This is a genomic window from Streptomyces sp. NPDC056480 (assembly GCF_042795405.1).
In the GTDB taxonomy this organism is placed as follows: Bacteria; Actinomycetota; Actinomycetes; order Streptomycetales; family Streptomycetaceae; genus Streptomyces.
This window is the reverse complement of sequence record NZ_JBHTSA010000039.1, coordinates 1-47,398: the sequence shown is the minus strand read 5'-3', so window position 1 is coordinate 47,398 and position 47,398 is coordinate 1. Positions and strand designations below refer to the sequence as shown.

45 protein-coding genes are annotated in these 47,398 nt (G+C 73.0%); 17 read left to right on the top strand and 28 right to left on the bottom strand.

Annotated elements, in window-relative coordinates; genetic code table 11:
• Window positions 1-365 precede the first annotated feature (365 nt).
• Window positions 366-569 (top strand): hypothetical protein, encoded by a 204-nt coding sequence (locus ACFQ79_RS19215; RefSeq protein ID WP_383584918.1) that lies wholly within the window; start codon window positions 366-368, stop codon window positions 567-569.
• A 120-nt stretch (window positions 570-689) separates the two neighbouring features.
• Here ACFQ79_RS19215 and ACFQ79_RS19210 read toward each other — a convergent pair whose 3' ends face one another.
• The 7 genes from ACFQ79_RS19210 to ACFQ79_RS19180 all read right to left on the bottom strand — a co-directional run bounded on the left by ACFQ79_RS19210 (window position 690) and on the right by ACFQ79_RS19180 (window position 6,592).
• On the bottom strand, window positions 690-1,742 hold the full coding sequence (locus ACFQ79_RS19210; RefSeq protein WP_383584916.1) for a LuxR C-terminal-related transcriptional regulator: 1,053 nt from the start codon (window positions 1,740-1,742) through the stop codon (window positions 690-692).
• 126 nt (window positions 1,743-1,868) lie between these two features.
• The gene (locus tag ACFQ79_RS19205; protein WP_383584914.1) at window positions 1,869-2,894 is read right to left on the bottom strand and encodes a LuxR C-terminal-related transcriptional regulator; all 1,026 of its coding nucleotides are present in this window, start codon (window positions 2,892-2,894) and stop codon (window positions 1,869-1,871) included.
• Between the two features lie 141 nt (window positions 2,895-3,035).
• Window positions 3,036-3,476, bottom strand: a complete 441-nt coding sequence (locus ACFQ79_RS19200) for a Fur family transcriptional regulator (RefSeq protein ID WP_383584912.1) — start codon at window positions 3,474-3,476, stop codon at window positions 3,036-3,038.
• 105 nt (window positions 3,477-3,581) lie between these two features.
• Window positions 3,582-4,442 (bottom strand): SAM-dependent methyltransferase, encoded by an 861-nt coding sequence (locus ACFQ79_RS19195; protein WP_383584910.1) that lies wholly within the window; start codon window positions 4,440-4,442, stop codon window positions 3,582-3,584.
• A 203-nt stretch (window positions 4,443-4,645) separates the two neighbouring features.
• Window positions 4,646-5,125, bottom strand: coding sequence for a GNAT family N-acetyltransferase (locus tag ACFQ79_RS19190; protein WP_383584908.1), 480 nt, complete (start codon window positions 5,123-5,125; stop codon window positions 4,646-4,648).
• A 160-nt stretch (window positions 5,126-5,285) separates the two neighbouring features.
• Window positions 5,286-6,203 carry a M56 family metallopeptidase gene (locus ACFQ79_RS19185; RefSeq protein WP_383584906.1) on the bottom strand — a complete coding sequence of 306 codons (918 nt, stop codon included), beginning with the start codon at window positions 6,201-6,203 and terminating at the stop codon, window positions 5,286-5,288.
• Window positions 6,200-6,592 (bottom strand): BlaI/MecI/CopY family transcriptional regulator, encoded by a 393-nt coding sequence (locus tag ACFQ79_RS19180; RefSeq protein WP_055598815.1) that lies wholly within the window; start codon window positions 6,590-6,592, stop codon window positions 6,200-6,202. Before ACFQ79_RS19180 ends, ACFQ79_RS19185 begins: the two co-directional genes overlap by 4 nt.
• An 83-nt stretch (window positions 6,593-6,675) precedes the next feature.
• Here ACFQ79_RS19180 and ACFQ79_RS19175 point away from each other — a divergent pair, with 83 nt between their 5' ends.
• Window positions 6,676-6,843 carry a hypothetical protein gene (locus ACFQ79_RS19175; protein ID WP_383584904.1) on the top strand — a complete coding sequence of 56 codons (168 nt, stop codon included), beginning with the start codon at window positions 6,676-6,678 and terminating at the stop codon, window positions 6,841-6,843.
• 23 nt (window positions 6,844-6,866) lie between these two features.
• Here the strand turns inward: ACFQ79_RS19175 and ACFQ79_RS19170 are convergent, their stop codons facing one another.
• From ACFQ79_RS19170 to ACFQ79_RS19160, 3 genes are all read right to left on the bottom strand, one after another.
• Window positions 6,867-7,148: a metal-sensitive transcriptional regulator gene (locus tag ACFQ79_RS19170; RefSeq protein WP_015035316.1), complete on the bottom strand. Its 282-nt coding sequence runs from the start codon at window positions 7,146-7,148 to the stop codon at window positions 6,867-6,869.
• 36 nt (window positions 7,149-7,184) lie between these two features.
• On the bottom strand, window positions 7,185-9,452 hold the full coding sequence (locus ACFQ79_RS19165; protein WP_383584902.1) for a heavy metal translocating P-type ATPase: 2,268 nt from the start codon (window positions 9,450-9,452) through the stop codon (window positions 7,185-7,187).
• Between the two features lie 221 nt (window positions 9,453-9,673).
• Entirely contained in the window at window positions 9,674-9,958 is a 285-nt protein-coding gene (locus ACFQ79_RS19160) for a heavy-metal-associated domain-containing protein (RefSeq protein WP_383584900.1), read from the bottom strand.
• 188 nt (window positions 9,959-10,146) lie between these two features.
• Between ACFQ79_RS19160 and ACFQ79_RS19155 the strand changes: the two genes are divergently transcribed.
• The 3 genes from ACFQ79_RS19155 to ACFQ79_RS19145 all read left to right on the top strand — a co-directional run bounded on the left by ACFQ79_RS19155 (window position 10,147) and on the right by ACFQ79_RS19145 (window position 13,019).
• Window positions 10,147-11,151, top strand: coding sequence for a hypothetical protein (locus tag ACFQ79_RS19155; RefSeq protein ID WP_383584898.1), 1,005 nt, complete (start codon window positions 10,147-10,149; stop codon window positions 11,149-11,151).
• 52 nt (window positions 11,152-11,203) lie between these two features.
• Window positions 11,204-11,902 carry a copper homeostasis protein CutC gene (locus tag ACFQ79_RS19150; RefSeq protein WP_383584895.1) on the top strand — a complete coding sequence of 233 codons (699 nt, stop codon included), beginning with the start codon at window positions 11,204-11,206 and terminating at the stop codon, window positions 11,900-11,902.
• Between the two features lie 196 nt (window positions 11,903-12,098).
• A complete protein-coding gene (locus ACFQ79_RS19145; protein WP_383584894.1) occupies window positions 12,099-13,019 on the top strand; it encodes an aminoglycoside phosphotransferase family protein in 921 nt (306 codons plus the stop codon).
• Window positions 13,020-13,026: 7 nt separating this feature from the next.
• Here ACFQ79_RS19145 and ACFQ79_RS19140 read toward each other — a convergent pair whose 3' ends face one another.
• From ACFQ79_RS19140 to ACFQ79_RS19130, 3 genes are all read right to left on the bottom strand, one after another.
• Complete coding sequence (locus tag ACFQ79_RS19140) at window positions 13,027-13,599, bottom strand: dihydrofolate reductase family protein (protein ID WP_383584891.1); 573 nt, start codon at window positions 13,597-13,599, stop codon at window positions 13,027-13,029.
• Window positions 13,600-13,687: 88 nt separating this feature from the next.
• Window positions 13,688-14,119 carry a VOC family protein gene (locus ACFQ79_RS19135; protein ID WP_383584888.1) on the bottom strand — a complete coding sequence of 144 codons (432 nt, stop codon included), beginning with the start codon at window positions 14,117-14,119 and terminating at the stop codon, window positions 13,688-13,690.
• Window positions 14,116-16,143 carry a HelD family protein gene (locus ACFQ79_RS19130; RefSeq protein WP_383584955.1) on the bottom strand — a complete coding sequence of 676 codons (2,028 nt, stop codon included), beginning with the start codon at window positions 16,141-16,143 and terminating at the stop codon, window positions 14,116-14,118. Before ACFQ79_RS19130 ends, ACFQ79_RS19135 begins: the two co-directional genes overlap by 4 nt.
• Before the next feature lie 260 nt (window positions 16,144-16,403).
• Here ACFQ79_RS19130 and ACFQ79_RS19125 point away from each other — a divergent pair, with 260 nt between their 5' ends.
• Both ACFQ79_RS19125 and ACFQ79_RS19120 read left to right on the top strand, forming a co-directional pair.
• Window positions 16,404-16,592: a hypothetical protein gene (locus ACFQ79_RS19125; RefSeq protein ID WP_383584885.1), complete on the top strand. Its 189-nt coding sequence runs from the start codon at window positions 16,404-16,406 to the stop codon at window positions 16,590-16,592.
• Between the two features lie 49 nt (window positions 16,593-16,641).
• Entirely contained in the window at window positions 16,642-16,977 is a 336-nt protein-coding gene (locus ACFQ79_RS19120; protein WP_383584882.1) for a hypothetical protein, read from the top strand.
• Window positions 16,978-17,000: 23 nt separating this feature from the next.
• Here the strand turns inward: ACFQ79_RS19120 and ACFQ79_RS19115 are convergent, their stop codons facing one another.
• Complete coding sequence (locus ACFQ79_RS19115) at window positions 17,001-18,641, bottom strand: DNA repair helicase XPB (protein WP_030322109.1); 1,641 nt, start codon at window positions 18,639-18,641, stop codon at window positions 17,001-17,003.
• A gap of 112 nt (window positions 18,642-18,753) precedes the next feature.
• Window positions 18,754-21,279, bottom strand: coding sequence for a helicase C-terminal domain-containing protein (locus ACFQ79_RS19110; RefSeq protein WP_383584880.1), 2,526 nt, complete (start codon window positions 21,277-21,279; stop codon window positions 18,754-18,756).
• Between the two features lie 72 nt (window positions 21,280-21,351).
• On the opposite strand from ACFQ79_RS19110, the gene ACFQ79_RS19105 reads away from it, so the two are divergent.
• Window positions 21,352-22,461: a hypothetical protein gene (locus ACFQ79_RS19105; RefSeq protein ID WP_383584878.1), complete on the top strand. Its 1,110-nt coding sequence runs from the start codon at window positions 21,352-21,354 to the stop codon at window positions 22,459-22,461.
• A 15-nt stretch (window positions 22,462-22,476) separates the two neighbouring features.
• Here the strand turns inward: ACFQ79_RS19105 and ACFQ79_RS19100 are convergent, their stop codons facing one another.
• The 3 genes from ACFQ79_RS19100 to ACFQ79_RS19090 are packed head-to-tail and all read right to left on the bottom strand — an operon-like array spanning window position 22,477 to window position 25,396.
• The gene (locus ACFQ79_RS19100) at window positions 22,477-23,310 is read right to left on the bottom strand and encodes an ABC transporter ATP-binding protein (RefSeq protein ID WP_383584877.1); all 834 of its coding nucleotides are present in this window, start codon (window positions 23,308-23,310) and stop codon (window positions 22,477-22,479) included.
• A complete protein-coding gene (locus ACFQ79_RS19095) occupies window positions 23,307-24,395 on the bottom strand; it encodes a FecCD family ABC transporter permease (protein WP_383584874.1) in 1,089 nt (362 codons plus the stop codon). The genes ACFQ79_RS19100 and ACFQ79_RS19095 overlap by 4 nt, the downstream gene beginning before the upstream one ends.
• Entirely contained in the window at window positions 24,392-25,396 is a 1,005-nt protein-coding gene (locus tag ACFQ79_RS19090) for a FecCD family ABC transporter permease (protein ID WP_383584872.1), read from the bottom strand. The genes ACFQ79_RS19095 and ACFQ79_RS19090 overlap by 4 nt, the downstream gene beginning before the upstream one ends.
• Window positions 25,397-25,515: 119 nt before the next feature.
• Between ACFQ79_RS19090 and ACFQ79_RS19085 the strand changes: the two genes are divergently transcribed.
• Window positions 25,516-26,157: an HAD family hydrolase gene (locus ACFQ79_RS19085; protein WP_383584870.1), complete on the top strand. Its 642-nt coding sequence runs from the start codon at window positions 25,516-25,518 to the stop codon at window positions 26,155-26,157.
• A 9-nt stretch (window positions 26,158-26,166) separates the two neighbouring features.
• Here the strand turns inward: ACFQ79_RS19085 and ACFQ79_RS19080 are convergent, their stop codons facing one another.
• A complete protein-coding gene (locus tag ACFQ79_RS19080) occupies window positions 26,167-26,445 on the bottom strand; it encodes a hypothetical protein (protein ID WP_383584868.1) in 279 nt (92 codons plus the stop codon).
• A gap of 139 nt (window positions 26,446-26,584) precedes the next feature.
• Here ACFQ79_RS19080 and ACFQ79_RS19075 point away from each other — a divergent pair, with 139 nt between their 5' ends.
• A complete protein-coding gene (locus ACFQ79_RS19075) occupies window positions 26,585-26,968 on the top strand; it encodes a cold-shock protein (RefSeq protein WP_030322122.1) in 384 nt (127 codons plus the stop codon).
• 106 nt (window positions 26,969-27,074) lie between these two features.
• On the opposite strand, the gene ACFQ79_RS19070 is transcribed toward ACFQ79_RS19075, so the two are convergent.
• From ACFQ79_RS19070 to ACFQ79_RS19055, 4 genes are all read right to left on the bottom strand, one after another.
• Window positions 27,075-27,929 (bottom strand): 1,4-dihydroxy-6-naphthoate synthase, encoded by an 855-nt coding sequence (locus ACFQ79_RS19070; RefSeq protein ID WP_383584866.1) that lies wholly within the window; start codon window positions 27,927-27,929, stop codon window positions 27,075-27,077.
• Window positions 27,926-28,663, bottom strand: coding sequence for a futalosine hydrolase (locus ACFQ79_RS19065; protein ID WP_383584953.1), 738 nt, complete (start codon window positions 28,661-28,663; stop codon window positions 27,926-27,928). The genes ACFQ79_RS19070 and ACFQ79_RS19065 overlap by 4 nt, the downstream gene beginning before the upstream one ends.
• Window positions 28,664-28,688: 25 nt before the next feature.
• On the bottom strand, window positions 28,689-29,171 hold the full coding sequence (locus ACFQ79_RS19060) for a DUF2771 domain-containing protein (RefSeq protein ID WP_383584864.1): 483 nt from the start codon (window positions 29,169-29,171) through the stop codon (window positions 28,689-28,691).
• A 175-nt stretch (window positions 29,172-29,346) separates the two neighbouring features.
• Window positions 29,347-30,726, bottom strand: a complete 1,380-nt coding sequence (locus tag ACFQ79_RS19055; protein WP_383584862.1) for an MFS transporter — start codon at window positions 30,724-30,726, stop codon at window positions 29,347-29,349.
• 437 nt (window positions 30,727-31,163) lie between these two features.
• Here ACFQ79_RS19055 and ACFQ79_RS19050 point away from each other — a divergent pair, with 437 nt between their 5' ends.
• Both ACFQ79_RS19050 and ACFQ79_RS19045 read left to right on the top strand, forming a co-directional pair.
• The gene (locus tag ACFQ79_RS19050; RefSeq protein ID WP_383584859.1) at window positions 31,164-32,093 is read left to right on the top strand and encodes a DUF3027 domain-containing protein; all 930 of its coding nucleotides are present in this window, start codon (window positions 31,164-31,166) and stop codon (window positions 32,091-32,093) included.
• A gap of 751 nt (window positions 32,094-32,844) precedes the next feature.
• A complete protein-coding gene (locus ACFQ79_RS19045; RefSeq protein ID WP_383584856.1) occupies window positions 32,845-35,991 on the top strand; it encodes a sacsin N-terminal ATP-binding-like domain-containing protein in 3,147 nt (1,048 codons plus the stop codon).
• 18 nt (window positions 35,992-36,009) lie between these two features.
• Here ACFQ79_RS19045 and ACFQ79_RS19040 read toward each other — a convergent pair whose 3' ends face one another.
• Window positions 36,010-36,450, bottom strand: a complete 441-nt coding sequence (locus tag ACFQ79_RS19040; protein WP_383584854.1) for a hypothetical protein — start codon at window positions 36,448-36,450, stop codon at window positions 36,010-36,012.
• 288 nt (window positions 36,451-36,738) lie between these two features.
• On the opposite strand from ACFQ79_RS19040, the gene ACFQ79_RS19035 reads away from it, so the two are divergent.
• A complete protein-coding gene (locus ACFQ79_RS19035) occupies window positions 36,739-37,749 on the top strand; it encodes a quinone oxidoreductase family protein (RefSeq protein ID WP_383584851.1) in 1,011 nt (336 codons plus the stop codon).
• A 55-nt stretch (window positions 37,750-37,804) separates the two neighbouring features.
• On the opposite strand, the gene ACFQ79_RS19030 is transcribed toward ACFQ79_RS19035, so the two are convergent.
• Window positions 37,805-40,213, bottom strand: coding sequence for an HAD-IC family P-type ATPase (locus ACFQ79_RS19030; RefSeq protein WP_383584848.1), 2,409 nt, complete (start codon window positions 40,211-40,213; stop codon window positions 37,805-37,807).
• A gap of 88 nt (window positions 40,214-40,301) precedes the next feature.
• Complete coding sequence (locus ACFQ79_RS19025; RefSeq protein ID WP_383584846.1) at window positions 40,302-40,613, bottom strand: DUF2530 domain-containing protein; 312 nt, start codon at window positions 40,611-40,613, stop codon at window positions 40,302-40,304.
• Window positions 40,614-40,763: 150 nt separating this feature from the next.
• Here ACFQ79_RS19025 and ACFQ79_RS19020 point away from each other — a divergent pair, with 150 nt between their 5' ends.
• Window positions 40,764-42,215 carry an NCS2 family permease gene (locus ACFQ79_RS19020; RefSeq protein WP_383584844.1) on the top strand — a complete coding sequence of 484 codons (1,452 nt, stop codon included), beginning with the start codon at window positions 40,764-40,766 and terminating at the stop codon, window positions 42,213-42,215.
• On the opposite strand, the gene ACFQ79_RS19015 is transcribed toward ACFQ79_RS19020, so the two are convergent.
• On the bottom strand, window positions 42,185-42,439 hold the full coding sequence (locus ACFQ79_RS19015; RefSeq protein WP_351903702.1) for a hypothetical protein: 255 nt from the start codon (window positions 42,437-42,439) through the stop codon (window positions 42,185-42,187). The genes ACFQ79_RS19020 and ACFQ79_RS19015 overlap by 31 nt on opposite strands.
• A 210-nt stretch (window positions 42,440-42,649) precedes the next feature.
• On the opposite strand from ACFQ79_RS19015, the gene ACFQ79_RS19010 reads away from it, so the two are divergent.
• On the top strand, window positions 42,650-43,093 hold the full coding sequence (locus ACFQ79_RS19010; RefSeq protein WP_055600160.1) for a MarR family winged helix-turn-helix transcriptional regulator: 444 nt from the start codon (window positions 42,650-42,652) through the stop codon (window positions 43,091-43,093).
• Window positions 43,094-43,119: 26 nt separating this feature from the next.
• Window positions 43,120-44,457, top strand: a complete 1,338-nt coding sequence (locus tag ACFQ79_RS19005) for an MFS transporter (protein ID WP_383584842.1) — start codon at window positions 43,120-43,122, stop codon at window positions 44,455-44,457.
• Between the two features lie 241 nt (window positions 44,458-44,698).
• On the opposite strand, the gene ACFQ79_RS19000 is transcribed toward ACFQ79_RS19005, so the two are convergent.
• Window positions 44,699-45,205 carry a GNAT family N-acetyltransferase gene (locus ACFQ79_RS19000; RefSeq protein WP_383584839.1) on the bottom strand — a complete coding sequence of 169 codons (507 nt, stop codon included), beginning with the start codon at window positions 45,203-45,205 and terminating at the stop codon, window positions 44,699-44,701.
• A 103-nt stretch (window positions 45,206-45,308) separates the two neighbouring features.
• Here ACFQ79_RS19000 and ACFQ79_RS18995 point away from each other — a divergent pair.
• Window positions 45,309-47,398, top strand: a 2,090-nt coding sequence (locus ACFQ79_RS18995; RefSeq protein ID WP_383584836.1) for a hypothetical protein, incomplete at its 3' end; no start/stop codon positions are given.

The window sequence follows — 47,398 nt, the reverse complement described above, 5'->3', positions numbered from 1 at the left end:
GGGGGTGGTGCCGGGGGGGGGGGGGGGGGGGGGGGGCGGGGGGGGTGCCCGGGGGGGGGGGGGGGGGGGGGGGCGGGGGGGGGGCCACGCCCCTGCCCCGACGGCCTCTCTCTCCTGGAGGAACGAGAAGGCCGTAGCACAAGTCTAGCATCTCTTTTGGTTCGACCAAAGATATGGAGAGCTCCGGATGCGTCAATTCCGTTGTGAGGACGGCGGATTGACGCATCCACGCCATGGCGAGTCCACGCAGAGGCGGGCTATGGATTCGATTCGAGGGCCGGGACAGAATGGAGATGTCTTCAGGGAACGCCCGGCGGCACGGGCCCCCGGAAGGCGGAATTCACATTCCAAGTCCTGGAGGAATCATGTCCGTTGCGCAGAACACCGGAATCCGCAAGACCGTCCGTCAGCTCCTGGTCGCGGTGGCCGCCTGTACCGCCGTCGCGGGCGGCGCCACCTTCGCCGTCGGCTCCGACATCGACCACCCGGTCACCCCGCAGACCGTCGCCGGCGTCGCCGAGGACAACGGCTGGCCGGTCGTTCCGCCGAAGCCGACCCCGACCAACTGACGCCACCCCCCGCGCATTTCGCCGGACGAATTCTCGCGCCGCCGGGCCCCGCAATCGCTGCCACGATTGCGGGGCCCCGGCAATTCCCGCGACCCCCCGCCAATTCCCCTGTCGAGAAGGTCAGTCCAGCCAGCCGAGCCGCACCGCACGCGCCCCCGCCTCGAAACGGCTCGTCGCGCCCAGCTCCTGCATCAGCTCCGAGATCATCCGGCTCACCGTCCGCAGCGACACCCCGAGCGTGCGCGCGATCCGCTCGTCCTTCATCCCCGAGGCGAGCATGTGCAGCGCCGCCCGCTGCTGCTCCGAGAGGCCGTCGCCCCCCGCCTCCGCCGTCGCCTCGTTCCCGTACGGCGTCGCCGTGTGCCAGCAGTGCTCGTACAGGCTCAGATACGGCCGCACGAGCGCACTGCCCCGCGCCAGGATCGCGCCCTCGCCCGGCTCCTCGGGCCGGATCGGCACCAGGGCGAACTGCTGGTCGGCGATGATCAGGTTCATCGGGACGACGGGGGCCAGACGGATCTCCACGCCCAGCTCCGCCCGCTGCCCCAGGAACTTCTCCATCTGCGGGTCCGTGGCCTCCTGCCGGCCGTAGATGGCCCGCACCCGCACCCCGTTGGCGATCTGCCGCCGGTCACGGTCGAGCATCCTGTCCGGGTTCTGCCGCCCCGGCGTCCCCGGGTGCAGCGCCGCCGAACTCTCCTGCATCACATCGGTGATGTCCTCGATGGCCTGCTGGATCCTGCGGTAGTCGGTCAGCGCCTCGACGTGCGCCTCCGCCTTCGTCAGCGCCTCGGCCCGCAGATAGGAACCCGCGAGGATCTCCAGCGTGCTGTACGCCTCGTCCGCCTCCGCCAGGTGCTCCCGCAGCCGCTCACGCTCCCGCTCCAGGAGCCGGAGCAGCGCGATCTCCGGATCGATCGCCGCCACCGTGTCCGTCTCGGACCGCCAGCTGCCGTCCCGCACGGCCGCGACGGTGGCGTGCGCCTGGCCCGTCGGAACGATCAGGCCCAGGGTGAGGAGTTCGCCACGACATCGCTCGTACTCCTCCGGCGCGAGCCCGAGTTCCCTGCGGACCTCCTCGAAGTCCGAGACGCCCCGACGGCGCAGCTCCTGGTACACGGCAAGCAGGACCTCGGTCGTGCCGTCCCCGATGCCGTCGCCCGCAGTGACCATGGCGAAGTGACCCCCTCATCCTCCGAGTCGCCCCGCCCTCACCTTGTCATACGGCTCGGCGGGAGTCCGTCCTGCTATGCCCGTACCCGTACCTGCACCTACCGTCGCGCACCGGAACTCCTCGTACTAGGCCCCCTGTTCGGAGCCCTCGCCGTCGAGCAGGCCGAGCCGCGCCGCCTTCACCCCGGCCTCGAAGCGGCTCGCCGCGCCCAGTTCCTGCATGACCTCCGAGAGCAGCCGGCTGACGGTCCGGAGCGACACCCCGAGACTCCGCGCGATCTGCTCGTCCTTGATGCCCGAGGCCAGCATGTGCAGCGCGGCCCGCTGCTGGTCGGACAGTCCGTCGCCGTCACCGCCGCTCCCGCCGGGCTCCTCGCCGTACCGGGAGGCCGCCTGCCAGCAGTACTCGTACAGGGCGAGGTAGGAGCGGACGAGGCCGGGGCCGCGGGCCAGGATGGTGGGCGAGTCCGGGTCGTGCGGGTCCGTCGGCAGCAGGGCGAAGTTCTCGTCGGCGAGGACCATGTTCATCGGGACGACGGGGGAGAGCCGCAGTTCGACGCCGAGCGCGGCCCGGTCGGCCAGGTGCTGGGTCATCTCGGGCACGGTGCCGACCCGCCGGCTGTACATGGCGCGGACCCGCACCCCGCGGGCGGCCCGGCAGCGGTCCCGGTCCAGCTCGGCGGCCATGTCCTCGCGGCGTACGGACCCGGTGTGCATGACGTGGACGGCGGTACGGACGGACTCGGTGAGCTCGGTCAGCTCGCGCAGCACCCGCTGCGGGTCGGTGACGATCTCGACCTCGACCTCGGAGCGGGGCGTGGCCCCGGCGCGCAGGAACGGTCCGGCGAGGGATTCGAGGGCGGTGTGCGCGCGGCTGGTCGCGGCGAGGCGCTCCTGGAGCCGGTCACGCTCCCGGCGGAGCAGCCGCAGCAGGGCGACGTCGGGGTCGACGACGGTCCGGTCGCCGGAACGGTCCGAGGCGGTGAGCCCTAAGGAGGCGAGTTCCTCGCGACATCGCTCCCGCTCCTCGGCGGAGAGCTGGAGGCCGTCCGCGACCTGGTCGAAGGTGGTACCGGGGCGGGTGCGGAGCTCCTGGTAGACGGCGAGAGCCTGCTCGCTGCCCGCGCGGGACACGGCGGCGTTTCTGGACACGGCGCAGCAGACTCCCCTCGGATCCACGCGGATCCTGTTGAATCGCCCCGCTAGACCCTGCCACAAAATCGAACGACACGCACGGAGTTGACCGCCGACGCGAGTCCGCCGACCTGCCGTCGCCGTGCGCCCGGCTGCGGCTCAGGCGGCGGGGTCGCCCGCCCGGCAGTCGGGGCACAGACCCTTGAAGACGACCTCCGCGTCGTCCACGCGCCACTCCGGAAGAGAGCCCTCGGGCGCCGCGGGCGCGGCCGCCGCGACGTTCTCCACGCGGCCGCACACCGTGCACAGCGCGTGCTGGTGCGCGGGACCCGAGATCTCGAAGACCGCCGGAAGGCCGGGCCGGTCGAACTTGCTGACCAGGCCCGTCTCCTGGAAGTGCCGCAGCATCTCGTACACGGCCTGGCTGGTCAGCGTGCCGAGCCGCTCGCGGGCGGCGCCGGTGATCGCCTCGACGTCGAGATGGCCGCCGGCGGCGAGCACCGTGAGCACCTCCAGGCGCGGGCCCGTGACCCGCAGCCCGACGTCGCGCAGGCGCTGGATCACCGCCTCGCGGCCCGTCAGCTCTTCCACGACTGCCATCTTCTCCGCCCGCCCGCCCGCCATCTGGTCGGCTCAAACTTTTGTGGGCATCGTACCTCTTGCTCGTCAACCCAGTCAGGGCTCTTCGTCCGTCCGCCGGTCCGTTCAGTCGTCCGTCCGGCACACCAGCAGGACGGACTCGGTCCGCTCGTCGATCCGGTGCCGCCGGCGGCCCTCGATGTGCAGGCCCGCCGAGTGCAGTTCCGCCGCGAGCCGCTCGGGGTCGACGATCCACTTGTCGGTGGTCAGCACGACCCGCTCGGTGGACAGCTTCCCGGTCCTCGCCGCGTAGTACGTGATCCGCTCGCTCATCGACGGCAGGTCGAAGACCTGCCGGGCCACCACCCACTCGTCGATGCCGTCGAAGCGGGGCACCTGGAACGCCCAGGTCCGCCGCGGTTCCGCGATGAGCCCCGGCAGCTGGTGCGCCGTGTAGTCGAGGGCGAGCGCCCCGCCCGTCTGCAGATGGGACGCCACCTCCCGCAGCAGCGCGGGCCGCCGTGCCGGGGGCACGGCGGTGACCATGGCGCCCGCGAGCAGCGCGAGCCGGTAGCTGCCGTCGAGCCGCAGCTCCGCGAGGTCCGTCCGGTGGGTGGCGACGAGCCCGGCCACCTGCGGACCGATCCGGCGGGCCCAGCCGTCGAGGCGCTCGAGGGCCGAGGCGTCCCGGTCCACGGCTTCCACGGCGAAGCCGTGCCGGGCGAACGGGACGGCGAGCCGCCCGGCGCCGGAGCCGAGGTCCAGAACGGGTCCGCCGGTGGAGCGGGCGAGGCTGAGGTACCGGATGATGTCCGCGCTGTGCGGGCCGAGCAGGGCGTCGTGCAGCCAGACGGAGTTCTCGTCGGCGGGGGAGACGGATTCGAGTCCGGGCAGGGTGTCCGAGGTGACCCGGACCCCGGCGCCGGGGGCGGGTTCCGGCTCCCGGCCGTATCGGGACGGCAGGACCGGAGCGAACGCTGCGGGCACGACGGGCAGGGAAGTGCCGCTCGGTGTGTGCATCGCTCCTCCAGGGGCTCGCTCGGTCCATGCCGTCCGGACGAGGTACCCGTGCCGCCGGGGCCCGCGTCGCTGGACCCATCCTGACCTGGGGGAGGAACCCCGATCCACCGGATCGGGCTGCGTGAACACGCGATGGCGTGGATCTGCCACGCCCGGGAGTGCGGCCGTCGCTACAGCGTTCTGCTCCACCGCCGCGCGGAGAGGGCGGCGAAGCCCACGTGGGTGTAGAAGGGCAGCGCCGGGTCCGCCTCCGCGGGGAGTTCCACCCGCTGGTCCCGTGCCCCGAAGTTCCGCATCCGGTCCGTGGCCGCCGCCAGCAGGGCCGTACCCACACCCCGGCGGCGGGAGCCGGACGCCACCGCGAGGGCGTACACCTCGCCCTCGCCCGGCACCGGGACGCCGCCCGCGGCGACACCGACGACCGCGCCCTCCGTATCGGTCGCGACCAGCCAGCCGAGCCAGCCGGGCGCGCCCCCGGGAATTTCAATTTCCGCGCGTATGCGGGGGAGTGCGCATTGTGCGGAGATCAGTCGCCGCATCGGGATTTCGTCCAGGATTCCCGCGTAGCTGCTCCGAATGACGTCGGCGAGCAGCCTGGATATCGTCGTCGCATCGCCGGCCGCGGCCGTCCGAACGCCAGCCAGCTGCATCGGTTTTGTACCCTTCGACGTGCCGAGCCCGAGCCCCAACATACCCACAATAGCGGGGAATTCAGTTGTTCGTGACCGATGCGAAATCTACGAATTCGCTTAGTAAATAGCGCGGTTCGGCAGGTCGGGCGTACTGATCGGACGTACGGAAGCGAGTCGATTAACCGGGGAAGGAACAGCAGGCGACGATCAAGGGCGTCATCGCGAGACCCGCGGCCGCGATGGTCATCAGGCCGCGCAGGACGGGATGTCCGGCGCTGTGCGGGGTGAGGATGCGCCGCATCCGCAGCGCCGCCGAAGGGCCGCCCGCCGCGAACGCGGACCGCGGCGCCCGCCCCGACGCGAGTGCGTACAGGGCCGTGGCCAGCGCGTCCCGCGTGCACCGGCGCAACGCCCGGTCGTCCGCGGCCATTTCGAGCAGCAGCGGTACGGAGCCCTCCCCGTGCCTGGCGAGCGGAAGGCGCGAGAACACGGCGGCGAAGGCCTCCGCGGCGGCGACGAGGAGATGGTGCCGCCCGGCGATGTGGGCCCGCTCGTGCGCGAGCGCCGCCGCGAGCTGCGCGGGGGTGAGGGCTTCCACCGCGCCGGAGGAGACGACGACCCGGCGCGAGCGGCCCGGCAGGCAGTACACGGCGGGGCGTTCGTCGTCGAGGACGGTGGCCCGCAGCGCGGGGTCGTACCGTCCGACGAGCCGCAGCACCCCCGCGTGCCGCACCCGCACCCGGCGGGCCCTGACCAGCCGGCGGACGAACGCGGCGGCGGGCATCGAGAGCACCGCGAGGGAGAGCGCGAAGGCGAACCGCTGACGCCCGTCGAGGCCCAGGAGCTGCTCGACCGTCGGCGGTTCGAACGCGAACATCATGTCCGCGAGGCGGTGGCTGCTGGCGCTCGACAGGACCAGCTGGGCCGGCAGCAGGGCGGTCGCGGCGGCGAAGGCGGCGCCGCACGCGGCCCACACGCCGAGCGCGAGCCGGGGCGCCTGCTGGGCCCAGCGCGCCCGGACGAGCAGCCAGGGGACGAGGAAACCGGTGAGGACGACGAGGCCGAGCGGGACGAGGACGTGATGGTTCACGTTCACGCGCCGCTCCCGCCGCCGAGGTGCGGGTCGTGGTCCCCGCGGGCGGCGCGGAGGGCCGCGTCGAGGGCGTCCATGTCCTCGTCCGAGATGACCTCGACGAACCGGAGGAGGGCGGCGGGGCGGTCCTGGCTGTCACCGAGGGCGTCCCGCATCAGGCCCGCGGTGTACTCCTCGCGGCTGCGGACGGGCTCGTACAGCCAGGCCCGGCCGGCCTTCTCGCGGCGGAGCCAGCCCTTGCGGTGCAGGATGTCCGCGACGGTCATGACGGTCGTGTAGGCGACCCGCCGGCCGCGGTTGATGTCGTCGACGATCTCGCGGACCGTGGCGGGCCGCTGCCAGGCCCACAGTCGGTCCATGATCTCGGCCTCCAGCTCTCCCAGCCGGCGCACGTGCATCCCCTCCCCCTACGGGCGGCTCATCGTACGGGCCGGTCCCCTCGCTCAGGTATACCCCCCAGGGGTACGCTGGCAGGATGTCGACCCTCCTGAAGATCCCTACGCGGAACCGCCCCTGCGTGACGGTCTGCGGCTCCGGTCCCCCCGGAACGGTGGAGCTGGTGCTCCTCCGGCAGCTGCTCGGCCTCTGTCTCCGGCTGAGTCTCACGCTGTCCGCCGACTGTCCCTCACGCAAGGGCGGTTGACACCGCCTGCCCAGTCCGTCAGGTCACGTCCGGATCAGCCGGGCGATCGCCTTCGACGCCTCGCCCACCTTCACCTTCGCCTGGTCCCCGCCCTGTGCGATGGCCTCCGTGACGCAGCAGCTCAGGTGCTCGTCGAGCAGGGCCACCGCGCAGGACTGGAGGGCCGCGTTGATCGCGGAGACCTGGGTGAGGACGTCGATGCAGTAGACGTCCTCGTCGACCATCCGCTGCACCCCCCTGACCTGTCCCTCGATCCGGCGCAGGCGTCTGATGATGTCTTCCTTGTGCTGTCCGTACCCGGCCACGGCAGTCTCCCCGTCACATCGCTAGTCGGCGTCAGATCACTTGTCGGCGGCCTGGAAGCCCCGCAGGCGCAGGCTGTTGCCGACCACGAAGACCGAGGAGAAGGCCATGGCCGCGCCCGCGATCATCGGGTTGAGCAGTCCGGCGGCGGCGAGCGGCAGGGCCGCCACGTTGTAGGCGAAGGCCCAGAAGAGGTTCGAGCGGATCGTGCCGAGCGTCTTGCGGGAGAGCCGGATCGCGTCGGCCGCGGCCCGCAGATCCCCCCGTACGAGGGTCAGGTCGCCGGCCTCGATGGCGGCGTCCGTGCCCGTTCCCATCGCCAGGCCGAGGTCGGCCTGGGCGAGCGCGGCCGCGTCGTTGACGCCGTCGCCGACCATGGCGACCGAACGGCCCTCCGCCTGGAGCTTCTTGACGACGTCGACCTTGTCCTGCGGCATGACCTCGGCGATGACCTCGTCGATGCCGACCTCGGCGGCGACGGCCTCGGCGACCGCCTTGTTGTCACCGGTGAGCAGGATCGGGGTGAGCCCGAGTCCACGGAGCCGCCTGATGGCCTCGGCGCTGGTCTCCTTCACCGCGTCGGCGACCTCGAGGACCGCGCGGGCCTCGCCGTCCCAGGCCACCGCGATCGCGGTCTTGCCGGCCTTCTCGGCGGTGTCCTTCGCGGACTTGAGGTCCGCGGGCAGCGCCATGGCCCATTCGTCGAGGAGCTTCTCGCGGCCGACGAGGACGGCGTGCCCGTCCACGACGCCCTGGACGCCGAGTCCCGGGATGTTGGCGAAGTCCTCGGGGGTGGGCAGGGTGCCCACCTTGGCGGCGGCGCCGGTGGCGACGGCCTGGGCGATCGGGTGCTCGGAGGAGTGCTCCAGGGCGCCCGCGAGCCGCAGGACGTCCTTCTCGTCGACGCCCTCGGCGGTGTGGACCCTGATGAGGGTCATCCGGCCGGTGGTGACGGTGCCGGTCTTGTCGAGGACGATCGTGTCGACCTTGCGGGTGGTCTCCAGGACCTCGGGGCCCTTGATGAGGATGCCGAGCTGCGCGCCGCGGCCGGTGCCGACCATGAGGGCGGTCGGGGTGGCCAGGCCGAGGGCGCAGGGGCAGGCGATGATCAGGACGGCGACGGCGGCGGTGAAGGCCGCGGTCAGTCCCTGTCCCGTGCCCAGCCAGAAGCCGAGGGTGCCGAGGGCGAGCGCGATGACGATCGGGACGAAGACGGCCGAGATCCGGTCGGCGAGGCGCTGGGCGGCGGCCTTGCCGTTCTGCGCGTCCTCGACGAGCTTGGCCATCCGGGCGAGCTGGGTGTCGGCGCCGACGCGGGTGGCCTCGACGACGAGGCGGCCGCCGGCGTTCAGGGTGGCGCCGGTGACGGAGTCGCCGACGGAGACCTCGACCGGGACGGACTCTCCGGTCAGCATCGAGGCGTCGACGGCGGACGAGCCCTCGACGACGGTGCCGTCGGTGGCGATCTTCTCGCCGGGGCGGACCAGGAAGCGGTCGCCGACCTGGAGTTCGGCGGTGGGCACGGTGACCTCGCGGCCCCCGCGCAGGACCGTGACCTCCTTCGCGCCCAGCTGCATCAGCGCCTTGAGCGCGGCGCCCGCCTTGCGCTTCGAGCGGGCCTCGAAGTACCGGCCGGCGAGGATGAAGGCGGTGACGCCGGCGGCGGCCTCCAGGTAGATGTTCCCGGCGCCGTCGGTGCGGGCGATCGTGAACTCGAACGGGTGGGTCATCCCCGGCGTGCCGGCGGTCCCGAAGAACAGCGCCCACAGGGACCACAGGAAGGCGGCGATCGTGCCGACCGAGATCAGCGTGTCCATGGTGGCGGCGCCGTGCCTGGCGTTCGTCCAGGCGGCGCGGTGGAACGGCCAGGCGGCGTAGACGACGACCGGTGCGGCGAGCGTCAGGCTCAGCCACTGCCAGTACTCGATCTGGAGCGCGGGGACCATCGCCATGGCGATGACGGGCACGGCGAGGGCGACGGCGGTGATCAGCCGCTGCTTGAGGGGCCGCAGCTCCTCGTCGGCCTTCTCCTCGTCGGAGGGGCCGTCGGGAGCGCCGGGGGCCTCGGACCGCGGGGGCGCGGGCTCGGCCGCGGTGTAGCCGGTGGCCTCGACGGTGGCGATGAGGTCGGCGACGTCGATGTCGGCGTCGAAGGTGACCTTCGCCTTCTCGGTGGCGTAGTTGACGGTGGCCTCGACCCCGTCCATCCGGTTCAGCTTCTTCTCGATGCGGGCCGCACACGAGGCGCAGGTCATGCCGCCGATGGCGAGCTCGACCTGGGCGCTGCCCGGTGTCGTCGTTGTCATGACTGTTCCTGCTCCTCTTTTTTTGGGGCTCGGTTCGCCTCCGGGGCGCTGGAGCCGGGCTCACGGACCCGACCGTGCTCGCCTCCCTCGTTCCTCGGGAGGCTCCGCGCGCTCGGGTCCGTTCCCCCGGCGCGCCCCTTCGGCTCACTCGCCGGCCCCGGGGCGGAGGCGCCGGCACGCGGGCGGCGGGTCTCGAGTGCGGCGGCCGAGGGGGCTGTCGGTCAGGCGCGGCCGGTGAGCTCGTAGCCCGCGTCGTCGACCGCCGCGGTGATCGCGGCGTCGTCGGGCTCGCCGCCGGTGGTGACGGTGACGAGGCCGCCGGCCACGTCGACGTCGACGGAGATGACGCCGTCGAGCGCGCTGACGGACTTGGTGATCGCGGTCCTGCAGTGGCCGCAGGTCATGCCGGAGACGGCGTAGACCGTGGTGGTGCTGTCGGCGACCGCGACGGCGGTGGCCTCCGTGGTGGTCGAGCAGCTGTTGTCGGGGGTGCAGCAGGAGCCCATGGCTTCTCCTCGGTCGGTTCCGGTGGGGCGGGATACCCTCGGGGGGTATCGGCTTCGATTCCATGTATACCCCCCTCCCGTATTCGGCGCAAGCAGTTCCCCGGCTTGACTTGATACCCCCCAGGGGTATGGTGAAGTGCATCGAACGGCTACCGACGCCGCCACCACCCACGTACGGGAGAGCAGCCATGAACACCGGAGTGAAGATCACTGCCTATGCCGCCGCACTCGCCGCGACCTTCGGCGCCGCGTACGGGGTGGGCACGGGCGTCGGCCCCGTCGAGGAGCCGGAGAAGGCGGGGCACGGGGAGCACGCGGCCGCGCCCGCCCCGTCGAAGAGCGCGGCGGCGGACGGTCACGCCGGGCACGAGGGGACCGCCCCCGCGGACGCCCCCGCCGCCGCGGACGCCCCCGGCGGCCTCCAGGTCTCCGAGGGCGGCTACACCCTGGCCATGGAGACCCCCGTCCCCGCCGCGGGCAGGAGCACCCTGAAGTTCTCCGTCAAGGACGCGGCCGGCCGGAAGGTCACCGCGTTCACCACCGAGCACGGCAAGGAGCTGCACTTCATCGTCGCCTCGCGCGACCTCAACACCTTCCGTCACCTGCACCCCGTGAAGGCGGCCGACGGCACCTGGTCGGTGCTCGCCGACCTGCCCCGGGCCGGCGGCTACAAGGCCTTCGCCGACTTCAAGCCCGCCGCGCCCGGCGCCCGGGGCATCACGCTCGGCGTCGACCTCTCCGTACCGGGGGCGTACACGCCGAAGCCGCTGCCCGCCGTCGCCCCGACCTCCACCGTCGACGGCTACCAGGTCCGCCTCGGCGGCACCCTGAACCCCGGCAAGGCCGGCGAGCTCCGGCTCACCGTCACCAGGGCCGGGAGGCCGGTCACCGACCTGGAGCCGTACCTCGGGGCGTACGGACACCTCGTCGCCCTGCGCGACGGCGACCTCGCCTACCTCCACGTGCACCCGAACGAGGGCGGCCCGGGTCCCGACGTCTCCTTCACGGCCACGGCGCCCAGCGCGGGCACGTACCGCCTCTTCCTCGACTTCCAGCACGAGGGCAAGGTGCGGACGGCGGCCTTCACGGTGACGGCGGGCGCGACCGGGGCCGGGTCCGAGCCGGGCGGCAAGGCGCCCGCGCCCGCGACCGGTGGGGCCACGCACGATGCGGGAGACCACGCGCACGGCTAGGCTGGTCATTGGACTAGACCTGTAGAGACGCATTCATGGAGGAATGGGCTCGATGAGCAACCGTGCAGTCCTTGAGGTGATCGCCCTCGACGAGGAAGACGCGGTCGCTGCCCAGACCGGTGGAGCCGACAGGCTCGAACTCGTCACCGACATGGCGGCGGACGGACTCACCCCGTCCCGGGCCGGCTTCGCCGCCGTCCGCGCCGCCGTCGACATCCCGCTGCGCGTGATGCTCCGCCTCACCGACGGCTTCGCGGCCGGCGGCCCCGAGGGCGTCGACGCCCTGGTCGCCCGGGCCCTGGACCTGCGCGAGGCGGGCGCCGACGAGTTCGTCCTCGGCTTCCTCACCCCCGACGGCGAGCCCGACCTCGTGGCCGTCGAGCACCTCATCGCCGTCCTCGACGGCTGCCGCTGGACCTTCCACCGGGCGATCGACCGCACCGCCGACCGCGACGGACTGCGCAAGCGGCTCGCCGACCTGCCCGGCCTCGACACCTATCTGACGGCAGGCGCCGCCACCGGAGTCGACGACGGCCTGGCCACCCTCAAGGCCGAGGCCGCCCGTGCGGGCGAGCCCGGCTACGAGGCCCAGATCCTCGTCGGCGGCGGCCTCCGCCTCGACCACCTCCCCGAACTGCGCGCGGCGGGCCTCGACGCCTTCCACATCGGCGGCGCGGCCCGCCCCCGGGGCTGGGCCGCCCCGGTCTCGGCGGACGCGGTACGGACGTGGCGCGAGGCGCTGGACGCGTAGGGGTTCCGGCGGCGGGTACGGCCACCCGGGATCCGGAAGCGGGACTCGGGGGCGGCCGCCCGGGATCCGGAAGCGGGACCGGGGCGGGACTCGGGGTGGGGCTCGGGGCGGGACTCGGGCAGGGCGTGGGGCGGGACTCGGGGCAGGGCGCGAAATTGCCTGGCCCGAGGCTGCGCACGCTCGTTAGCCTCCCCGCATGGCAGCCACCACCCCCACGCACCCCGACGACCCGCCCGCCGTCGACACCGGGCTCGTCGCGCGGCTCGTCGCCGGGAGGTTCCCCGAGTGGGCGGGCCTTCCGGTACGGCGGGTCGCCTCGGCCGGCACGGACAACGTCATGTTCCGGCTCGGGGACGACCTCGTCGTACGGCTGCCCCGTGTCCCGTACGCCGCGCGCCACGTCGAGAAGGAACAGCGCTGGCTGCCCCTGCTCGCCCCGCACCTGCCCCTGGACGTCCCGGTCCCGGTGGGGCGGGCCGGGGCGAGCGCCGAGTTCCCGTGGCCCTGGTCGGTCTACCGCTGGCTCGACGGCGACGACACCTACGACGTCCCGCTCACCGACCTCGCCCACGCGGCGGTCGCACTGGGCCGCTTCGGCGCCGCCCTGCGCGCGGTCGACGCGAGCGACGGGCCCACGTCCTTCCGGGGCGGCCACGTCACCAGCTGGGAGGAAGGCCACCTGCCGCGCGTGATCCGCGACTTCGGTGCCGAGGGCCTGATCGACGCGGACCTCGCCACGGCCTCCTGGGAGGCCGTCCTGCGGCTCCCGCAGTGGGACGGCCCGCCCGTCTGGGTCCACGGCGACCTGCTGCCGGGCAACCTGCTCGGCCGCGAGGGACGCCTCAGCGCCGTCATCGACTTCGGCGGCGTCGGCACGGGCGACCCGGCCTGCGACACGATGCCCGCCTGGACCCTGTTCACCGCCGACACCCGCCCGCTCTTCCGCGAGGCGGCCCGCGTCGACGACGCGACCTGGGCGCGGGGGCGCGGCTGGGCCCTGGCCTGGGGCCTGGTGACCGAGCACTACTACCGGGAGACGAACCCGGTGCTCGCGGCGGTCGCCCGCCGCACCCGCACCGAGGCACTCGCGGAGTACGCGGCGCCGGTCACCCCCTAGCGGACGCCTAGCGGACGACGTCGAAGACGTTCTTCTGGATGCCGTTGGAGTACGCCTCGTGCTCGACGAGCTTCAGCTTCTGCGCGTCCTTGTCCGTCTGGCTGAAGAGCCGCTTGCCCGCGCCGAGCAGCAGCGGGAAGACGAGCAGGTGGTACCGGTCGATCAGGCCGGCGTCCGACAGCGCACGCCCCAGCGTGGCGCTGCCGTGCATGATGATCGGGCCGCCCTCGGACTCCTTCAGCGCGGCGACCTCGTCGAGCGAGCGCAGGATCGTGGTCTCGCCCCAGTTGTCGACCAGGTCGTCCTCGGTGAGGGTCGTGGACACGACGTACTTCGGCAGCGTCTTGTAGCGGGCGAAGTCCTGCATGTCGGGCCACACGGCGCTGAACGCCTCGTAGCTGGCCCGGCCGAGCAGCATCGCGCCGGCCTCCTCCTGCTCCTGGGCCTTGAGCGCGTACGCCTCCGGAACGAACTCCACGTCCTTGAAGGTCCAGCCCGAGTTCCGGTAGCCGGGCTCGCCGCCGGGGGCCTCCACGACACCGTCGAGCGAGACGAAGACGGAGCTGATCAGAGTGCGCATCTGGGTTCTCCCGCAAGATTCATGACGACTGCTCAGCCCTGGCGCTCAGCAGCGAGTACAACCTATAGACCGGCGCGCCCGAAGAAACTCATCGGCCGTCGGCCGATCGTCCCGCGTCGCCCTCCGGCGCGGCGACGAGTTCCACCTCGAACCCGTCGGCGTTCTCCAGGTAGGCCGCGTAGACGCCCTCGCCTCCCGCGTACGGATGACGGTCCGCGAACAGCAGCCGCCAGCCGTGCGACGGCGCCGCGGCGACGAGCGCGTCGACGGCGGCCCGGTCGCCGGCGTGGAAGGCGAGATGGTTCAGGCCGGGCCGCAGCCGGTCGTGCCGGTCCGACGTGCGGGCCGGGGACTCCTCGAGGACGAGGTAGAAGGAGCCGAGCGCCCAGCTGCGACCGCCCTCCCAGCGCTGGAAGGGCTCGTACCCGAGGGCGCCGAGGAGCCAGCCGAAGCCGGCCTCGGCCACCGCCAGGTCCCCCACCCACACCTCGATGTGATGCGGCGCGCCGGGTCGGCTCACGCCTGCTCCAACTGGGGCGGAACCGGCGCGGAGTGAAGGACCGTCAGCCCGGACACGGCGCGGGTCAGCGCCACGTACAGCCGGCGCAGACCGGTCCGCTCGTCCGGTTCGCCGTCGACGACGGCCGCGGGCTCGTCCAGGACCACGTAGTCGTACTCCAGGCCCTTCGCGAGCGAGGCCGGGACCAGCGTCAGCCGGGACTCGGCCGTGGTCTCCTCGCCGGGGGCGAGGTAAGCGAGCCCGGCGGCCGTCAGCGCCTCCGCGAGCGGGGCGATCCGCGCGTCGGCGGCGATCAGCCCGATGGAGCCGTCGTGGCCCAGCGCCTCGACGCAGGCCGCGACGACGTCCCGGTCGAGCGCGTCCGTGTGCCGTACGTCCAGCGAACCCGGGTTCTCCCGCACCGACTCCACGGGCGCGAGCCCCGGCGACATGTGCGGAAGGAGCCGCGAGGCGTACGCGATGACCTCACGCGGCACGCGGAAACCGGCGGTCAGCTCCTCCACCACCGCCTCCGGCTTCCCCAGGTGCCCGAGCGCCTCCGCCCAGCTCGCCGTCGCCCACGGCGTGGTGCCCTGCGCGAGGTCGCCGAGGATGGTCGCCGAGCCGGTCGTGCAGCGCCGGCCCACCGCCCGGTACTGCATCGGGGACAGGTCCTGCGCCTCGTCGAGGACGACGTGGCCGAGCGAGTGCGTCCGCTCCACCAGGTCCCGCGCCTCGTCGACGAGGACCGCGTCCGCCGCCGACCACTTCGCCGTCTTCACGCTCCGGGCGGGCTTCGCCCAGAGCAGCAGCTTCTGCTCGTCCTCGGTGAACAGCCCCTCCGCGTGCTCCGCCAGGAACTCCGCGTCGCCGAGCAGCCGGAGCACCAGCTTCGCGGGCTCCACCAGCGGCCAGCACTCCTTCACGACCGCCTTCACGGCCGTGTTGCGCGCGACGGCGTTCTGCACCCGGTCGTCGGGCGCCTCGCCTGCCTCCTCCATCCGCACCAGGACCGAGTGCGCGATCCGCTGCGGCAGCGCCTCGCGGGCGGCCCCGTACCGGATGTCGCGGTCCTGCAACTCCCGGACGATCTCCTCCAGTTCGTACGCGGGCACCCGCCAGCGGCGCGAGCCGCGCACCACCATGAGGGACTCCTTGGGCAGCGCCACGTGCGAACGCACCGCGCGCCGCAGCAGCTCCGCCATCCGGGCGTCGCCCTTGACGACGGCGGTGGCGGCCTCGTCCGTGCCCCGCACCTCGACCTGCCCGCCGACGAGATCGTCGACGGTGGCCTGCTTGACCTCCAACTCGCCCAGTGCGGGCAGGACCTGCTCGATGTAGTGGAGGAAGGACCGGTTGGGCCCGATGACCAGCGTCCCGGTCCGGGCCAGCCGCTCCCGGTGCGCGTACAGCAGATAGGCGACACGGTGCAGACCGACGGCGGTCTTACCGGTCCCGGGCCCTCCCTGCACGCACACGGTCCCGGAGAGGTCGGAACGGACGATCCCGTCCTGCTCGGGCTGGATGGTGGCGACGATGTCCCGCATGGGGCCGACGCGGGGCCGCTCGATCTCGGCCTGGAGCAGCCGGCTGGTCCGTTCGAGCTCCTCGGGGTCGGAGAGGTGCTCGTCCTCGTACGCGGTGAGCTCGCCGCCCGTGTACCCGAAGCGCCGGCGCAGCCCGACGTCCTGCGGGTCCTTCTTCGACGCCTGGTAGTACGGCTGCGAGACCGGCGCACGCCAGTCGATCACCATCGGGTCGCCGTCGGCGTCGTGCACGTGCCGCCGCCCGATGTAGAAGCGCTGCCCCTCCTGCGTGGTGTGCAGGTAGTCCAGCCGCCCGAAGAACAGCGGGGTGTGGGACAGGTCCGCGAGCGCCTTGATCCGGTCCTCGATCTGCCGCCCGAGCACCAGCGAGTTCACCCAGTTCGCGGTGACGTCCTTGATGTCGAGCGCCTCCACGTCCTCGCGCATCGCGCGCAGGGCGGCGCGGGAGGAGGTCAGATGGGCCCGCTCGCGCGCGAGGGGATCGTCGGAAACGGGCACGGACACGGACACGGCGGAGCCTCCGGGGAGAAGTACACGGACACGTCGAGTGGCCGCCGGTTACCGACCGGGCGGCTGCTCTCCACGGAGGGAGGCGGGGAAGCTGGCGAGTGTAACTCCTGTGCGGGGCCGGGGGCGAACGGTTTTCACCCTTCTCCACCCCGTAGGGGACGGGGTCCGCCTCACGTCGGAGACCGTCACCGGCCCGGTTCACCCCCCAGGCCGATGTGTCATGAATGTCCGGATTCCATCATGGAGACATGACCGCGACGACCTTCACCCTCGTGACCACCGTGACCCGCCCCCGGGTCCGCCCCCTCGACACGGCCCTGCGCGCGATACGCGCCTTCGGCGGCGCCGCGGCCGGCGTCGTCCTCCTGGGCGACTACGGCCCGCCCGGGGCAGGCGTCAGGAACCCGCGCCCTGAGTACGCCCCCGGCCCCGACTGAGTACGAGAACGTCTGCCGCCACGGGACCGCCCGCTGATGTGATCGCCTCATGACGACGCCGCCCTCCACGGACACGGACACGGACCCGGACACGGGCCCGGGTCCGGGTCCGGACACGACCGCCCCCTACACCTTCGGCCTGCGCCTCGCAGCCGCCTGCGGACTGCTCTTCCTCCTCGCCTGCCTGGTGTTCACCGCGATGATCACCCTCCGTGACGCCGTCGAGGGCGACGGCTCCGGCGGCGTCCTCGTCGCCGCGGGGTTCTGGTCCCTGGCCCTCGGAGCCGTCGCGGGCGTGGCGGCCCTCGCCGTGCCACGCCGCGCGCTCGTCACCGCCCAGTACTGCCTGGGGGCCGCCGGCCCGCTCCTCGCGCTGATGGACTGAGCGCAGCGGCCCACCGCCCGCCCCTACGGCGCGAGCAGCTCGTCGGCGTCGACGATCCGGTACGCGTACCCCTGCTCGGCGAGGAACCGCTGCCGGTGGGCGGCGAAGTCCTGGTCGATGGTGTCGCGGGCGACCACCGAGTAGAAGTGCGCCTGGTGGCCGTCGGACTTCGGCCGGAGCACCCGGCCGAGGCGCTGTGCCTCCTCCTGGCGGGAGCCGAAGGTGCCGGACACCTGGATGGCGACGGTCGCCTCGGGCAGGTCGATGGAGAAGTTCGCGACCTTCGACACGACGAGCACGCTGATCTCGCCGGTCCGGAAGGCGTCGAAGAGCTTCTCGCGCTGCGCGTTCGGCGTCTCGCCCTTGATGACGGGCGCGTCCAGGTGCTCGCCGAGCTCGTCGAGCTGGTCGATGTACTGCCCGATGACGAGGATCTGCTGCCCCTCGAACTTCTTCACGAGGGCCTCGGTCACCTTCCGCTTCGTCGCGGTCGTGGCACAGAAGCGGTACTTCTCCTCGGCCTCGGCGGTGGCGTAGGCGAGCCGCTCGGAGTCGGTCAGGTTCACCCGGACCTCGACGCAGTCGGCGGGCGCGATGTAGCCCTGTGCCTCGATCTCCTTCCACGGCGCGTCGAACCGCTTGGGCCCGATGAGCGAGAAGACGTCGGACTCGCGGCCGTCCTCGCGGACCAGGGTGGCGGTGAGTCCGAGGCGTCGGCGGGCCTGGAGATCGGCGGTGAACTTGAAGACGGGCGCGGGAAGCAGGTGCACCTCGTCGTAGACGATCAGCCCCCAGTCGCGGGAGTCGAACAGCTCCAGGTGGGGATAGATCCCCTTCCGCTTGGTCGTGAGCACCTGGTACGTGGCGATGGTGACCGGCCGGATCTCCTTCTTCGTACCGCTGTACTCGCCGATCTCGTCCTCGGTGAGCGAGGTCCGCTTGACCAGCTCGTGCTTCCACTGGCGGGCGGAGACGGTGTTGGTGACGAGAATGAGCGTGGTCGCCTTGGCCTGCGCCATGGCACCCGCCCCGACCAGCGTCTTCCCGGCGCCGCAGGGCAGGACGACGACCCCGGAGCCGCCGTGCCAGAAGCCCTCGACGGCCTGCTTCTGGTACGGCCGCAGGGCCCAGCCGTCCTCGGCGAGGTCGATCCGGTGGGCCTCGCCGTCGACGTACCCGGCGAGGTCCTCGGCGGGCCAGCCCAGCTTCAGCAGCGTCTGCTTGATCTGCCCGCGCTCGGAGGGGTGCACGACGACGGTGTCGGGGTCGATCCGCTCCCCGACGAGCGGCTGCACCTTCCGCGACCGCAGGATCTCCTCGAGCACGGGCCGGTCGGTGCTGGTCAGCACCAGTCCGTGCGTCGGGTGCTTGGACAGCGTGAGGCGCCCGTAGCGGGCCATCGTCTCGGCGATGTCGACGAGCAGCGCGTGCGGGACGGGATAGCGCGAGTACTCGACGAGCGCGTCGACGACCTGCTCGGCGTCGTGGCCGGCGGCCCGCGCGTTCCACAGCCCGAGGGGCGTCAGCCGGTACGTGTGAATGTGCTCGGGAGCCCGCTCCAGCTCGGCGAACGGCGCGATGGCCCGCCGACAGGCATCGGCGAGCTCGTGATCGACCTCCAGAAGCAGCGTCTTGTCACTCTGGACGATGAGCGGTCCATTCACGTGATCAGGTCCTTCCGACACCCTGCCGTTCCCGTAACGGCCAATCCTCCAGTGTGCCTGACCGGGGTGAATGCTGCGAAGGCCCGCGGCGCGGCCGCCCGGCCGCGCCCCGTCACACCTGGTCGTCCGCCAGTTCCGCCACGCCCGTGATCCGGTGCAGAGGGTAGGTGCGGACCTCGTCGGCCGTGTGGTCGTAGGCCGTCACGAAGCCGCCCTCCACCCGCACCGGGGCGATCACCCGCTGGCTCGCACCGCCCTCCGCGTTCACGTAGCCGATCCAGACCGCCGAACCCGTCATCGCCGCCGCCTGGACCGTCGCCAGCGTCTCGGCCGCCGAGGTGCGCGGCAGGGCGCCCGCCGCGGTCGGGGCCGCCGTCGGTTCCTTGCGGACCGCCGTCGCCGCCCGGTCGCCCGCGCGGATCGCCTTGACCGCCGCGCCGAGCAGCGTCGTGTCAGGGGTCGGCGGACCGTCCGGAACCGGCACCGGGGCCGTACGCGCGCCCGTGCGGTACGCGTCCGCCCGGGTGATCAGGACGTCGCCCGTCGTCGACTCGGCCGCCGGCGCGTACCCCATCGACCGCAGCCCGTCGAGCAGCGACGTCGGGTCCGTCTGCGCCGCGAGCACCGTCGGCGCGAGCCGCCGCAGGCCGAGGGACGACGAGCGGCGGTCCGCGAGGATCTCGCCCAGCACCGTGTCGTCGTCGCAGCGCACGTACGCCGACGCCGCCCCGACCCGCAGATGCCCGTGGCGTCTCGCCACGTCGTCGATCAGATACGCGAGCGGCTGCGGGACCGGCGTCCGCGCGTGCGCCTTGAGGAACTCGTGCAGGTCGGTCGCGGTCTGCCCGGAGTCGAGCGCGCGCCGTACGGACCCGGGCGTGAACCGGTAGACCGTCGCGCCACCCTTCGATTCCACGTCCGCGAGCACGGCGAGCGCGTCGGCGAGCGGCCGCCGCAGCGGCCCCGGCGCCACCGCCGTCAGGTCCGCCTGCAGGAGGACGTGGTCGACCGCCTCCGGCAGGAGCGGGGCCAGGAGCGTCGCCGCCCGACCCGCCGCCACCGACAGTTCCACACCCCCGCCCAGCGCCCCGGCGGGCGCCGCCTCCGCCAGCGGAAGGTTCAGCAGCGCACGGGCCGGACCCGACAGGGCACCCCGCCCCGTGAGCCCCAGGAGCTCCGCCTCCGCCAGCGCCCAGCGGGCCAGCCGCGACCGCAGGTCGCCGCCCTCCTCCGCGGCGGACGCCCCCCGCAGCGGCCGCTCCCACCGCAGCCGCGCGAACAGCGACTCCGGCTCCGCCGCCGAACCCGGCGGCAGCGTCGCGAGCAGCCCGAGCACCCGGTGCCGTACCTCCGGCGCGGGCGACCGGTCCAGATCCGGGCCGAGCACCGACAGCGTCCGGCCCTTGGTGTCCTGACCGCCGGTCACCCCCGGCGTCCGGGTCGCCGTCAGCCACGGCGTGACCAGCCGGGCCCAGCGCTCGGCCGGCGGCAGGTCGAGCCAGTCGTCGTACGCGGGCGTCGGCGCGTACCGCTCGTCCGCCTCACCGTCCGCCGCGAGCAGTCCCGCCCCGTGACAGAGCTCCAGCCAGAACGCCGCCGTCTCCTCCGAGACGTCGAGCGCCGCCGCCGTCCGCTTGAGATCCCGTACGGACAGACCGCCCGCCCGCAGCACCGGAGGCCCGCCCCGGTCCCAGGACTTCAGCAGCTCCTCGACCGTCGCGAGCGCGAGCTGCGCCTGCCCGGCCGCCGCACTGTCCACCACCTGCGGGCGGTACTCCCGCAGCACCCCCGGCTCCGGCGCCACCGGCTCCGGTGCCCGGTGCGCCCGCCCGCCCCGCAGATGCAGCGCCACCTCACGCGGCAGCACCATCGTCCGCGCCGACACCGGAAGCAGCAGGCCATGGTCGCGCAGCCACTGCACCGGAGCCGCCGGCTTCGCCGTCACCTCGCCGTACGGCGGACCCCACACCAGCCGGTCGAGCACGGACAACGCGTCCGGCGACGCCGTGTCGAGCAGCGCCCCCATCCGGTCCCGGTCCGTGAACAGCCCGGTCAGCGCCGCCACCGCCGACACCGGATCGTGCGTCGTCGGCAGCCCCGCCGCCGCGATGATCTCCTGCACCCGGCCCGGCGACATCCCCGACGTCGCCTCGGCCACCGTCGGCCCGAGACCCGTCGGCGACGGATGCTGCGCCGACGGCGCGAGCAGCTCCCGCGCCGTCCGCACCAGCCGCAGCCGGTCGTCCTCGCCCCACACCAGCGCCTGCTCGCGCAGCAGCGCCACCGCACCGGGCAGCGCCGCCTCGATCTCCGGATCGCCCTCGTCGCCGGTGAGCAGCCCCAGGAGTACGGGGTACGGTGCCGGGTCCTGAGCCACCGCGAGCGCTTCGGCCGTCTGGAGGGCGAACCGGTCGAGCCGCTCCAGGGCCCGCACCACCGAACCCCGCGTCCCGGCGCGCGTCGCCAGCTGCGTCAGATCGTTCGGCACGGGACTCAACAGATCGGGCCGGGCCCGCAGCAGCGCGGCGATCCCCTCGTCGCCCCGCGCGCGCAGCGCCTCGGCGAGTGTGCGGGGCGCCGTGGCGGCGCCAGTTACCTCGGGCACGTGCGCCTCCCGGTCGAGCTCACCGATCCCCATCCGGACCACGTTAGCCGCTGCGCAGGCGCTAACGTCGGGCCGTACCGGGCGAACCGGCCGTGGAGGGGCACCGTGGGGATCGAGAGCGACCAGTTGGTCTACGACTATCTGAGCCGGGTCGGCGATCTGGCCCAGCAGCGCCAGCTGCCGGCGAGCGACCGGATGCGGCTGGTGTCCACCCTCCGCGACGAGATCGACCGCCGCCGCGCCACGCACGGCGAGGAGAGCCCGGCGGCGATACGGGGCATCCTCGGCGCGCTGGGAACCCCGGACGAGGTGGTGGAACGGGCGGAGGGCCCGGGCGCGGCGTCGCCGTCGGCGCCGACGCGGGCTCCGGCTCCGGCGGCGAAGAAGCCGGCGAGGAAGCCGGTGAGCAAGCCCGTGCCGAAGCCCCGCGCGGAAGGGCGCACGGGCAAGGAGGAGGGCGGTCGGGAGGGCAGGCGACTCGGGTGGGTGCCGGGCAGCCGCCGCTCCCGCGAGGGAGCGGCCCCGGTGGCGGTGCCGAAGCCGGCTCCGGCCCCGGACGCCCCGCTCACCGACACTTCCGACGCCCTGGGCCTCGCCGGTTCCGGCACGGACTGGTGGCAGGTCGACGCCGCCGACGGCCTCCCCGGCTTCGTGGGCGGGGTCGAGCGACCGGACCTCTTCAAGGAACCCGTCGCGGAGGACGACGAGGACGAGGACGCGTACGAGAACGAGGACGGCGAGGGCGGCGCGGACGAACCGGCCCCGTCCCCCGGGAAGCGCCGCCGTCTCGCCCGGGTCCTCCGCCGCGGGCGGACGGCCCCCGAGGCCGAGCCGGACGTGGACGCGGAGCCCGGGGCCGCCCCGGCCTCCCGGCTCCGGCTCGCCAGCCCCTTCGTCCTGCTCGCCGCGCTCCTCCTGCTCGGCGGCGCGCTCTTCGGCTCCCTCGTCGCCCTGGCGGCCGGCTGGCTCATCGCGTACGCCTCGCGCCGGCTGACCCCCGGCGAGGTCAAGGGTGCCGTCCTGGTGATCCCGGGCCTCGCCGCCGCGTCCGGCATGGCCTGGCTGTGGGGCCGGGTGGAGGGCCGCTGGGGCGAGCCGGTGGCCGCGGGCGGCGAGGCGATGGGCGCGGCGATCTCGGAGACCTGGCCCTGGGTCCTCCGCGGCGCGGCGGTCGCGTCGGCCCTGTTCCTGCTGTGGAGGGCCAGGAGGCACTGACCGGGCGGGCTCGGCTCAGCCCGCCGCAACCTCGGCGTCGTCCTCCAGATCCGCATCCGCGTCCGCGTGCCACGGCGCCCCCGGCACCACCAGCGGCGACCCCGTCACCGGGTCCGGGACCACGACCGACGCGAGCCCGAAGACGTCCCGTACGAGCTCCTCCGTCACGATCTCCCCCGGCGGCCCCTCCGCCACCACCCGGCCCGCCTTCATGGCGATCAGGTGGTCGGCGTACCGGGCCGCCTGGTTCAGGTCGTGCAGGACGAGGACGACGGTGCGGCCGCGCAGCCGGTTGAGGCGGCGGACCAGATCGAGGACCTCCACCTGGTGGGAGATGTCCAGATAGGTGGTGGGCTCGTCGAGGAGCAGCAGGTCCGTCTCCTGGGCGAGGGCCATCGCGATCCACACCCGCTGCCGCTGCCCGCCCGACAGCTCGTCCACCGAACGGTCGGCGAGCGCGGCCACGTCCGTGCGGTCCATCGCCTCGACGACCGCCCGCTCGTCCTCCTCCGACCACTGCCTCCACCAGGCCTGGTGCGGCTGGCGGCCGCGTGACACCAGGTCGGCGACGGTGATCGCCTCCGGCGCGACCGGCGTCTGCGGAAGCAGCCCGATCGAGCGGGCGATCCGCTTCGTCGGCAGCTTCGCCAGCTCCTCCCCGTCGAGGAGGACCGCGCCGCCCGCCGGCTTCAGGAGCCGGCCGAGCGCCCGGAGGGTGGTCGACTTGCCGCAGGCGTTGGGGCCGACGATCACGGTCACCCTGCCGTCGGGGATCGCCAGGTCGAGCTCGTGGACGACGGTGCGGTCCTCGTAGGCGAGCGTCAGCTCGCGCGCGGTCAGCCTGCTCACGCCTTGCCTCCTGCGGATGCTGCGGTACGGCTCCGGACGATGAGCCAGATCAGGTACGGGGCGCCGACGGCCGCCGTGAGGACGCCCACCGGAAGCTCGACGGGCGACAGGAGCCGCCGGCCGAGCAGGTCGGCGAGGACGACGACCGCGGCGCCGGTCAGCGCCGAGGCGAGCAGCGGGATCTGCGCGGTACGGGTCATCCGCCGGGCGATCTGCGGCGCGAGCAGCGCCACGAAGTCGACCGGGCCCGCGACGCCCGTCGCCACGGACGCGAGCACGACCCCCACCACGACGAGCCCCAGCCGGACCCGCCCGAGCCGTACGCCGAGCGCCGTCGCCGTGTCGTCGTCGAGGGAGACGGTCCGCTGCGCGCGGGCCGCCCACAGCACGGCGGGCAGCATGAGCAGCAGCGTCCAGCGGATCGGCGCGGACTCGTCCCAGCCGCGCCCGTTGAGCGAGCCGGTCATCCAGATCTGGGCCTGCTGGGCGACGAGGAAGTCGCCCTTGGTCATGAAGAGGGTCGTGAGCGACCGCAGGGCGATCGCGAACCCGATGCCGATGAGGACGAACCGCGTCGCGTGCAGCCCGCCGCGCCACGCGAAGACGTACACGAGCGCCGCGGCGAGCACGCCGCCGGCGATCGAGAGGTACGGCAGCACGGTGTACGAGGTGAGCCCGAAGGTCATCGAGGCGACGGTGACCGCCCCCGCGCCCTGGCTGATGCCGATGATGTCGGGGCTGGCCAGCGGATTGCGGGCCACGGTCTGGATCAGCGCGCCCGCCACCCCGAACGCGGCGCCGACGGCGAGGGCGACGACGAGCCGCGGCTCCCGCAGCTCCGCCACGACGAACGCCGAGGGCGACGACTCCCCGAGGAGGATGCGTACGACCTCGGAGGGGGCGACGAACCGCTCACCGACGCAGAGGTACGCGACGGAGGCCGCGACCAGGAGCAGCAGCAGGCCCACGGTGACGAAGGCGGACCGCCGGTGCACCAGGAACGAGGCGCCGCCGGCGCGCACGAGCCCGTATCCGGCGGGCCGCGGCGTGCCCTTCGCGGGACGGACGGGGGAGAGGGTGCTCATGCCGCCACCGCCTTCCGGCGGACGAGTGTCACCAGGAACGGCACCCCGATCAGCGCCGTCATCACCCCGGCCGGCACCTCGCCCGGCGGGAACACGATCCGGCCGGCGACGTCCGCCGTCAGGAGCATCACCGGCCCGATGACCGCGGCCATCGGCAGCACCCACCGGTGGTCGGAGCCGACGACGGCCCGCGCGATGTGCGGGACGGCGAGGCCGACGAAGGCGACGGGCCCGGCCGCGGCGACCCCCGCGCCGGTGAGGACGGTCGCGCCGATCCCGCCGACGATCCGCACGGTCGCGACCCGCTGCCCGAGCCCCTTGGCGACGTCCTCGCCGAGCGCGAGCGCGTCGAGCCCGCGGGCCACGGAGACGACGAGGACCGCGCCGAGCAGCAGGAAGGGCCAGATCTGGCCGACGATCTGGGCGTCGCGCCCGTCGAGGGAGCCGATCTGCCAGAACCGGAACTCGTCGAGCGCGGAGGCCCTGGTGGTGAGGATGCCGGTGGTGACGGAGAGCAGCAGCGCGTTGATCGCGGCCCCGCCGAGCGCCAGCTTCACCGGCGTCGCCCCGCCGCGCCCGCTGGACGCGATCGCGTGGACGGCGACCGCGGCGAGTGCGGCGCCGGCGAAGGCGAACCACACGTACCCGGTGAGCGAGTGCACCCCGAAGAAGGCGATGGCGAGGACGACGCCGACCGAGGAGCCCTGGCTGATGCCGAGGATGCCGGGGTCGGCGATCGGGTTGCGGGTGATGCCCTGGAGGGCGGTACCGGCGAGCGCGAGCGCCGCGCCGACCATCAGGCCGATGAGGGTCCTGGGCACCCGGAGCTGCCGTACGACCTCGGCGTCGGGGCTCGTACCGCCGTGCAGCAGGGCGTCGAACACCGTGGACGGGGCGATGGGCCGGGCACCGACGGCGAGGCTCAGGAGCACGGCGAGGAGCAGGGCGACGAGAGCCGCCGAGGTCGCGAGGACCCGTCTGGAACGGAAAGCGGCTGGCATCGGGACCCATCGGGTGGTGCGGGGAGCGGGCGGTGCGGGTTTGGTGAGGCTTGGCTCAGTGTAAGCAGCAGCCATATCCGAACACCCGGGCCGTAGGTCCCCCGGAAGGGTCCCCGAGAATGGGCGGTATGACGCCCTCCACGGACACCGCCCCCGCCCCGCTCACCGTCGGCTTCGACCTCGACCTGACGCTGATCGACACCCGCCCCGGCATCAAGGCCGCCTGGGAGGCGTTCTCCGCCGAGTCCGGCGTCCCCGTCGACGCGGACCTCGTCGTCAACCGCCTCGGCCCGCCCCTGGAGCACGAGATGGCCCACTGGGTGCCCGCGGACCGGGTCACCGAGATGGTGGCCCGCTACCGCGCGCTCTACCCGGCGTACGCGATCGAGCCCTCGGCGCCCATGCCGGGCGCGAGGGACGCGATCCGGGCCGTACGCGAAGCGGGCGGCCGCACCATCGTCGTCACCGCGAAGAACGGCCCGCACGCCGCCCTGCACCTCGCCCACCTCGGCATCGAGCCGGACGCGCTCGTCGGCGGCCTGTGGGCCGAGGGCAAGGCCGAGGCCCTGCGCGCCCACGGCGCCCAGGTGTACGTCGGCGACCACATCGGCGACGTCCGCGGCGCCGCCACGGCCGGCGCCCTCTCGGTGGCCGTCGCCACCGGCCCCTGCGCCCCCGAGGAACTGGCGGAGGCCGGCGCCGACGTCGTCCTCACCGACCTGACGGACTTCCGCGCCTGGTGGGAGGGGTACCTGGCCTGAACGGGCGCGCTATCCGGCCCGAACGGCCGTGGTCGCGCCCTCCCGCGCCTGCCGCCGCTGAGCCGCGATCGAGCGCAGCACCCCGGCGGCGGCGACGGCGAATCCGACGCCCATGAGCATGGAGACGGTGTACGCCACCGTGGGGAACGGGTCCGTCCCCAGGAACAGCGGAGCCACGGTGACCAGCGTCGCCACCGCGCCGATGGCGAAGAGGATGACACCGGCCTTGACGAGGCCGTCACCCGGAGCGCTGTCGTTCGCCTGTGCGGCAGGGGTTTCACTACGCATCCGGCCAGGGTAGTTCCCAGGCCGAAGGAACACATCGGCGACGTCTTGTCACCGGCCTCCGGACCATTAGCCTGGTGCCCGGCGGGTCGGTCGACCCGCTGTTTGCTATCCCCCGACGAGGACGAGGACGAGGACAGACGTGCCTACCGGCAAGGTCAAATGGTTCAACAGCGAGAAGGGCTTCGGCTTTCTCTCCCGCGACGACGGCGGCGACGTCTTCGTCCACTCGTCGGTGCTCCCTGCCGGAGTCGACGCACTGAAGCCGGGGCAGCGGGTCGAGTTCGGAGTCGTCGCAGGCCAGCGCGGCGACCAGGCACTGTCCGTCACGATCCTCGACCCGACGCCCTCCGTCGCCGCGGCGCAGCGCCGTAAGCCCGACGAACTGGCGTCCATCGTGCAGGACCTGACGACGCTCCTGGAGAACATCACGCCGATGCTGGAGCGCGGCCGCTACCCCGACAAGACGCAGGGCGCCAAGATCGCGGGCCTGCTGCGCGCGGTCGCGGACCAGCTGGACGTCTGACGCTCCCGGCCGCCCTCGCTCCGTCCCCCCCAGCCCTGCGGCTGGGGGTGCCCCCCTCGCAGGCTTCGGGCGGCTTCCGGACTCCGTCCGGCGGTCGTGGTCCCGGCTACGGGAAGGCGAGCGCGTCCGGGCCGAGGGGCGGTACGAGTCCCTCGGCCGCGGCGCGGGTGAGCAGCCCGCGGACCGCCGCGTACCCGTGCTCGCCGAGGTCGGCCGTGAACTCGTTGACGTAGAGCCCGATGTGCTGGTCGGCGACCTTCGGGTCCATCTCCTGCGCGTGCTCCATGACGTACGGGCGGGAGGCCGCCGGGTCGTCCCAGGCCATCCGCACCGACGTACGGGCCGAGTCGGCGAGCCGCCGCAGGGTCTCCGTACCGAGGGAGCGGCGGGCGACGATCGCGCCGAGCGGGATCGGCAGACCGGTCGTGGACTCCCAGTGCTCGCCCATGTCGGCGAGGCAGTGCAGCCCGTAGTTCCGGTACGTGAAACGGGCCTCGTGGATGACGAGCCCGGCATCGACCTTGCCGTCGCGCACGGCGGGCATGATCTCGTGGAACGGCATCACGACGACGTTCCCGACCCCGCCCGGCACCTGCTCCGCCGCCCAGAGCCGGAACAGCAGATACGCGGTGGAACGCTCGCTCGGCACCGCGACCGTCTTCCCGGCGAGGTCCGCGCCGGTCGCGTCCCCCCGGGTGAGGACGAGCGGCCCGCAGCCGCGGCCGAGGGCGCCGCCGCAGGGCAGCAGCGCGTACTCGTCGAGGATCCAGGGCAGCACGGCGTACGACACCTTGAGGATGTCGTGGCCGTCGGTGCCGCTCTCGGCCCAGCCGTTGGTGACGTCGATGTCGGCGAAGGTCACGTCGAGCCGCGGGGCGTCCGGGACACGGCCGTGGGCCCAGGCGTCGAAGACGAAGGTGTCGTTCGGGCAGGGCGAGTAGGCGATCTTCAGCTTGGTCACGACGGCTCCAGCTCCAGGAAGACGGTCTTGCCGAGCAGCTCGGACGTGCGCCGGAGCGCGTGCAGGGCCTCGCCGATGCGCCAGGCGGCGCGGTCACGGGGGCCGACGGCGTTCGACACGGCCCGGATCTCGACCACGGGCACGCCGTACGCGGCGGCGGCCTCGGCGACACCGAAGCCCTCCATCGCCTCGGCCGCGGCTCCGGGATGGCGCCCGGCCAGCTCGGCGGCGCGGGCGGCGGTGCCGGTGACGGTGGAGACGGTCAGCACGGGCCCGACGGTGTGCGGCCGGCCGGCCGCCACCAGGGCGGCGGCGATCCGGCCCGTCAGGGCCTCCGGCACGGGATGGACGGACCGCCCGAAGCCGAGCTCGTCGACGGTGAGGTACCCGTCGGGGGTCTGGGCGCCGAGGTCGGCGGCGACGACGGCCGACGAGACCACGACGAACCCGAGGGGCGCGAGGGGCTGGAACCCGCCGGCGATCCCGGCGGAGACGACGAGGCCGTAAGGCGTGCCGGCGCCGGTGAGCGCCGCGTACGCCAGCGCGGTCCCGGTCGAGGCGGCGACGGCGGCGGGTCCGACCCCGCCGACGAGGACGTCGACCAGGACGCGACCGTCCGGCGCGTCCGTGTGCCGACGCAGGACGAGACCCCCCGGCAGCGGAAGCAGCTCGGGGGCGCCGAGGCCGAGGCCGGCGGAGACGGAGTCCGCCTCCGCCGCAACGGCCGTCACGATCAGGCTCCGGTGGACCACCGGAGGATCAGGATTCCTTCTTCAGCTGGAAGTGCCAGATGCCGGTCAGCTTCTTGCCGGTGTTCTCGACGATGGTCACCTGGGTGTTGTCAGGGGCCTCGCCGGTCTGGCCGGCGGCGAAGAAGGCGCTGGCCGGAATGGTCCGGTACGTCTTCTTGTACGGCTCGGGCTCGGCCTGCTGGCCGCCGAGGAAGATGGTCCAGCCGTTGTCCGCGATCTCGGGGTCGACCCCGAAGCGGATCTTGTCGTCCATCGCCACGGTGATGGACTTCTCGGCCTTCTTGTTGAGGCACTGCTGGATCTGCGACTCCTTGATGGCGTCGCCGCCGTTGTAGCAGGCGGCCTCGGAGTGGACCGAGTCGGTCCCGACCGTCACGGTCGCGATCGGAGTCGGCTTGTCGCAGGCGGAGAGAACGAGGAGCCCGGCGGAGACGGCCCCGAGGGCGACGGCGGCCCGGCGGCGCGAGCCGGAGAAGAACGCAACGGTCATGAGCCGAAGGCTATCGGGCCGCCGCGCCCGCGCCACGCGGGGGTACGGCGTGCCGCTGTCCGGTACCGGAACGAGGGCGGCGCGGGAGCGTCCAGGTGAGCGGGGACGGCGCGGCGCGGGAGCGTCCAGGTGAGCGGGGACGGCGCGGCGTCGGAGCAGTCGGCGTACGCGATCCCTACGCCACCCGCGTCTTCGACCGCCCCTTCGGCCCCGGCCTCCGCCGCGCCTCCGCGAGCAGCCCCCGTACGGCCAGCAGCGCGCCCGTGGCCAGGATCCCGGCCGCGACGGCCATGCCCAGGGTCCCGTTCAGCGGCAGCGCGATGCCGATCCCGCCGCCCACCACCCACGCCATCTGCAGCGCCGTCTCGGAACGCGCGAACGCGGACGTCCGCACGACCTCCGGCACGTCACGCTGGATCAGCGCGTCCAGGGACAGCTTCGACAACGCCTGGGTGAGGCCCGCGACCGCGCCCAGGACGGCCACCATCAGCCCGCCGAAGAAGATCGCCGTACAGATCGCCGTGGCGCAGACCACGCTGATCATCGTGGCGATGATCACTTCCGGCCCGTGCCCCCGGTCCCGCAGGAGCGAGCCCATCGCCGTACCGCACGCGTTCCCCACCCCGGCCGCCACGCCCACGATCCCCAGCGAGACGGCGGCGCTCTGCCCCGACAGCGGATGCTCGCGCAGCAGGAACGCCAGGAAGAAGATCAGGAAACCCGACAGCATCCGCTGCGCCGCGTTCGCCTGCAGGCCGTGCAGGACCGAAGGCCCCACCGTCCGCAGACTCGGCTTCCGCTCGCCGTGCGTCAGCAGATGCGCCCGCCGCTCACCCTTCGCCGAGTCCACCTTGGGCGGCATCCGCAGCGCCCAGAACGCCCCGAGCAGGAACAGCGCGCACGCCCCGTACAGCGGATAGCGGGGCCCGAGCACCTGGAGCCCCGCCCCGATGGGCGCGGCGATGCCGGTCGCGAGCAGCCCCGCCAGGGTGACCCGGGAGTTCGCCTTCACCAGCGAGAAGTTCGGTGGCAGGAGCCGGGGCACGACGGCACTGCGCACCACCCCGTACGCCTTCGAGGCCACCAGCACCCCGAGCGCCGCCGGATACAGCTCGACGCCGCCGGTGACGACCGCCGCCGACATCATGATCGCGAGGACCGCCCGGGTCAGCATCGCGCCGGCCATCGCGGCCCGCCGCCCGTGCGGGATGCGGTCGAGGAGCGGGCCGATCACCGGGGCGAGCAGGGTGAAGGGGGCCATCGTGACGGCGAGGTACAGGGCGACGCGGCCACGGGCCTCGTCGGTGGGGACGGAGAAGAAGACGGTGGACGCGAGGGCGACGGTGATCATGACGTCACCGGCGCCGTTCACCGCGTGCAGCTCGATCAGCTTCCCGAGCCCCGACTCGCCCGCGCCATGGGCGTGAGTGGCCTTGCGGATGCCCTTCGCGGTCCCCGTGAACGGCAGGTGCAGGGCGCGGCCGACCTTCCGGCCCGCTCGGCGGAGCGGTCCGGCATGATCTTCGGATCGTGCGGGGGACCGTGCGGCTGCCACTCCGTCATAGTGCCCCACGGGCGCGCCCGACGAACCGTGGCGCGGCGGTGGAGGGCGACTTCGGACGATGTCGTCGGCCGCGTCGGACGAGGCCGGCGGGGTGCGTGAGTCGCTTTCGGGCCCTCCCTTCCACCTCCGGGACAGGGCTCCGACCACTCCCCGGACGTCCGCGATCCGGGCCACTTGGGGCGGGCAGGTGGGCTGACGCCCGCGAACGGGGTAGCGTGCGTAGCGCGTCACCGGCGGAAGCTCTCGGCCGCGCGCCTCTTCGGCATCCCGCAGAATGGATGGCGATAGGTGTGCCCGAGACACGCGAGACAGGTCGGGTGCGCGGACGTCGATGCGGCCCACAGGTCCGCTCCGCCCGCCGCCCGTGGCTTCGCTCCCGCCCCTCGGCCGGCGCACCCGTGAGACGGCGTAGGAGAGAAGCGAGACCTGTGAGTGCTGCGACGACGCGAAGCGGTACCCCGCGTACCCCGCGAGCCACGCGTATCCCCGACCGCCTGTGCGCCGAGGCCGTAGACCTTGCGCGGGAGGCCGCCGAAGAGGCGGCCTTCCCCGGAATCGTCGGCGCCCACGTCGAGGTGATCGCCGAGGGTGACCGGGTCGTCACCCACTACTTCGAGTCCAAGGAGCCCGGCTACCGGGGCTGGCGTTGGGCGGTGACGGTCACCCGCGCCTCCCGCGCCAAGAACGTCACGCTTGACGAAACCGTCCTGCTGCCCGGCTCCGACGCCCTCCTCGCCCCCGAGTGGGTGCCCTGGAGCGAGCGGCTGCGACCCGGCGACATGGGCCCCGGCGACCTCCTGCCGACCGAGGCGGACGACCTGCGCCTGGAGCCCGGCTACTCGGGCGAGGACGCGCCGCCGCCGAACTCCGTGGTGTCGGACGAGCTGGCGGACCACCTCGACGTCGAGGACGCCGAGATCGTCGCCCGCACCCCCTCGCGGGGCGCGATCGCCGCGGTCGCCGAGGAGCTCGGCATGCGCCGGGCCAGGGTCCTCTCCCGGTACGGGCTCCACCTGGCCGCGGACCGCTGGGAGGAGTCCTTCGGCGCCCGTACGCCGATGGCCCAGGCGGCTCCGGCCACCTGCGAGTCCTGCGCGTTCCTCGTGCCGCTCGCGGGCTCCCTGAAGCAGACGTTCGGCATCTGCGCCAACGAGTTCGCCCCGGCGGACGGGCGGGTCGTGTCCCTCGCGTACGGCTGCGGGGGTCACTCGGAGGCCGCGATCATGCCGAAGCCGCCGCGGCCGGCGCCGCCGGTCCTGGACTCGATGGGCGCGGACGCGTTCCCGCTCCGGCCGGCCAAGGACTCCGGCTCGACGACGGAACCGGACGCCACCTCGGAAGACCTGGGCCACTCGTAGCCCCACGGGCACCGGGGCCGGCCACGCGGACCGGTTCCCGCGCGGACCGGGCGTGCGCTGACCGGGTGCCGCCGCACCAACCGGGCCACCCGCCCTGCGCGGCACGCCGGGCCCCTGCCCCGCGCGGCGCCGGGCTTCGCCCACCCCCGCCCACCGCCGTGTGGGCATTCGTCCCGCTGGGGCGGGACGGGTGGGCACACGGGACGGCGCGCTCGGCGGCGCCTCCGCCCCTTGTGCCTGAACCCGCACCACAAGCACGGTGCACAAAGGGTGCGGGTCAGGGCGCGGAAGCCTAGGCCCGGCAAGGGGCGCCGTTCCGTTGTGCCCACCCGTTCCGCCCCAGCGGAACGAATGCCCACAACGCGGCCGGGCGTGGGCGCCGCCCAGGCGGGTAGGTGCCGCCCCGACGGGCCGGAGGCCCACTACAAAACCCGGCGGTACGCGTCGCACCGGCAGGGCGGAGGGACCGCACCGGGCCCGGCAGGGCGGAGGTCCGCGGCCGGGCGCGGCAGGGTGGAGGTCCGTGGCCGGGCACGGCGAGGCGGAGGCTCGTGGCGGGGGGAAGCCGTGGCGCGCCGCCCCCACCCACCCCGATGCACCCTGGACACACGCACACACCCCCGCACGCCCCCACCCCCAACCGCGCCCCGGCAAACCCCCCGCCCCCGAGCGCGATACCTTCGGGCCCCCAGGTCCGAGGCCTCACACCGTGGCCCCCGGCCCGGGTCCCGCACCATCACCGCCCCGCAGAGTGGAGTCAGACGTGAGCGTCAGCGTCCGGACGACGACCGACGGAACCGATCCCTTCGGCACCGCCCGGCTTCGGCGGGGTGTGCTCGACGCCTGGGGCGCGTCCCCCGCCCGGTTCCGGGAGGACGCCAACGCCGAGGAGGACCTCGCCCTCGGCGGCTACCGCGACCGCCTCGTCGTCGAACTCGCCCAGAACGCCGCCGACGCCGCCCACCGCGCCGGCGTCCCCGGCCGCCTGAGGCTCACCCTGCACCCCGCGGACCACGAGGGCCCCGCCCTCCTCGCCGCCGCCAACACCGGCGCCGCGCTGGACGCCACCGGCGTCGAGTCCCTGTCGACCCTCCGCGCCTCCGCCAAGCGCGAGCATCAGGCCCACGGCGCGGTCGGCCGGTTCGGTGTCGGATTCGCCGCCGTCCTCGCCGTCACCGACGAGCCCGCCGTCCTCGGCCGCCACGGCGGCGTCCGCTGGTCCCTCGCCGAGGCCCGCGAACTCGCCTCCGATTCCGCCCGGTACAGCCCCGGCCTCGGCGACGAACTGCGCCGCCGCGACGGCCACGTACCCCTCCTCCGGCTCCCGCTGCCCGCCGAGGGCACCGCCCCCGACGGCTACGACACCGTCGTCGTCCTCCCGCTCCGCGACACCGCCGCCCGCGACCTCGCCGAGCGGCTCCTCGCCTCCGTCGACGACGCGCTCCTCCTCACCCTTCCGGGGCTCGCGGAGATCGTCGTGGAGACCTCGGAAGGAGTACGGACCCTCCGCCGCTCCGAGGACGACGGATACGTACAGATCGCCGACTCCGCCACCGGCACCCACCGCTGGCGGACCGTCTCCCACGGCGGCCCCCTCGACGCCGAACTCCTCAAGGACCGCCCGGTCGAGGAGCGCCTGCGCCCCCACTGGTCCGTCACCTGGGCCGTGCCCGTGGACCCGGAGGGAGCCCCGCGCTACCCCCGTACGACCCCGGTCGTGCACGCACCCACGCCCACCGACGAACCCCTCGGCATCCCCGCGCTCCTCATCGCCTCCCTGCCCCTGGACACCGCGCGGCGGCACCCGGCGCCCGGCCCGCTCACCGACTTCCTGGTGCAGCGCGCCGCCGACGCGTACGCCGAACTCCTCGCCGAGTGGCAGCCGGTGACGACCGCCACGCTCGACCTCGTCCCCGGCCCCCTCGGCAAGGGCCCCCTCGACGGGGCCCTGCGCGAGGCGATCCTGGACCGGCTGCCGAGGGTCGCGTTCCTGGCACCCGCCGCCCCCACCGAGGAACTCCCCGCACTCCGCCCGATCGAGGCCGAGGTCGCGGAGGGCGCGGGCGCCGACACGGTCGAGGTGCTCGCCGAGGTGTTCCCGACCCTGCTCCCCGCCGGCCTGGAGCGCCGCCCCGAACTCCGCACGCTCGGCGTCGGCCGCGTACCCCTGACCGAGGCGATCGACCGGCTCGCCGGGGTGGACCGCGCCCCGACGTGGTGGTGGCGCCTGTACGACTCCCTCGCCGGCGTCGACCCGGACCGGCTGTCCGGCCTCCCGGTCCCGCTGGCGGAAACCGCCGAGGGTGCCCGGATCCGTACGGCGATCGGCCCCCGCCAGGTCCTCCTGCCCCAGGACAGGACCCCCGCCGAGCTGACCCGGCTCGGCCTGAAGGTCGCCCACCCCGAGGCCGCCCACCCGCTCCTGGAGAAGCTGGGCGCCCTGCCCGCCACGCCCCGCGCGGTCCTGACGACCCCGCAGGTACGGGCGGCGGTCGCGGCCTCCCTCGACGCGGGTGAGATCTGGGACGAGGACGCGGACACCCTGGACGCGGACGAACTCGTCGAGACCGTCCTCGCCCTGGTCCGGGACGCGGAGCTCGACCCGGGCGACGAGCCCTGGCTGGGCGCGCTGGCGCTGCCCGACGAGGACGGCGAACTCTCCCCGGCGGGCGAGCTGGTGATGCCGGGCTCGGCGTTCGCCGCCGTCATGCGCGAGGACGAACTGGCCTACGTCGACGGCGAGCTGGCCGCCCGCTGGGGCGAACAGCCCCTCGCGGCCTGTGGCGTGCTCGCCACCTTCGCCCTGGTCCGCGCCACCGACCTGCTCCTCGACCCGGACGAGGTCGAGCCGCGCGAGGGCGACTACCCGGAGCCGGACGACGCGGGGCTCCTCGACGCGGTCGACGTGTGGTGCGAGGACGTCCTCGACCGGCTGCCGGAGACACCGGTGCCGCCGGTGGCGACGGAGATCGTGGCCGTACGGGACCTGGACCTGGTCGACGACGACGCCTGGCCGAAGGCGCTGGCGCTCCTGGCGCAGCCCCCTCTCCGCGACGCCCTCACCCAGCCCGTACGGATCCTCCTGCCGGACGGCACGACGGAGACGGTCCGTTCGTACACGGCGTGGTGGCTCCGCGACCACCCCGTCCTGGACGGCCGCCGCCCGGCGGGCCTCCGCGCGGAGGGCTCGGACCCCCTCCTCTCCGGCCTGTACGACTCCGCCGACGCGACCGGCTTCGACGACGAGCAGGTCCTGCGGGCCCTGGGAGTACGCACGTCGGTGGCGGCGCTGCTCGACGAGCCGGGCGGGGCGGCGGAACTCCTCACGCGGCTCGCCGACCCCTCCCGCGAGGTCACGGACGCCCAACTCCACGCGCTGTACACGGCCCTCGCGGACCTGGACCCGGAGCAGGTGACGCTGCCGGACGAGCTGCGCGCGGTCGTGGACGGCGAGGTGGTCGTGGTGGACGCGGCGGAGGCGATGGTGGCCGACGCGCCGGACCTGCTGCCGCTGACGGGCGGGGTGCCGCTGCTGCCGGTGTCGCCGGCGCGGGCGGCGGACCTGGCGGAGCTGTTCCAGGTCAGGCGGCTGAGCGAGGCGGTGGAGGCGGAGGTGGCGACGGTGGGCGAGGAGCACGAGGTGCCGGACTCGGTCCGCACCCTCCTGGGCCCGACGACCCCCACGACGTACGTCGAGCACGAGGAACTGAGGGCGGCCGACACGGAACTCGACTGGCGCCGCACGGCGGACGGCGTGGTCCACGCCTCGACCCTGGAGGGCGTGGCGGCGGGCCTGGCCTGGTCGGCGGGCCAGTGGCCGCGCCGCTTCGAGGTGGCGGCCCTGCTGGAGGACCCGTCGAGGACGGCGGAGCTGGCGAGGGACCGCTGGTTCGACTGAGTCCAGCGGAGGGCGGGGTCAGCGGAGGGCGGGGTCGGCGAGGTCGAGGGTGAGCAGATTGCGCCAGTCGTTGGTGAAGACGGCCCGGGTGCCGTCGTGGCGCACGCCGAGGAACGGGTTGGAGCTCTCCATGAGGGCGACCCACCGCAGGGAGCGGTCGGCGTCGAGACGGGCGAGGTGACCGACGTTGCCCATCCCGCCGCCTCCGCCGAGGACCCACCCCGACCCGTCGGGCAGGGGACTCTCGAACCAGACGTCCACCTCGCAGGTGCCGTACTCCGCGACCACCTCGGCCACGTCGACGGGCTCCCCGATCCGGAAGGGAACGGGCTGCCCGGCGTCGGGGTGATAGGCACCGGGCCCGCCGGCCCCCAACGCCCGACTGCCGCCGTCCACCCGATAGAGCCCGTCGCAGTACGGCACCTGGCCCCGGCCCCAGAGTTCCTCGACCATCCCCATGCCCCCAGGGTGCCGGACGAAGGCCCTGGGGATGACCCGACTTCGCGAGCCTCGGGTGCGGCCGCCCTCTTTCCGAGTGCGGCGAGGCCGCCTTCTCGCACCCGGAGGGCGGCCGAGGGCCGGGGCCTGCGCGGTCTCCCCGGGTAGTGGCCGGTCGTCGTGGGCGGGCGTCGGGCCGGTGGGTGGGGGGCTTGGTGCGGGGCGGGGGCGGTGGGCAGGTCCGCCTGCCGGGAATCGGATCGCCGTCCACGGGGTTGGTGGGGGGACGAGCCGATCATCGGAGGGGTCATGCGAGCGATTCAGGTGTACGAAGTGGGCGGTCCCGAGGTGCTGCAGGAGGCCGAGGTGGACCAGCCGCGGCCGGGTCCGGGCGAGGCGGTCGTGGAGGTCGCCGCATCGGGGGTCAACTTCCTCGACGTCTACCACCGCGAAGGCCGGTACAGCGTGCCGCTGCCCTTCACCCCGGGCTCCGAGGGCGCCGGAACGGTCGTCGAAGTCGGACCCGGCGTCGCCGACGTCGCCGTCGGGGACAGGGTCGGCTGGGTGGAGATTCCCGGCACGTATGCCGAGCGGGCCGTCGTGGACTCCTCCCGGCTGGTGCCGCTGCCCGACGACATCGGCTTCGAGACAGCCGCCGCCGTGCTCCTCCAAGGCATGACCGCGCACTATCTCGTCAAGGACGCCTACCCGGTTCAGGGAGGCGACACGGTGCTCGTGCATGCGGCTGCCGGCGGCATGGGGCTGCTTCTGACCCAGCTCATCACCCATCTCGGCGGCAGGGTGATCGGCACGACGTCGACCACGGCGAAGGCCGAGCTGGCGAAGCGTGCCGGGGCCGCCGAGGTGATCCTCTCCTCCGCGGTCGACGATCTCGCAGCCGAGGTGAGGCGGCTCAACGGCGGTCAGGGGCTGCCGGTCGTCTTCGACGGCGTCGGCGCGCACACCTTCGACGCGAGCCTCGCCAGCCTGCGGTCCCGAGGCCATCTCGTGCTCTTCGGCGCGGCAAGCGGTGCCGTGCCGCCGTTCGATCCGATCCGGCTGGCCCACGGCGGTTCGCTGACCCTGATCCGGCCCAGCCTCGGGGACTTCATCGCCGACCGGTCCGAACTGCTCCGACGGGCCGCCGATGTGTTCGAGTGGGTGCGCTCCAAGGCGCTTGAGGTCACCGTGACGGGCCGCTACGCATTGTCCGAGGCCGCCCAGGCCCACAGCGATCTGGAGGCTCGGCGTACCACCGGCAAGCTGCTCGTCGTACCCGATGCGGCCGCCAGGGGACGCCGCGAGGAGACGCAGAGCTGATCGCGGCCCCGCTGCTCTGTCCCGGTCGGCCCCATAGTGGCGCCCGGGCGCTGCGTTACGCCGGGAACCTTCGGTCCACCCAGCGCCAGGCGAGTTCCAGGAGGAGGCCGCCCGCTGCTGCGATGGCGACCGCTGCCCACGGCAGCGTCGTGCCCACCAGTTTCAGGGCGAAGAAGTCCTGGAGCCAGGGGACGACCAGGACGAGGAGGAACGCGCCTCCCATCGTGGCGACCAGGGTGAGGCGCCACCACGTGTACGGGCGGGCGATGATCGCCAGGACCCACATCGAGACCAGGAACAGGGTCAGCGTGGCCGCGCTCGTCTCCGCCTCCAGGGCGCCTTCGCCGCTGTAGTGGTGGCGGGCCAGGAGGTACGTCGTGAACGTGGCCGCAGCCGCGATGACGCCGCCCGGGATCGCGTACCGCATCACCCGGCGTACGAAGTTCGGCTTCGCCCGTTCCTTGTTCGGCGCCAGGGCCAGGAAGAAGGCCGGGACGCCGATCGTCAGGGTGGAGAGCAGGGTCAGGTGGCGGGGGAGGAAGGGGTACTCGACCTGCGAGCAGACCACCAGGACCGCCAGGAGGACCGAGTAGACCGTCTTCGTGAGGAAGAGGGTGGCCACTCGGGTGATGTTGCCGATGACCCTGCGGCCCTCCGCCACCACGGAGGGGAGGGTCGCGAAGCTGTTGTTCAGCAGGACGATCTGGGCCACCGCCCTCGTCGCCTCCGAGCCCGAGCCCATCGACACGCCGATGTCCGCGTCCTTCAGTGCCAGGACGTCGTTCACGCCGTCGCCCGTCATCGCGACCGTGTGGCCGTGGGACTGCAGCGCCGCCACCATGTCCCGCTTCTGCTGCGGTGTGACCCGGCCGAAGACGGCGTTCTCGTCGAGGACCTTCGCCATCTCCTCCCGGTCGGTGGGGAGCGTGCGGGCGTCCACCGTGTTCGCCGCGCCCGGCATCTCGAGCTTTCCGGCCACCGCGCCCACGGAGACCGCGTTGTCGCCGGAGATGACCTTCGTGGCGACGTTCTGGTCGGCGAAGTACGCGAGCGTGTCCGCGGCGTCCGGCCGCAGTCGCTGTTCCAGGACGACCAGGGCCGTCGGGTGGGCGCCGGTCGCGACCTCGGGGGAGTCGAGTTCGTTCGCCGTCCGCGCCAGGAGCAGGACCCGCAGGCCCTGTTCGTTGAGGTGGTCGATCTCGGTGAGCGTCGGGTCCCCGGCGGGCAGGAGGACGTCAGGGGCGCCCAGCAGCCAGGTCGAGTTCTCGCCGTCGCCCTCGCTGAACGCCGCCCCGCTGTACTTCCGCGCCGAGGAGAACGGCAGCGCCTCCGTGCACCGCCACTCCACCGTGTCCGGGTAGGCGTCGATGATGGCCTGGAGGGAGGCGTTCGGGCGGGGGTCGGATTCCCCCAGGGCGCCGAGGACCTTGCGCACGTACGTCTCGTCGCTGCCGTTGAGGGGACGGAGCTCCGTGACGTCCATGCCGCCCTCGGTCAGCGTGCCCGTCTTGTCCAGGCACACGACGTCCACGCGTGCGAGGCCCTCGATGGCCGGCAGTTCCTGGACGAGGCACTGCTTGCGCCCGAGTCGTACGACGCCGATCGCGAAGGCGACCGAGGTGAGCAGGACGAGTCCCTCGGGGATCATGGGGACGATGCCGCCGACCGTACGGGCGACCGCGTCCTTGAAGTTGTCGTCCTTGACGACGAGCTGGCTGATGACGAGCCCGATGGCGGTCGGGATCATCATCCACGTCACGTACTTGAGGATCGTGGAGATGCCCGTACGCAGTTCGGAGTGGACGAGCGTGAAGCGGGAGGCCTCTTCGGCGAGCTGCGCCGCGTAGGCCTCGCGGCCGACCTTGGTGGCGGTGAACGCGCCGCCGCCGGCGACGACGAACGAGCCCGACATCATCCGGTCGCCGGGCTTCTTGACGACCGGGTCGGCCTCGCCGGTGAGCAGTGATTCGTCGATCTCCAGGCTGTCGGCCTCCGCGACCTCGCCGTCGACGACGACCTTGTCGCCGGGGCCGAGTTCGATGAGGTCGCCGAGGACGATCTCCGAGGTGGAGAGTTCGGCGGCGACGCCGTCGCGCCGGACGGTGGGTTTCGCCTCGCCGATGACGGCGAGTCCGTCGAGGGTCTTCTTGGCGCGGAGTTCCTGGATGATGCCGATGCCGGTGTTGGCGATGATCACGAAGCCGAAGAGGCTGTCCTGGATCGGCGCGACGATGAGCATGATCACCCAGAGGACGCCGATGATCGCGTTGAAGCGGGTGAAGACGTTGCCGCGGACGATGTCCGTGGTCGAGCGGGAGCTCCGTACGGGGACGTCGTTGACCTCGCCGCGGGCGACGCGTTCGGCGACCTCGGCGGAGGTGAGTCCGGCGGGACGGTGGACAACGGGCGGCCCCACCGCCTCGGCCTCGCCGCCGTCCGTGTCGATCTTCGCCCGCTGAGTCATGTTTTCGACGGTACGACCGGAATCGGCCGTTCACCTGCCGAGAAGGGCGAAGATCAGACCGGGGGAGGAGGGGAATGGTCCCCTGGCACTACGCGCCGGGGTGCGCCTCGGGGTCCTGGGCCGGCCCCGTCCCGGTTCCGGCCTCCGCCGCCCGTGCCGCCTCGTGCCGCTTGATCGCCGCGTCCCGCTTCCGTACGTACCAGATGCCGATCAGGCCGAGTCCGGCGCCGGCGAGGCAGGTCCACACCCACCAGGTCAGGTCACGGTCGTCGAACCAGCCGTAGAACGGGACCTGGACGAGGAAGAGGACGAACCAGAGGATCGTTCCGCCGGTGATGGTGGCGACGACGGGCCCTTCGAGGGGCTCGGGTGCCTCGTGCTTCGGTGTCCACTTCGCCATGAGGGTCAGTCTAGGTGCCGGGAAATCGTATCTACGCGCGGAGATAGACGCTCGCTCGTTCATGTGTTCATACTGAAACGGTTTGCCTCTGGCGGGTTTCCTTCGTATGAACCGCCAAACGGACGTCTCTCCCGAAGAGGAACCCACCCCATGAGCACCACGGCCACCGCCAAGGCCATGCCCCCCGAGCCTTCCGCTCCCCAGGAGCCGACCTCGGGCCTCGACCGCTACTTCAAGATCTCGGAGCGCGGCTCGACCGTCGCCCGCGAGATCCGCGGCGGTTTCGCCACCTTCTTCGCGATGGCCTACATCATCGTGCTGAACCCGATCATCCTCGGCAGTGCCAAGGACATGTACGGGCACCAGCTCGACAGCGGCCAGCTCGTCACCGCCACCGTCCTCACCGCGGCGTTCTCGACGCTCCTCATGGGTGTCATCGGCAACGTCCCGATCGCCCTCGCCGCCGGCCTCGGGGTCAACACGGTCGTGGCGCTCCAGCTCGCGCCGAAGATGTCCTGGCCGGACGCCATGGGCATGGTCGTCCTCGCCGGTGTCGTCGTGATGCTGCTCGTCGCGACCGGTCTGCGCGAGCGCGTGATGAACGCGGTCCCGGTCGGCCTGCGCAAGGGCATCGCGATCGGCATCGGCCTCTTCATCATGCTGATCGGCCTCGTCGACTCGGGCTTCGTCTCCCGCATCCCCGACGCCGCGCACACCACCGTCCCGCTCCAGCTCGGCGGCGACGGCCACCTCATGGGCTGGCCGGTGCTCGTCTTCATCCTGGGCACGCTCCTCACCCTCGCGCTGATCATCCGCAAGGTGCCGGGCGCGATCCTCATCTCGATCGTCGTCATGACGATCGTGGCGATGGCGATCAACGCGGTCGCGACCGTCCCGTCCTGGGGTCTGACCACTCCGGAGTGGCCGGGCAACCCGGTCGCCTCGCCGGACTTCGGCCTCGTCGGCGAGGTCAGCCTCTTCGGCGGCTTCGAGAAGGTCGGCTACCTGACCGGCGTCCTCTTCGTCTTCACGGTGCTGCTGTCCTGCTTCTTCGACGCCATGGGCACGATCCTCGGCGTCGGCGACGAGGCCAAGCTGATCGACAAGGACGGCAACTTCCCCGGCATCAACAAGGTCCTGCTGGTGGACGGCCTGGCCGTCGCCTCCGGCGGTGCGACCTCCTCCTCGGCCACCACCTGCTTCGTGGAGTCCACGGCGGGCGTCGGCGAGGGTGCGCGCACGGGTCTCGCCTCGGTCGTGACCGGCGGTCTGTTCTCGGTGGCGCTGTTCCTCACGCCGCTGGCCACGATGGTCCCGTCCCAGGCGGCGACGCCCGCGCTCCTCGCGGTCGGTTTCCTGATCCTGGCCGGTTCGATCAAGGACATCGACTGGAGCGACTACACCATCGCGGTGCCGGCGTTCCTGGCCATGGTGATGATGCCCTTCACGTACTCGATCACGAACGGCATCGGCATCGGCTTCATCGCGTTCAGCGCGCTGCGGCTCGCGGCCGGACGGGGCCGTGAGGTCCCGGTGGCCATGTACATCGTGTCGGCGGTCTTCGTCTTCTACTACGCGATGCCGGCGCTCGGCCTCACGTGATCGCGGGGGGTGTCGGTGGCCGTGTCGGCCACCGGTTCCCCGTCCGACTCCCCGTAGAACTTCTCCGTCTCGTCGACGGCGGTCTTGAACCGCTCGTCGAAATCCTCGCGAATGAGCGTCCGGACGACATAGTCCTGGACGCTCATTCCTCTTTTCGCGGCGTGACTCCTGAGCCGGTCGAGCAGCTCACCGTCGATGCGCAGGCTGAGCACTGTCGATCCCATGTCGTTCAGGGTCGGGGCAGCCGGGGCCCCTTTGCGTCACTTTCTGGATCCGACTCACTCGTTTGGGTGATACATGGATGCGGAAGCGTGATCTGCGTGCGTGCGGTTCACGTGCGGGGGCAGGCGTGCGGGGGTAGACGGGTGTGATCCGTGCGACGTCGGCGCGTTCCCGTTGGTATTTAGACAGAGTAATGAGTTAAGCTAACAAACATGCCTGACCTGTCCCACGGCACCGCCGACGACGCCGCGGCCGTGAACGCGCTCCGCTCCTCCGTCATGCGACTGGGCCGACGCCTCAAGCACCAGCGCGTCGACGAGTCGCTGAGCCCCACCGAGATGTCGGTGCTCGGCACCCTCGCGCTCTGCGGCTCCGCCACACCCGGCGAGCTGGCCCGCAAGGAGCACGTCCAGCCGCCCTCGATGACCCGCATCGTCGCGCTGCTCGAAGCCAAGGGACTGGTCCGGCTGGAGCCGCACCCCGACGACCGCCGGCAGAAGGTCGTCAGCCAGACCGAGCAGGCCGAAGCCATGCTCGAAGAGTCCCGCCGCAAGCGGAACGCCTGGCTGGCCTCCCTCGCCGAGGGCCTGGACGAGGACGAGTGGGCCAAGCTGCGCGCGGCCGCTCCCGTCCTGGAGAAGCTCGCCCACCTGTAGTCCACGCGCCAAGGAGGCGACGCACTTTGAGTACGGGACCCGGAGCAGACTCCGCACCCGTCCACAAACCCACCCTCGACACCCGCGGGCGGGGGGAAACCTTCTCCTCGCTCAGGATCCGTAACTACCGGCTGTTCTTCACCGGCGCGATCGTCTCCAACACCGGTACCTGGATGGCCCGCATCACCCAGGACTGGCTGGTCCTGAGCCTCACCGGCTCGGCCGCCGCCGTCGGCATCACCACGGCCCTGCAGTTCCTGCCGATGCTGCTCTTCGGCCTCTACGGCGGAGTCATCGCCGACCGCTACCCGAAGCGGCGCCTGCTGCTCGTCAGCCAGGCAGCCCTCGGCCTCTGCGGCATCGCGCTCGCCGTCCTCACCCTCTCCGGCAACATCCAGGTCTGGCACGTCTACCTGATCGCCTTCCTCCTCGGCATGGTGACCGTCGTCGACAACCCGGCCCGGCAGGCCTTCGTCTCCGAGATGGTCGGACCCGACCAGCTGCGCAACGCCGTCTCCCTGAACTCGGCGAACTTCCAGTCCGCACGCCTCGTCGGCCCCGCTGTCGCCGGTGTGCTCATCGCCGGAGTCGGCAGCGGCTGGGCCTTCCTCCTCAACGGCCTGTTCTTCCTCGCGCCCCTCACGAGCCTCCTGCTCATGCGGACGAGCGAACTCCACAAGGTGGAGCGCGCCCCGCGCGGCAAGGGCCAGCTGCGGGAGGGCCTGCGCTACGTGGCCGCGCGACCGGACCTGATCTGGCCGATCGTCCTCGTCGGCTTCATCGGCACCTTCGGATTCAACTTCCCGATCTGGCTCACCGCCTTCTCCGGCGACGTCTTCCACGTCGGCGCCGGCGCGTACGGCTTCCTCAACACCCTCATGGCGGCCGGCTCGCTCGTCGGCGCCCTCGCGGCGGCCCGGCGCGGCTCGACCCGGCTGCGGATGCTGGTGATCGCGGCGGCGGTCTTCGGCGTCCTGGAGATCGCGGCGGCCCTGTCGCCGACGTTCTGGCTGTTCGCACTGCTGCTCGTCCCGATCGGCATGATCGGCCTCACGGTCAACATCACCGCGAACTCGGCCGTCCAGATGGCGACGGACCCGGCCATGCGGGGCCGGGTGATGAGCCTCTACATGATGGTCTTCGCCGGTGGTACGCCGATCGGCGCGCCGCTGCTCGGCTGGGTCACCGACACGTACGGGGCCCGCGTCGGCTTCGCGACGGGCGGCGTGATCTCCCTGACGGCGGCGGTCGTCGTGGGCCTGGTCCTGGCGAAGGTCGGCGGCCTCAAGGTCGCCTGGGCCTGGCGCCACGGGCACCCGCAGGTCCGGTTCGTGGCACGCGAGCGACTGGCCACCGCGGCGTAGCCCTCGGGCGGGCGGCGGCCGGGTGTGGGGGCCGGGGACTGGACCTCCTGCCCGGGGCCGGGGCTCCTGCGCCCCCGGGGGTGCCGGAGCCTGGACCTCCGACAACGGGGCCGGGGTCTCCGCGGGGGAGGGGTGTCCGGGCTGCGTCTCACCGCGCTTCGCGCGAGTTCAAGACGCTCTTACGCCCGGACACCCCTCCCCCGCTCCGGCCCCGGCCCCTCCCGCCGTCGTCGTCCGCGGCTCAGACCCGACGCTCCAGGATCTGCCCCTCCCAGTCGCCGACCGCGAAGGTCTCCGTCGGAGTGAAGCCCTGGCCCTCGTAGTAGGCGACCAGCCGGCCCTCGCTGCCCGCGAAGCAGTCCACCCGCAGCAGCGACACCCCCTGCCGCCGCGTCTCCTCCACCGCGTGGGCGAGCAGCGCCGCGCCCACCCCGTGGCCGTGGAACCGCGCGTCGGTCGCGAGCAGGCGGACGTACACCTCCGGCTCGTCCGCCGGCGGCACGTGCTTGCCCGGGTGCGGCGTCAGCGTCATCGTGCCCGCCGGTACGCCGTCGATCTCGACGATCCACGGATCGCCCTCGGCCGCCGTGTCCTCGACCTGCTGCACCGCCGCGGGGCGGGCCGAGAAGGACTCCGTGCCCCACTGGGCGGTGATGCCCTTGCCGTTGAGCCACACCACGGCGCTGTCGAGTATCGCGAGTATCGCGGGGATGTCGTCCGCCCCGCCCTTCCTGATGGTGATGTCCATCCGCCCGAGGCTAGCCCCCGCGAGTTCCATGATCCGTACAACCCTTCGAACTGACGGGGAGTCGTACACGGCGTATCCATCCGGATGGGGGAGGAAATACATCGTGCGTACCACTACGGGCCACCGGCGACTGACGATCTCGGTCGGCGTCGTGCTCGCCGCCGTGGCGGCTGCTTCGCTCAACGTCCCGGCCGCCTCCGCCGAGCCCGGGTCCACCCCCTCCGCGCCCACGGCCGTGTCCGCGTCCCGGACCGCCGCGCCGGCCCCGGTGCCGTTCCTGGCCTCGGGCGGCAGGCTGCTCGGCGCCGGGGCGACCGGCTTCCTCTCGGAGGACCACGAGGGCACGGCACGCTGGACCCGCTACGCGGACGGGGTGTCGAAGGTCGTCGCGAAGGGCGAGGGCGAGTACGTCCTCGGCTCCGGCGCCGGCTCGGACCTCGTCGTGGTCGCGCGCGAGGTCGCGCACGCGGGGGCCGAGGAGATCTACACCTCGACCGTCAAGGTGTACGACATGGCGACGGGCGCCGCGCCCGTCACCCTCGACCTGTCGGCGAGCCCGGAGACGCACGGGTTCCTCGACGGCGTCGTGGGCTCGACCCTCCTGGTGGTCGACGGTCGGCTGAAGAGCCTGAAACTGATCGACATCAGCGGCGGGACGCCTGCCGTCCGCACGGTGGGCACGTACTACGAGCCCCGGTGGATGGCCGACACCCTGCCCGACGCGGCGGTCGCGCGGAACCACGAAGAGGACCTGGTCGTCGACCTGAAGACCGGGCAGGAGGTCGGCAGGTACCGGCTGGCCCCGGAGCCCGACTGGCCGAAGCCGTACGTGGCGAGGGCCTCCTTCCTCTCGCCGACCCACGTGGCCTGGACGGAGCGCACCGGCGACAAGCTGGTCCTCGCCACGGCCGTACGGGGACGGAGCGAGGTCGTGCGGACGCCGCTCGGCCCCGACGACTCGGCGGAGATCACCGGCGGTCTGCTGGGCGACTGGTTCCTGTGGGGCGCCACCAAGGGGAACGCCACCCCGTGGCACGCCTTCTCGGCCCGGTCCCTGAAGGACGGGTCGACGGTCGAGCTCCTCGACCACGCCATGCACGCCACCAAGGGCCCCGACGGCAGCCTCCTCGTCCTCGGCGTCACCGCCGCCCACGGCACGGGCGTCTACCGGGTGTCGGCCGGCGCGGACGGCCGGCCGGCGGCCGAGCTGATCGCCTCTACCGGCGAACCGAACGACGGCGCAACCCCCCTGACGTACGTCGGAGGCGCCCCGGCCACCGTCGGCCTGGACGGCGTCGCCAAGGCCCGGCTGTCCTGGAGGTTCTCCACGACGAGGGCGGACCTCACCGTCGAGCTGACGAGCAAGGAGACGGGGGAGGAGTTCCGGACGGTCGTGCGGCCCGCGTCCGGCACCGGCGCGTACCCGGACGGATCCCTCGGTCTCGACTGGACCGGCGAGGTGGAAGGCCGCCTGCAGTCGGGTGCGAAGGCCGCTCCCAACGGCTCGTACGAGTGGACGGTGACCGCCAGGCCGTGGAACGGGATGCCGTCGGTCACCACCTCCGGCACCCTCACCGTGGCGCGCGCCCCGAAGGCGCACGACTACGACGACAACGGGGCGCCGGACCTGATCGCGCGGGACGCGAACGGCTACCTCGACCAGATCAGCACGCGCTGGGACGACGCGACGGGACGGCTCGTCCCCCTCGTCAACAACACCTCGGGTCTGCGCGGCTGGAACGTCTACGACCGGGTCGAAGCGGCCGGCGACGTCGCCGGTTCGAACGCCGCCGACGTGGTCGCCCGCGACAAGGACGGCGTCCTCTGGCTCCACCGCGGCACCGGCAGCGCGTCCCGCATCGGCTTCGAGTCCCGGGTGCGGGTGGGCGGCGGGTGGAACACGTACGCGCAGTTCACGGGTGGCAGTGATCTGACGGGTGACGGGCGGGCTGATCTGGTGGCCCAGGACAATCGGGGTGATCTGTACCTGTACGAGGCGACGGGTTCGGTGTCGGCTCCGTACGAGCCGCGGAAGAAGATCGGTCACGGGTGGGGGATCTACAACCAGATCACCGCTGCCGGGCAGCTCGGTGGGAATCCGACGGGTGATCTGATCGCGCGGGACAAGGACGGGGTGCTCTGGCTGTATCTGGGCAAGGGGGACGGGACGTTCGCGCCGCGTACGCGGATCGG

What these genes read in the sequence shown, in the direction of transcription:
- ACFQ79_RS19085 (WP_383584870.1), top strand. Translation starts at nt 25,516, where the DNA reads ATGGGCGGTATGACGCCCTCCACGGACACCGCCCCCGCCCCGCTCACC.
- ACFQ79_RS19095 (WP_383584874.1), bottom strand. Translation starts at nt 24,395, where the DNA reads ATGAGCACCCTCTCCCCCGTCCGTCCCGCGAAGGGCACGCCGCGGCCC.
- ACFQ79_RS19060 (WP_383584864.1), bottom strand. Translation starts at nt 29,171, where the DNA reads ATGACCGTTGCGTTCTTCTCCGGCTCGCGCCGCCGGGCCGCCGTCGCC.
- ACFQ79_RS19145 (WP_383584894.1), top strand. Translation starts at nt 12,099, where the DNA reads ATGGCAGCCACCACCCCCACGCACCCCGACGACCCGCCCGCCGTCGAC.
- ACFQ79_RS19155 (WP_383584898.1), top strand. Translation starts at nt 10,147, where the DNA reads ATGAACACCGGAGTGAAGATCACTGCCTATGCCGCCGCACTCGCCGCG.
- ACFQ79_RS19010 (WP_055600160.1), top strand. Translation starts at nt 42,650, where the DNA reads ATGCCTGACCTGTCCCACGGCACCGCCGACGACGCCGCGGCCGTGAAC.
- ACFQ79_RS19140 (WP_383584891.1), bottom strand. Translation starts at nt 13,599, where the DNA reads ATGCGCACTCTGATCAGCTCCGTCTTCGTCTCGCTCGACGGTGTCGTG.
- ACFQ79_RS19200 (WP_383584912.1), bottom strand. Translation starts at nt 3,476, where the DNA reads ATGGCAGTCGTGGAAGAGCTGACGGGCCGCGAGGCGGTGATCCAGCGC.
- ACFQ79_RS19125 (WP_383584885.1), top strand. Translation starts at nt 16,404, where the DNA reads ATGACCGCGACGACCTTCACCCTCGTGACCACCGTGACCCGCCCCCGG.
- ACFQ79_RS19175 (WP_383584904.1), top strand. Translation starts at nt 6,676, where the DNA reads ATGTCGACCCTCCTGAAGATCCCTACGCGGAACCGCCCCTGCGTGACG.
- ACFQ79_RS19215 (WP_383584918.1), top strand. Translation starts at nt 366, where the DNA reads ATGTCCGTTGCGCAGAACACCGGAATCCGCAAGACCGTCCGTCAGCTC.
- ACFQ79_RS19190 (WP_383584908.1), bottom strand. Translation starts at nt 5,125, where the DNA reads ATGCAGCTGGCTGGCGTTCGGACGGCCGCGGCCGGCGATGCGACGACG.
- ACFQ79_RS19030 (WP_383584848.1), bottom strand. Translation starts at nt 40,213, where the DNA reads ATGACTCAGCGGGCGAAGATCGACACGGACGGCGGCGAGGCCGAGGCG.
- ACFQ79_RS19020 (WP_383584844.1), top strand. Translation starts at nt 40,764, where the DNA reads ATGAGCACCACGGCCACCGCCAAGGCCATGCCCCCCGAGCCTTCCGCT.
- ACFQ79_RS19160 (WP_383584900.1), bottom strand. Translation starts at nt 9,958, where the DNA reads ATGGGCTCCTGCTGCACCCCCGACAACAGCTGCTCGACCACCACGGAG.
- ACFQ79_RS19040 (WP_383584854.1), bottom strand. Translation starts at nt 36,450, where the DNA reads ATGGGGATGGTCGAGGAACTCTGGGGCCGGGGCCAGGTGCCGTACTGC.
- ACFQ79_RS19000 (WP_383584839.1), bottom strand. Translation starts at nt 45,205, where the DNA reads ATGGACATCACCATCAGGAAGGGCGGGGCGGACGACATCCCCGCGATA.
- ACFQ79_RS19210 (WP_383584916.1), bottom strand. Translation starts at nt 1,742, where the DNA reads ATGGTCACTGCGGGCGACGGCATCGGGGACGGCACGACCGAGGTCCTG.
- ACFQ79_RS19035 (WP_383584851.1), top strand. Translation starts at nt 36,739, where the DNA reads ATGCGAGCGATTCAGGTGTACGAAGTGGGCGGTCCCGAGGTGCTGCAG.
- ACFQ79_RS19165 (WP_383584902.1), bottom strand. Translation starts at nt 9,452, where the DNA reads ATGACAACGACGACACCGGGCAGCGCCCAGGTCGAGCTCGCCATCGGC.
- ACFQ79_RS19080 (WP_383584868.1), bottom strand. Translation starts at nt 26,445, where the DNA reads ATGCGTAGTGAAACCCCTGCCGCACAGGCGAACGACAGCGCTCCGGGT.
- ACFQ79_RS19090 (WP_383584872.1), bottom strand. Translation starts at nt 25,396, where the DNA reads ATGCCAGCCGCTTTCCGTTCCAGACGGGTCCTCGCGACCTCGGCGGCT.
- ACFQ79_RS19150 (WP_383584895.1), top strand. Translation starts at nt 11,204, where the DNA reads ATGAGCAACCGTGCAGTCCTTGAGGTGATCGCCCTCGACGAGGAAGAC.
- ACFQ79_RS19110 (WP_383584880.1), bottom strand. Translation starts at nt 21,279, where the DNA reads ATGGGGATCGGTGAGCTCGACCGGGAGGCGCACGTGCCCGAGGTAACT.
- ACFQ79_RS19025 (WP_383584846.1), bottom strand. Translation starts at nt 40,613, where the DNA reads ATGGCGAAGTGGACACCGAAGCACGAGGCACCCGAGCCCCTCGAAGGG.
- ACFQ79_RS19015 (WP_351903702.1), bottom strand. Translation starts at nt 42,439, where the DNA reads ATGGGATCGACAGTGCTCAGCCTGCGCATCGACGGTGAGCTGCTCGAC.
- ACFQ79_RS19120 (WP_383584882.1), top strand. Translation starts at nt 16,642, where the DNA reads ATGACGACGCCGCCCTCCACGGACACGGACACGGACCCGGACACGGGC.